A 57671-nucleotide genomic window follows, 5' to 3' on the forward strand; every position below is an offset into this window, starting at 1 on the left:
TAACTTCCGCAACGGAGAAGATTCCGTTGCCCGGTGTTTCGGTAGGTGTGAAAGGCACACCAAGAGGTACCGTAACGGACGTAAATGGTAAGTTTACCATTGAAGCAGCACCATCGGATGTGCTGGTGTTCAGCTTTATCGGTATGAAAACCCTGCAGTACCCTGTAGGCAATGCAACCAACCTTACCATTGCGCTACAGGATGATGCAAAGAGCCTGGATGAGGTAGTGGTAACTGCTCTTGGTATCAAGCAGGAAAAGAAGGCGTTAGGTTACGCCATAACAGAGGTTAAAGGTGCTACCGTTGCACAGACGCAGCGCGAGAACTTCGTGAACGGCCTTGCCGGCCGTGTGGCTGGTGTAGAGGTAACGACTACATCTGGTCTGCCAGGTTCTTCTTCCTCAGTAATGATCCGTGGTGTGAGCTCGCTGAGCGGTAGCAACCAGCCGCTTTATGTGGTAGACGGTTTGCCGATCAACAACAACACGTTCAATACTGCCGGTTTCGCTTCTTCAGCTAACTCTGCTACCTCTCTCGATAACCGCTCTACGGACTTTACCAACAGAGGCGCTGACATCAACCCGCAGGACATTGAAAGCATCACGATTCTGAAAGGACCTGAAGCTTCTGCTCTTTATGGTATCGATGCGGCATCCGGTGCTATCGTAATTACTACTAAAAGAGGTAAGGCCGGTACAAGCCAGATCGACTACAGCAACAGCTTCCGTTTCGATCGTATTACAAAGTTTCCTGAAATTCAGCAGGTATACGACAGAGGTATCGGCGGCGTAACAGACGATACCGAAACTGTTGTTTCTTATTTTGGTGCTCCATACGCGGAAGGAACAAAGTTCTATGACAACGTAGACAACTTCTTCCAGGATGCGCTTACACAGAAGCACAACCTTTCATTCTCTGGTGGTTCTGAAAAATCGCAGTACCGTATTTCCGGTTCAGTAACTGACCAGGAAGGTTTCGTGCCAGGTACAGACCTGACGAAGCTGAACCTGTCTTCTGCCATTACTTCTACACTTAATAAGTATATGTCTACGGACGTGTCTTTCAGCTATACTTATTCAGATAACAACTCTGCTTTTAAAGGTGCCGGTGGCCCGCTGCTTGGCCTGTTAACCTGGCCATCTACTGACGACGCCAGCGTTTACCTGACTCCAACCGGAGAGCGTAGAGTGCTCACTACCAGTGCCAGTGAAGTGGAAAACCCGTTCTTCAACATCAACAAGAACACGATCAACGATGTTAACAACCGTTACATCACCAATGCCAAGTTGATCATCGATCCGACTTCCTGGTTGAAACTTGTTGGTAACGTTGGTTTCGACTTCTCTACCGGTAAGATCACCATGGTGCGTCACCCGGAGTCTAACTATGGCAAGTCAAGAGGCGGTATTTTTGACCAGTCGCTTGACAACCAGCGTAACTTTAACGTGCAGTACTATGCACAGCTTAACCGCTCTTTCTTTGGTGATAAGTTCCATGCTGACCTGAAACTGGGTAGCGAAGTAAGAGATCAGAACTCATACACGCAGGCTGTTACCGGCGAGCGTTTCCTGGCTCCTGACCTGTACTCTATTGAGAACACAGACGGTACGACACACAGAGGTAGAAACAGACTGTACCAGAGACGCTTAGTAGGTGCTTTCGGTAACCTGACACTGAACTACAGCGACATGTTGTACCTGAACCTGACCGGCCGTAACGACTGGAGCTCTACACTTCCTGTTGAAAGCCGTTCATTCTTCTATCCATCTGCTTCCCTTAGCTTTATCTTCACAGAGCTGGAGCCATTCCAAGGCATCAGAGACGTACTTTCTTATGGTAAACTGAGAGGTTCCATTGCCCAGGTAGGTAAAGACGCAAGCCCTTACAGCATCCGTGCGTTCCTGGAGCCTAAGTCTACAACAGGCGGTGGTTTCGGTTATGCCTTCACGGGTCCTAGCCCGAACCTGAGACCAGAAATGACAACGTCTTACGAGTTTGGTACAGAGTTGAAATTCTTCAACGACCGTATCGGCCTGGATGCGACATACTTCAACAAGAAGTCAGTTGATCAGATCGTGCGCGACATGCGTCTGAGCTACGGTACAGGTTTCGTACTGCAGGCTTTCAACGCCGGCGAGATGAGAACAGAAGGTATCGAGTTTCAGTTGAATGCAACGCCTGTTGCTTCTGCAGACTTCCAGTGGGATGTGTTGGCAAACTTCACGCATCTGTGGAGCGAACTGCTTACCCTGCCTAAAGGTGTGAACGAGTTCTATATGTCTGATACCTGGTTGTATGGTAACGTAAGAAACGGTGCTACACCAGGTGGCGCACTTACTACGTTCACAGGTCAGGACTATGCACGTAACAACAAAGGTGAGATCCTGATCAGCCCAACAACCGGCTATCCGCTGAGAAACCCTGAATGGGTAGTAGTTGGCGACAGACAGCCAGACTACACCGTTGGTCTGACCAACAGCTTCCGCTACAAGAACGTTTCCCTGAACTTCCTGCTTGACTTCAGAAAAGGTGGCGATATCTACAACGGTACCGAGCACTTCCTGACAAGCCGTGGCCTGAGCAAGAGAACGCTTAACCGTAACCAGCCGGTTATTTTCGAAGGCGTAATGAAAGACGGTCTGGAAAACACAGCCAACCCAACTAAGAACACGATCGTGATCGATCCGTCTCGTGACGCAAACTTCTGGTCTACTACATATGGTCTTCCGGAAACAGATTTCATCGAAAAAGATATCAACTGGGTACGTCTGAGAGACATCACGCTTAACTATAACTTTACTTCAGCTCTGCTGAAAAACACGAAGTTCATCAGAAGTGCAAGTGCCTTCGTGACTGCAACGGACGTGTTCATCCTGACCAACTACTCCGGCCTGGATCCTGTGGTGAATGGTAACTCTGCTGCCGTTGGTGGTAGCGGCGGTGCTGGTTTCGACTACGGTAACTTCCCAATGCCAATGGGTCTGAACATCGGTGTAAACGTTGGATTTTAATTGAACAAGCAATGAGAAAGATAGAACGATCAATGAGAAAGATACTTTGCGCTTCTCTTTTAACGGCTGGCTTGTTTGCCACAACCAGCTGCGATAATTACCTGGACGTTAACACAAACCCGAACGGCCCGGATCAGGTGGTAGCACCGCAGTATTATTTACCGGCTATCCAGTCGGAGCTTGCCCTGGGTATCCAGTTCGACTCCCGTTACCTGGGTAAGTATGTGCAGAACTGGAATCATATTTCAGCAAATGATCCCTGGGATCAGCATGGCTATATAGCTAACAGCGATGCTGCCGGTCAGCTTTGGAGAGCCATCTACTACAGCATGGGCGCCAACCTTACCGATATGATCACCAGAGCGGAGCAGGAAGAGAAGTGGGACTTTGCTGGTGTAGGCTACCTGATGAGAGCATTCGGCTGGCAGACCCTGACCGACTATCATGGTGAAGTGATCGTGTCGCAGGCGTTTGAGCCGGGCAGAACCAGCTTCGACTATGATACGCAGGACAAGATCTATGAAGAAGTAAGACGCCTGACGCTTCTGGCTATCCAGAACCTGGAAAGAACAGATGGAAAGGTAGCGAACTCGCAGCTAAACCAGGGCGACCTGATCTACGGTGGTGACCGCACCAAGTGGCTTAAGTTTGCTTATGGTTTGCTGGCTATCAACGAGCATCACCTGAGCAACAAGTCTACTTACAATCCTGATAAAGTAATCGAGTACGTAAACAAGTCGCTGGCAAGCAACTCGGACGATGCTTCTGTTCGCTTTGAAGGTGCCGTGTCTAACGACACGAACTTCTTTGGCCCAAGAAGAGGTAACATGAACTCTTTCCGCCAGTCTAAATTTATCGTGAGCCTGCTAGATGGTACCAACCCGGCGCTTCAGGATGAAGAACTGATTGGAAAGGACCCGCTCACATTGTTTGCCGAACAGCACCTGAAAGATCCTCGTCTGCCGGTAATGCTGGCAACAGCACCAGATGGTCAGTACAGAGGTGTTACACCGGGTGTAGGTGTGTCAGAGTATGAAGCGACTAAACGTCCTAAAAATCTTTGGAACACGCCTACCGACGTAGTGGCTGCTACAACGCCAAATAAGTACCTGTTCGGTAACAACGAGCGTTTCCCGATTATGACGTATGCACAGATGCAGTTTATCAAGGCGGAGGCTGCGTTTATAAAAGGTGACAAAGCAATGGCTCTGGAAGCTTATACAAAAGGCGTGAAGGCTCACCTGGATTTTGTTCAGAAGTATGCCGTAAACGATGCCGCTACGCCTGAAGATGAAGCAGCCGTTTACACGCAGCGCAGAGCACTGTACGAAGCAAGCGAGGACCTGATCCCTGTTTCAGCGGAAGGCCTGACCCTGCAGAAGATCATGTTGCAGAAGTATATCGCACAGTGGGGATGGGGCTTCCTGGAAACCTGGTCTGACCTGAGAAGATACCACTACAGCAGCGATGTGTTCACTGGCTTCCAGTTGCCGAACCCATTGTACGGCTTAAACCAGGGCAAACCTGCATACCGCTTCAGACCACGTTACAACTCTGAGTATATGTGGAACGTGTCTGCTCTGGAAAAAGTAGGTGGTCTTAACCCGGATTACCATACTTATGAAATGTGGTTCAGCAAACAATAATCTGATTACATCATGAAGAATATAGTAACAAAATCATTCGCTATACTTGCCGCAGGCTTCTTTTTAGGAGCCTGCGAAAAAAACGGAATTGAAGATCATTACGAGCCAACCAACACCGGTGCGCACATCAAGATGATCCATGCGGCACAGGATGCTCCGATGGTGAACATGTTCCTGAACGATCAGAAAGTGACTGCGCTGGCGCCTGTGGTAACTGCTGCCAAGGACACGATCGTTACCGGTCTGTCTTACGCTGGTACTGCTGTGTTCCCGGCTTCTTTAGGGTATGCTACTGTTCCTGCTGGCAACTATAACGTACAGATTATCGACACCACTTCTGCAAGAGGTGCAGCACAACCTGTATCTAATACGTCTGCTACCTTGAACGACAGAGCTTCTTATTCTGCTTTCCTGATTGGGAAAAAAGATCCTGGCTTCGAGACGTTTGTAGTAGAAGACAAGCTGCCTGACGTTAGTGATTACTCTAAAGCTTACATCCGCTTTGTAAACGTGATGGCCGATGCGCCTGCCTTTGATGTGAAGGCAGTAAATAAGGCAACTGAAAATACTCCGGCGCCTGTTCAGGTAGCTACAAACGTGCCTTACAAAGGCGCCACTGCTTATGTAGCAATCGAGCCGGGTACGTATGACTTCCCGATTTACAAAACCGGTTCAACAACTCCTTATACAACTATGACCGGTGTTGCTCCGTCAGCCGGTAGAGTGTATACGTTCTATACCAGAGGTATCTATTCTGAAACTACTGCGCCTGCAACCACTAACAGGGTACTGGTAAGAGACAGATAATCTCTTGTTAACTACAATCCAAAAAGCCCTCCATTGGTAAATAGCCTGGAGGGCTTTTTAATACCCACCAATTCCTAATCTTATACTTTTAGCTATGATCAGAAATTTTACCCTATTTATACTTTCGCTTTTTACCACATTTACTGCTTTCGCGCAGCAGAACAAAACAGCCCCTAAAAGAGAATTCCGCGGTGTTTGGATCGCGACGGTGCAGAACATCGACTGGCCTTCAAAACCAACATTGAATGTAGATTCAGAAGACCAGCGGGAGGAACTGCTGGCTATCCTGGACGAGCACAAACGTACCTGCATCAATGCAATCATGTTGCAGATCCGGCCTTCTACCGACGCATTTTATGCCAAAGGCCGCGAGCAATGGAGTATGTTCCTGACAGGAAAGCAAGGAGTCGCTCCTAAACCTTTTTACGACCCGCTTGAGTTCGCCATCAAAGAAGCACATAAGCGTGGCATGGAACTACACGCCTGGATCAATCCTTACCGGGCCACCACCAGCCTGGTCGATTCCCTCACAAGCCCTGACCACATCACCCGCACCAAACCGGAATGGTTTTTTACCTACGGCGATAAAAAATATTTTAACCCCGGCCTGCCGGAGGTGCGCGCTTACATCAATGATGTGATCACAGATATTGTGCGCAACTATGACGTGGACGGTATTCACTTCGACGATTACTTTTACCCATACCCGGGCAAAGAAAGCCTGCCCGATTCGATAACCTTTCAGCAGCATCCGCACGGCTTTACCGACATCGAAGACTGGCGCCGCAACAACGTGGACATCCTGATCCGCGATCTGTCTCAGAACATACATGCTGAGAAAAGGCACGTGAAATTTGGTATAAGCCCGTTTGGCATCTGGCGTAACCTGGCCCAGGACTCGCTAGGTTCCGAGAGCAACGGCTTGTCGGGCTACAGTGCCTTATATGCCGACGCCCGCAAGTGGGTGCAGGAAGGCTGGATAGACTATACCAACCCGCAGTTATACTTCCCGTTCGGTTACGCGGCGGCTCCTTATGAAAAACTGCTGGACTGGTGGGCGGCCAATGCCTTCAGCAGGCATGTGTACCTAGGCCAGGGCGTGTACCGCGCCATGGAAGACCGCGAAGGCTGGCGCGACAAGCAGCAACTGCCAAACCAGGTACGCTACCTGCGCAATAACCCGAATGTACAGGGAAGTGTATACTTCAGCTCCCGTTCTCTGACCAACAACCTGGGTGGGTTCCGCGATTCCTTACAGCACGATTTTTACCGTTACCCGGCCCTGCAACCTACTATGCCCTGGATCGATAACTCGGCCCCAACAGCACCTTTGAAGCTGCGCGACAACAAGTTTCTTTTCTTTACCCCGAGAAGGAAAGCCAAGCTGCAGTGGGAACACCCGCAGCAGGACGAGGACGTGTACGGCTATGTTGTATACCGCTTTGACGAGAACGAGCCGATAGATATGGAGCGGGCGCAGAACATCGTTCACATTACTTTCGATGGCCTGGCAACCTCCTTCCACGACAAGAGCGCGAGCCGTGGCAAATCTTACCAGTATGTGGTGACATCCATCGACCGGTTGAAGAACGAAAGCGCACCCTCTAACAATTTCAGAAAGAAATTGCATTAACTATAAGTATGGCTTACAGGAAGTATGGAACAGCAGCCTCCTGTAAGCCAACACATCAAGCATATCAAAAGCAGAAGCATGATGAAAAGCAAAAAGACATGGCTTACTTTAGTGGCAGGCGCCTGCATAGTAACAGCAAATGCCATTGCCTTCAGTAACCAGGCCCAGCCAGGTTATGAGGCTTCGGTAGAAGTTGCAGCAGAAGAGCAGACCTGGATACGCATTAACCAACTGGGTTATACTCCCTCGGGCATCAAGGTAGCTGTGTGGGTAAGCAAATCACAGGCACGGCTGAAACGTTTTGAGCTGGTGGATGCCGCTACCAACAAAGTGGTGTTTAAAGGCAAAGCAGGGGAGACCTATGGTGCCTACGGGCCTTTCAGTGAATCGTACCGGCTGAATTTTTCAGCTTACAGCAAGCCGGGTAATTATTACCTGAGAGCCGGGAAAGTAAAATCACCGGAGTTTAAGATTGCAGATGATGTTTACAAGGGCACGGCCGATTTTGCTTTGCGCTACATGCGCCAGCAGCGCAGCGGCTTTAACCCTTACCTGAAAGACTCCTGCCACACCGATGACGGCTATACTATGTATGGCCCGATGCCGGACAGCACCATTATTGACGTATCGGGTGGCTGGCACGATGCCTCGGATTACCTGCAGTATAGCACCACATCTGCCAATGCCACTTACCACCTGCTGGCGGCCTACCGCGATTTTCCGGAAGTTTTTACGGATAAGCACCTGGATAACGGCCTTGAAGGAACAAACGGTGTAGCCGATGTGCTGGACGAGGCCAGATGGGGCTTGAACTGGCTACTGAAAATGCACCCAAAGGAGGACTGGCTGTTCAACCAACTTGCAGACGACCGCGACCACCAAGGCCTGCGTCTGCCAACCAAAGACGATGTAGATTATGGTATGGGCAAAGGCAAAGCGCGTCCGGTATATTTTGTAACCGGCGAGCCACAGGGCCTGGGCAAGTATAAAAACAGGGCAACAGGTGCTGCCTCTACGGCAGGTAAATTTGCAAGCGCATTTGCTTTGGCCGCTCAGACCTACCAGGGAAAAGACAATGATCTTGCGAAGCTGTTTAGGCAGAAAGCTTTATCAGCTTACAAGCTAGGGCTTGCCAAACCAGGCGTTGCGCAAACAGCTCCTAACCGTGCGCCATACTTTTATGAAGAAGACAACTGGGTGGATGATATGCAGCTAGGCGCTGCCGCACTTTACCAACTCACCAACGACCAATCATACTTCAAGCAGGGGTATACTTACGGCTTGCAGGAAAAAGTAACGCCGTGGATGGGCGCCGACACCGCCCGCCATTACCAGTGGTACCCGTTCCACAACTTCGGGCATTTTGAGCTGGCCAAGAAAGCTGATGCGAAAAGCAAAGCAGAGTTGATCAGCTTTTACAAAGAAGGGATTGAGCGGGTGTTCGCCAAAGCAAAAAAGAATGCTTTTTACCGCGGTGTACCGTTTATCTGGTGCTCCAACAACCTGACCACTTCTTTCGCTATCCAAAACCATCTGTGCCGCAAAATGACCGGCGACCAGACCTTTGCTGAGCTGGAGCAGGCCAACATCGACTGGTTGTTTGGCTGCAACCCATGGGGAACAAGTATGGTGTTCGGCTTGCCGGCTCATGGCGATACGCCAGTTGATCCGCACTCGTCGCTCACCTACCTGCACCAGTACCCGCTGGATGGTGGTCTGGTAGATGGTCCTGTGTACGGCAGTATCTTTAATAACCTGAAAGGCATTGCCCTGGTGCAGGAAGACGAGTATGCCGCTTTCCAGTCGAAGCTGGTGGTGTACCACGACGATTTTGGCGATTACAGTACCAACGAACCAACCATGGATGGCACAGCTTCGCTCATTTATCTGCTGGCGGCACAAGAGCAAAGTTCCAGGGAGGGGGCTCAGGCAAAAAAGTAGTAAAGGATAAGCATGGCGCTATTATCCGGGGCGATGTAACAAGTAAAAGTATAGCGCTGGTTTTTACAGGCGATGAGTCTGCTGACGGTGCTGAAAGTATACTTCAAACGCTGAAGAAACACCAGGCAAAAGCCTCCTTCTTTCTGACTGGGCGGTTTTATAGTAATCAAGATTTTAAACAAAGTATACAGCAACTGAAGCGGGAGGGGTACTACCTGGGTGCTCACTCCGACGCTCACCTGCTATACTGCGACTGGACGAAGCGTGACAGTCTGCTGGTAACGAAGCAGCAGTTCAGCGAAGACCTTCAGCAGAACTATAACAGGATGGCTAAGTTTGGGATCAGGAAAAAAGACGCTCCATACTTTCTGCCGCCTTACGAATGGTACAACCACCAGATTACTAATTGGACAACAGAGGAAGGCTTGCAACTGGTAAACTTTACGCCCGGCACCCGCTCTGCTGCTGATTATACTTATCCGGAGATGGGCACGCGTTATGTTGGTTCAGAAACCATACTTCAATCTATATTTGAGTATGAGCATAAAGACCCGAATGGCCTGAATGGTTTTCTGCTGCTGTTGCACATCGGTACTGACCCGAGGCGGGAGGATAAATTTTACTATAAGCTGGATGAACTGCTTACACAGTTAAAAGTTAAAGGCTACCGGTTTGTAACGGTTAGCGAGCAGCTTTCAGAGTGATAAAAATTATTTACATGAGACATTTTATACTGATACTTATACTTGCAGGCTTGTTTACAAGCTGTCAGCGAACAGCTTCAAAACAACCTGTTCCGGAAAGTATAAACTACCTTTCCCGAGAGGCATGGGGCGCCAACGCACCGGTTTTCCCGATGCGCAGCCACAAGCTTACTCGTCTTACCATTCACCACACAGCCACCAGGCAGCTGCCTGAGAAATCGCTGGTTGATAAAATGAAAGCGCTGCAGCAATTCTCTCAGAAGGAGAGCCCCTTGGCTGACGGACGAATGAAACCGGCCTGGGCCGATATACCTTACCATCTGTATGTGGATGTGTATGGGGAAGTGGCTGAAGGAAGGGAAGTTAATTATGCCGGAGACTCCAACACGGCTTACGATCCGGCTGGCCACCTGCTGGTGGTAGTGGAAGGTAATTTCGAAGAAGAGGAGATCACGCCAAAGCAAATGAAGACGTTGGAACTGCTTGTTCCTGCGCTGGCGAAGCAGTATCAAATTCCTGCAGATAGTATAGCTACTCATAAAGATTTTGCACAGACAGCCTGTCCGGGTAAGAAGCTGTATGAGCAGATCCCGCACCTGCAGCAACTGGTAAAAAGGTAATACTCCGTTCATACTTTGACCTGTTACTCACTCTTGTTGAAACATGACCAGTATAAATATATACTGAAGGCTCTTAAAACATAAGCGTGCTTTGTAGGAGGAGAGGGGTGTATGCGTTTTTTTGCGCATTTATTTAAAAAACATTGCAAATACTAGGAACTATAGCGGCACGTTTCTTATTTTTATTTAATTATAGCGCTAATCACTGCTTATACGGGTGCGCTTTTGTGCGCATTTCGGAGAGAGGGTTGTGGGAGAAATTGCAAAATAGGTTAACTTAAACGGCTTTTAGCTGCTAATTATCTGTGTCTTAGGCAAATGAAAATACTAAAGTATACCGGTGTTATTGCGCTGTTTTTGATAGCAGGTCTGTGCAAGGTACAGGCGCAGGCTTTCCGATTTGCTTTTGTCTCGGACACACACATCGGCAACCCAACGGCCGAAGAAGACCTTCGCCGAACAGTAGCTGATATCAACAGCAATGATTCTATCAGTTTTGCTATGTTTACCGGAGACATCACCGAGTTTGGTTCTGATGAAGAGCTGAAACTGGCGAAGCAGATACTTGATGAGCTGAACAAGCCCTGGTACATTATTGCCGGTAACCACGATTCGAACTGGTCGGAGAGCGGTAGCAATACGTTCAGGACTGTATTTGGCGCCGAGACGTTCAGCTTCGTGCACAACGGCTACCTGTTTGCCGCTACCAGCTCGGGACCGAACATGCGTATGGGCCCGGGGCAGGTTCCTCGTGAAAATATCGTATGGCTTGACTCGGTGCTGAACAACATGCAGAACCCGCAGATGCCGGTCATCTACCTCAATCACTATCCCCAGGACTCCTCTCTTAACAACTGGTACGACGCCATTGACCTGCTGAAAAAGCGTAACATTCAGCTTATGCTGCACGGGCACGGGCATAACAACCGCCTCTTCAACTATGATGGCATTCCTACAGTAATGGGGCGCTCTAACCTGCGGGCGAAAGCAGAAATTGGCGGCTACAACATTGTTACGATAGAGAACGGCGAGGCTCGTTTTACAGAACGAAACCCGGTAACTAAAACACTAAAGCCATGGATGGAAGTGCAGCTGACAGATCATCAGTTCAACACCAATCCGGGGAAATATCACCGCCCATCGTATGCCGTGAACCAGGTGTACCCGAACGTAAAGAAAGTATGGGAATACCAGGACGACAGCGACGTAGGAGCCGGTACCGCCACAACCAAAAACATAGTAGTGGCTACCAACACAAGCGGCCTGATCTACGCCTTAGATATGAATACCGGAAAGCGCACCTGGAGCTACCAGACCGGAGGCAAGATCTATTCTACTCCTGCCATTGCCAAAAACTATGTAGTGGTAGGTTCATCAGACCATCACATTTACTGCTTGTCGGCTAAAAGCGGTAAGCTTATCTGGAAATTTAAAGCGCAGAAAGCGGTGCTGGGCTCTCCTGTAATTGAGGGCAAGAAAGTATATATCGGTGCTTCAGACGGGCATTTCAGAGCGCTGGACCTGAAGAGCGGCAAACTGATCTGGGACTTTGACCAGGTTAATAACTTTGTGGTAACCAGGCCGCTGCTATACAAAGGCAAAGTATACTTTGGCAGCTGGGGCAATGATTTTTATGCTCTGGATGCTGCTACCGGAAAACTGGCCTGGAAGTGGAGCAACGGCTCTAAAAACCGCATGTTCTCGCCGGCTGCCTGCTACCCTGTAGCTGTAAACAACCGCATATTTATAGTTGCACCAGACCGTTTTATGACCGCTCTCGACGCTGAAACCGGCAAAGAAATTTGGCGCGAGCAGAAGAAGGATATCCGTGTGCGGGAGTCGATGGGGATTTCGGCAGATGGCAAACTGGCTTACGTAAAAACAATGGATGGGCAGCTTTATGGCATTTCCACGTCCGCAGACTCTATGCAGGTAGGCTGGAAATCGGAGCTGCAACTGCCTTACGAGCTGGCTCCTTCTGCCATTGTGGAAAGCAACGGCGTGGTGTACGTGCCATCGCATTCGGGTATGGTGAGCGCCATCGACAGAAACAACGGAAAGGTGCTTTGGAAGCATAAAAGCTCCAACAGCCTGATGAACCCTGTAATGCCGCTAGGAAAAAATAAAGTGGTAGTGAGTACCATGGATGGTAAAGTAACCTGCCTGGAGTATATTTCGGAATAATAGCGCAGGTATCTTAGAATTTGATCATAACACAGGATGATTTCCAGCACAGGAAATCATGATAAAAGAAGACTAATTTAATTATTACATAACAATGGAAATTACCACCGAGAAAGACTCGAACTATAACAACCTGGAGAAGATGTCTGTGAAGGAGATCCTTGTAAACATCAACAACGAGGATAAAACCGTTCCTTACGCAGTAGAGAAGGCGATTCCGCAACTCGAGAAGCTGGCTACAGTAGTGGCCGAGAAAATGAAAGCAGGAGGCAGGTTGTTTTACATAGGGGCTGGCACCAGCGGCCGTCTGGGTGTAGTGGATGCCTCAGAGTGCCCGCCAACGTTTGGTGTGCCGTTTGACTGGGTGGTTGGTATAATTGCCGGCGGCGACAGCGCCATTCGAAAAGCCGTGGAATTTGCCGAAGACGACGCAGAACAGGCCTGGAAAGACCTGCAGGAGTACCAGATAGATGAAAACGACGTGGTAGTGGGACTTGCTGCTTCCGGTACTACACCTTATGTGATCGGTGGTCTGAAGAAAGCGAACGAAATGGGTTTGGCAACTGGCTGTATTGTTTGCAACTCCGGCAGCCCGGTTGCAGCCGTAGCACAATATCCGGTAGAGGTAGTGGTAGGCCCTGAGTTTGTTACAGGCAGCACCCGCATGAAAGCCGGCACCGCACAGAAGCTGGCACTGAATATGCTGAGCACTACGGTGATGATCCAGCTGGGCCGCATTAAAGGCAATAAAATGTTTGACATGCAGCTGACTAACCACAAACTGTATAAGCGTGGCGTTCGCATTATCATGGCCGAGACTGGTAAAGATGAGGCGACTGCAACAGCCCTGCTCGAGAAGTATGGCAACGTGCGCGAAGCAGTAGCAAGCGTAACAGTAGCTTCTTAAGCAACAGCCGGGAATTTAACCTTCAATTGGCTGGTTATTTGTACTTTATTCTGTAATTTGTCAGAGGGTTCGGGCTGTGGGCTTTATGCTGCCATGCCTGAACATTATCTCTGAAAACCCTTTAGCTTATGTCTCCAATTGTTCTTCTATCCTTTTTGATCGGCTATTTCGCCGTGCTGATAGGTATATCCTATTTCACATCAAAGGGGGCTTCGGATAACTCCAGTTTCTTTATTGCCAACCGTAACTCGAAGTGGTATTTCGTGGCTTTCGGCATGATCGGTACGGCCCTGTCGGGGGTTACGTTTATCTCAGTGCCGGGTGCGGTGAGCAACAACAGCTTTGGCTATTTTCAGTTTGTGCTGGGTAATGCAGTAGGCTTTCTGCTGATTGCTTTTGTGCTGCTGCCGCTCTACTACCGCATGAACCTGATCTCCATTTATACTTACCTGGAGAAGCGCTTCGGCTACTGGAGCTATAAAACAGGCGCCATGATCTTTCTGGTGTCGCGCACGATCGGTTCTGCATTCCGTTTATACCTGGTAGCCATTGTGTTGCAGAAGTTCATCTTCGATGCCTGGAACGTGCCTTTTGCTGCCACCGTAGCTATTTGCCTTATCCTCATCTGGGTGTACACGCACAAAGGCGGCCTGAAAACCATTGTCATCACCGACACCCTGCAGACCGTGTTCCTGGTATCATCGGTTATACTTTCCATTGTATTCATTGCCCGCAGCCTGGACCTGAACGTGGTGCAGACGTTTGAAGCGGTGAAGGAAAGCTCCTACTCCAAGATGTTCTTCTGGGAAGATTTCTTTGGTAACAAGAGCCACTTTTTGAAGCAGTTCCTGGGTGGTATTTTCATAACGATCGCCATGACCGGTTTGGATCAGGACCTTATGCAGAAGAACCTGAGCTGCAAGAATATCGGCGAAGCGCAGAAGAACATGCTGACGTTTACAGGCGTTTTCGTAGCCATCAACATTTTCTTCCTGAGCGTGGGTGCCCTGCTGTACATGTTTGCTCAAGCTAAAGGTATAGATATAACATCGCTTAAAACACCGGATCACCTGTTCCCGGAGATTGCCCTGAACCACATGGCCCTGATACCGGCCGTTACGTTTATGCTGGGTTTAACGGCGGCTACTTTTGCCACTACCGACTCAGCTCTTACAGCTTTGACTACCTCTTTCTGCGTTGACTTCCTCAACTTTACAAAGAAAGAGAACCACGACGATGTAAAGCTGATCCGCACGCGCCACCTGGTGCACGTTGGTTTTTCAGTGATCATGCTGCTGGTTATACTGGTGTTCAAGCTGATCAACGATGATTCGGTGGTGAATGCGATCTTCAAGGCGGCCGGTTATACCTATGGTCCGTTGCTGGGTCTGTTCGCTTTTGGTATGGCCAACAAGCGTGCCGTTGCCGATAAACTGGTGCCATATATCTGCCTTATTTCGCCGATCATCACCTATGTCCTGGACTCCAATTCAGTTGCCTGGACAGGTTATGCCATGAGCTTTGAGCTGATCATTATCAATGCGGCGATTACGTTTATACTTTTGCTTGTTACCAGCAAAACTGGTGGCGGTGTGATGATGGATGCGTTGAAGGAAGCCGAAAGAGGCAGCAAAGTAAAACAAACAACTTATTAAGCATTATCCTTTATGGAAATTGAAAAGCTTTTGGAAAGTGTTTTGCCAAAAGCACGCATACGGGCACGGCTGATCGACGTCGTGTCTTACGCTTCTGACGCGGGCTTTTACTACCTCCGGCCGAAAGCCGTGGTGCAGCCCGTTTCAGAAGAAGAAGTGAAAGGTTTGTTCGCACTTTCGCACAAACATAACATTCCGCTTACCTTCCGTACGGCCGGTACCAGCCTTTCGGGGCAGTCTGTAACAGATGGTATACTGGTAGACCTGAGCCAGTTTTGGAATAAGATTGTCGTAGAAGGCGAGGGCGAACAGGTACGGGTACAGCCCGGCGTGATCGGCGCTATTGTGAATGCCCACCTGCGCAGGTATAAACGCAAGATCGGCCCGGACCCGGCAAGTATAAATTCGGCCATGATGGGCGGTATACTTTCGAACAACGCCAGCGGCATGTGCTGCGGGGTTAGCAAGAACTCGTATCACACCACCCGGTACATTCGGTTTATGCTGCCAAACGGCAAAACGTATACGACCGAATCGAAGGCGGATTACAGTCGGTTTGCGGCAGAGAGCAGGGAGCTGTACATGAGACTGCAGCAGCTCAGGTCGCAGATCCTCAACAAGCCGCAACTGCACGATCTGATCCGGCACAAGTATAAAACCAAGAATACGGTTGGCTACTCTGTCAACGCCTTTATCGATTACGAACATCCACTCGACATACTGGCGCACCTGCTGATCGGTGCCGAAGGTACACTTGGCTTCATTGCCGAAGCGGTGCTGCAAACGGTACCGGATTACCCAGCCAAATCTACCGCCCTGCTATACTTCCCGGACATCTATGCCGCCTGCCAGGCCATTGTGCCGCTAACGGTAGCGGGTGCCGAAGCGGTGGAGCTGATGGACCGCGCCTCGCTGCGTTCAATTGAGCACATGGCTGGTGTTCCGGCTGTGATCAAAACCTTACCGGAAACGGCAGCGGCCTTGCTGGTAGAGTTCCAGGCGAACACCGTGCAGGAAGTGCAGGAAAAGATACTTAAGTTTATGGCGTTGGCGCCTGAGCTTTCGTTGCTGGAGCAGCCTGTGTTTACGACTGACCCAATCGAGCAGGCTTTCCTGTGGAAGGTGCGCAAAGGCATGTTCCCGGCAGTAGGTGCGGTGCGTGCCAGCGGTACAACAGTGCTGTTGGAAGATATTGCTGTACCAGTTGCTAAACTGGGCGACGCCATACTTGATCTGCAGGAGCTTTTCAGAAAGCACAACTATAGCAATGCCATCATCTTCGGCCACGCCAAAGACGGCAACATCCACTTTGTGGTAACACAGGCTTTCGATACACCAACTGAGGTGGCGCGCTACGACATCTTCCTGAAAGAAGTGGTGGACCTGGTGGTGAAGAAGTATAACGGCGCCCTGAAGGCAGAGCACGGTACCGGCCGTAATATGGCTCCTTTTGTGGAGACAGAATGGGGTGGCGAGATCTACCAGATCATGAAAGCGCTGAAGGAGGTAGTCGATCCAAAGAACCTGCTGAACCCGGGCGTAATCATCAACAGCGACAAGAATGCCCACATCAAAAACCTCAAAGACCTGCCGAAGGTGGAGGAGGAAGTGGATCGTTGCATGGAGTGTGGTTTCTGTGAGCACAAGTGCCCGAGCCGCAACATCACGCTTACGCCTCGCCGTCGCATTGTGGTGCGCCGTGAGTTGCTGAACCTGAAGCGAAAAGGGGAGAAAAAACAACATGACCAACTGCTGGAGCAATACCAGTACGATGGGCTTGATACCTGTGCGGTAGACGGCCTTTGCGCTACTGCCTGTCCAGTTGACATTAACACCGGCGACCTGGTAAAACGCCTGCGTCGAGAAAGTCACGATGACTTTGCCAATAACCTGGCGCTAATGGTGGCCAAGAACTTCAAGCCGGTCTCGTCTATAGTGAAGGTTGGTTTAAGTACAGGTGTAGGTATAAATAAAGTACTGGGTGCCAACACACTTGCCAAACTGACCAAAGGCGCTAAGAAGCTGGTGCCGGCTGTGCCGCTCTGGTCAAACTTACTGGCTCCGGTGCCTGGTTTCTCTAAGTATAAATCATGGTCTGGCGAACAGGCGAAGCTACAAGCAGAGGTGGTATACTTCCCGACCTGTATCTCGCGCACAATGGGTGGCGCGGAAGGTGGCAAGAAGAACACCATCGAAACTTTCATCAGTGTTTCTGAAAAAGTAGGGGTAAAATTCACGATACCGCAGGACGCCCAGAGTACCTGCTGTGGGCAGATTTTTTCCTCCAAAGGCTTTAACAAGGCCTATGAGTATACTTCTAACGAAACAATAGAAAAGATCTGGAAGTGGACGGACGGGGGCCGTTTGCCACTGGTGCTCGACATCACATCCTGTACCTATACTCTGCAACACTGCCGCCCGGTGCTCACGCCGGAAAACAAGCAGAAGTTCGACGCTATCCGGATCATCGACAGCATTGATTTTATTTCTGATTTCCTGTTGCCAAAAGCCGAGGTACTGCGCAAGAAGGAGCGTGTCGTGCTTCACCCGGTTTGCTCTCTTCAGAAAATGGGACTGGAAAACAAGTTCGTAAGTATAGCCAGGCAACTGGCCGAGGAGGTAACGGTGCCAATGCACGCCGGTTGCTGCGGCATGGCCGGTGACCGCGGTTTCCTGGTACCGGAGCTGACGGCTTCGGCTACGCTGCCAGAGGCACAGGAAGTGAAACAATGCGAGTACGACGGTTACTACTCTTCTGCCAAAACCTGCGAAATGGCCATGACCGAAGCAGTAGGGAAGAACTATGAGTCTATCGTGTACTTGCTGGATGAGTGTATCTAGTTGAATTAAAAGTATAAAAAGCAGCAGCGCCCGTTTCTGGTTAGAAACGGGCGCTGCTGCTTTTTGTAATACCGCTAGTTTGAGCGTAGCGGTAACTGGTGGTAGAGTATGAGGCCAGTTTGCAACTGCCGAAAGTATGGCTCTGATGAACGCCAGTTACAAACTGGCCTCATGTGCAGCCACAAGTTGCGCTGACGCTAAACTTGCGCCATGATCTAACATAAAACAGCTGTGCCCGACTTAGAGAGTCGGGCACAGCTGTTTTATGTTAATGTGGTATAATAAATTTACAGTACCGTCACCAGACTGGCATACTCTGTCAAAGCAGGATCAGTTGGCTTGATGTCAGTGATCAGGTAATGGATGGCGTTCAGGTCGCATACTTTCATGTTCTGGGCTGAATCAAGCTTTTCGGCAATGCTCATGATCGCCGTCTTCTTCGCAGAGCGGATCATGGCTTTCTTTACCTGCACCACCTCCCAGTCCGAATCGGTAAGACCGTCTTCCAAAGAAATACTGTTGGTGCCCAGTATGCACAGGTCCACCCGTATCTCGGACAGCTGGTTGATAACCTGAGAACCGATCATGATGTGCGAGTTCTTCGAGAGTTGGCCACCCAGCAGGATCACGTTGATGTTCGAGCGTTCGGCAAGCTCTAAGGCTACCAGCGGGCTTACCGTGAAAAAAGTACATTTCAGTGTATCGGGTACCATGCGGGCTACCTCGATCATGGTTGTACCGCCGCCTACCAACACCGTCATGCCATCCTGGAACAACTGAATTGTTTTGCGTGCAATCTCCTTCTTCGACTCTTTGGCATACACCTCGAGCTGCTGAAACGGGTTGTGGAACGATTTGGATAATGCGCCACCATGCACCTTTAAGATCTTGCCGCTCTCGGCCAGTTCATGCAGGTCGCGTCGCACTGTGTCTTCCGACACATTAAGCTTTAAGCTTAAATCCGATGATAGTACCTTGTTGTGCAGATTGATCTGCTTTATGATAAAAGCTTGCCGTTCCTCCTTTAGCATATGTCCTATGTTAAGCGGTAAAGGTCAAATATAAATGATTTTTTCTATATAACAGAAGTATAGGATGTTCTGTTTTTTTGCTGCAGTAACACCAGTTGTCTTCCTGATTTACAACAAGCTACTACCTGTTTAGGTGTGCTATATCCGTATAAAATACGAAAGCCTGCCTTCTCTGTGCTCATTTTCAGAAGCTTTCAGGAAGACAGGCTTTGGTATTTATACTTAAGCATTAAGTCAGCAAGTATAAAGCATAAAAAGATTATACTTTCACATAGATCTTCTTCTTGTCCATCCAGAAACCGATCAGCCACATTACCAACATGTACGAGAGCGCAAACAGCAACGAGGCTGTTTTACCTTCCGACCAGGTCAGGAAGAGGTGTTCGTACAGCCACTTCTGCAGGCTGATATCACCGATACGGATGAAGTTGAGCAGCTTGATAACGAGTGTGGCAAAGGCGAAAATGAACAGCGGGTTTTTGCCGAATGCCTCGAAAAAGTAGGACCATTTCACGTAGCCGGCAACCTCCATGATAAACATCAGCGTGCCCAGTATGATCAGGCTAAGGCCAATCGAGTGCAGCACGTAAGAGCTTGTCCAGATCGGCTTATTGATCGGGAAATAGATGTCCCATACCAGGGCCACTGCCACCAACACAGCGCCAGCCAGATTCAGCTTGAACACGGTGCGCAGGTTGTTGCCCTGTTTCTGGATGAACAGGCCAGCAAAGTAGCCCGCAATCACATTCACCGTGGCAGGCAGGGTGCTCAGCAGTCCCTCCGGGTCAAACGGTATGCCGAAGCCTTTGTAGGTATTCTCTTCAGGCAGGAACATGCGGTCGAACTTAAGGGCGGCGTTGCCCTCCAGGCTATACGGATCGGCAGGATCGCCAAAGAAATACATCACAGCCCAGTAGCCCAGCAGGGTTACCACACCAAAAATCATTGCGCCGTTATACTTCAGATACCGCACCACCAGCGAGGCAATAAAGTAGCAAAGGGCAATACGCTGCAGCACGCCCAGTATGCGCACAGCCGTAAAATCCTTCAGCACGATCTCGTTTTCCGGTGACCATTTTACAAATGGAAAGAGGTTAAGAAACAGGCCGATCAAAAAGATAAGAACGGTTCTTTTGAGAACTTTGCGCAGGAATACACCATTGGTCTGCTTCTCAAACTTGCGCATGCTAAAGCTCATGGCATTGCCCACTACAAACAGAAAAGAAGGGAATACCAGGTCGGTAATGGTAAAGCCATGCCAGGCCGCATGTTTGAACGGAGCATAAATGCTGCCCCAACTGCCGGGGTTGTTCACCACGATCATCAATGCAATCGTCATGCCCCGGAGCACGTCAAGTGCCAGGTATCTTTCAGCTGTTCTGGGTTGTAGCAAGCCGGCACTTGTGAGAGAAGGTGCTCTTGTTAGCTTGTTCATAAAAGGTGCGTATTTAAGTATGATCAGAACTGAAGTATAAGGTATAAAAAACAGCAGAGCCGCTCTAAGAAGGTAGAGCGGCTCTGCTGTTAAATATTTATTGTTGTACAGTGGACGCCCCAGCGGCTTTGGCTTTTTCGATGGCCTCGTAAACTACCTGCAGCACGTTGGTGCGGGTGTTCAGCTTGCTCAACTTGCTGTTCTCGCGTGTCGGGTTCACACGGTTAGACAGGAACACGTATACTAGGTCGTTTACCGGATCGATCCAGGTATAGGTACCGGTAAAGCCGGAGTGCCCGAAGCTTTCAGCCGGTGCGCTCTTGGCTGCGTTGCCATTCTCAGAGCCAGGCTTGGACGGACGGTCAAAGCCGAGGGCACGGTAGTTGCCCTGGTCGCAGAACTGGCACTTGCTGAACTTGCTTACGGTATTGCCCCGGATGTACTCCTTGTTGGCATACGTACCGTCGTTTAAGTATAACTGCATCAGTTTGGCTACATCGTTGGCATTTCCGAACAGGCCGGCATGGCCACTCAGTCCGCCCAGCATGGCAGCCCCTTCGTCGTGCACGGTGCCGTGCAGCAACTGCTTACGGAAGTGTGGCTCATACTCTGTAGGTACAATGCGCGACAGTGGGTAATACTTGTAAGGGTTGAACGTAAGCGTAGTAGCCCCGATCGGACGGTAGATCTGGTTTTTCAGGTAGTCTTCAAAGTTCAGGCCTACGATTTTCTGCACTACCAGCGGCGCAAGTATAAACGACAGGTCGCTGTATACGTATCCCGGCTTTTCGTTCAGCGGAGATTCCATAATTTCGTCGTAGATCTTATCGGCATACTTGCGGTGGATGTACAGGTTCTGCGCTACTTTGATCGGGAAGCGGGCCGAAGAATCAGCTTTGAAGGTTTTCCACTTGAAGTGGCCGTTCTTTTTCACGGTCTCTTTCCAGAACGGGATCCATGCCTGCAGGCGGGCCTGGTGCGTCAGGATGTCGGTATACTTCAGATTCGCCTTGTCGGTGTCTTCAGTCAGCTCCGGCAGGTAAGCGCCCAGCGTTTTATTTTCGTCAAAGCGGCCTTCACCTTTCAACTTCATGAAAGCTGCCAGCGAGGTGCTGATCTTGGTTACGGAAGCCAGGTCGTACAGGTCGGTGTTCTGTACCGGTGTCTGGTTGTCGTAGGTATGATATCCGAAGGATTTGTAGTAGATCACTTTTCCATTTTTGGCTACCAATACCTGGGCGCCTGGCGTTGCCTTTTCTGCAATAGCCTGTTGCACCAGCGAGTCGATGCCGGCCAGGTGCTGCGACTTAAGACCTACCGCCTCCGGCGTAGTATAAGCCAGACGAAGTCCTCCTTCAGTCTGCAGACCATCCCCGATCTTGAAGGCATTGCTCACATTAACCGGCAGTTTGCCTTTGGCGCCGGTACCGCCAAACACCATCTGGGCAACAAGGTCCTGGGTAAGGGCGGTCTCCTGGTAAGCGGCAATAACAGCGTCAGCTTTTTCAATGCCTTCGAACTTGGCAAGGCTATACACGTTGCCAAACACACCTACGATGGTTTTCTTAGAGCGCATCAGGTCTTTCAGGAACAGGTTCATTTCGGCTGTGATGCCGAAGGTGCCGCTGCCGGAAGCTTTTAGTTGTAGCTTGTGTACGCCTGCAATCACCAGGTTGTAATCCTGCAACTTTGCTTTCAGGGCCTGCAGATCAGCAATCGTAGCGGTAGGAGCCAGGAAGAAGGTATCTACTTTAGTGTAGCGCGACAAACCACGCTGGAAGTCTGTTTCCTTGGTTGTACCGATGGCCAGGGCTGCTACTTTCAGCGTATCCAGTGTCTGCACCGGCAGGATGTTGTTCTTGTTGCGCAGCAGTGTAAGCGAAGCCTCGGCCAGCTGGCGCTGAATATACTGCGCATGCGGGTTGTTCAGGTCTTGTATCAGGTTTTTAGTTTCGATCGGCTGCCATTTGTCCAGGCCCATCCATTGTTTGGCCATCAGTACTTTGCGTACGCGCAGGTCAATCTCTTCCTGCGTAATCTCCTTGTTGGCAATTGCCTTTTTCACTTCGGCGATGGTGGTTTTCACGTCCATCGTGTTCAGCAGGATGTCGTTTCCGGCCAGCAAAGCTTTCACATCCACAATGCCAGGAGGGTAAAATTTGGCTACGCCCTGCATGTTCAGCGCATCCGTAAACACAATGCCTTTGTAGTTAAGCTCTTTCTTGAGCAGGTCGGTTACGATCGGCTTGGAAAGGGTAGAGGCCAGGTTGTGCGTGTTGTCCAGCACCGGAATGTTCATGTGTGCTACCATCACGCTGCCCAGGCCGTTGGCCATCAGCATACGGAATGGGAACAGCTCCGTGGAGTCGAGGCGGATGCGGGAGAAGTTGATGAGTGGCAGACCGTAGTGCGAGTCTACGTTGGTGTCGCCGTGGCCCGGGAAGTGCTTGGCACTGGCCAGTACGTGGTTGTCCTGCATGCCCTTCATGTACGCCATCGATTTGCGCGCCACGTTATACTTGTCTTCGCCAAAAGAGCGGAAGCCGATCACCGGGTTGTTGGCGTTGTTGTTGATATCCACCGTTGGGGCGAAGTTCACGTTGATGCCCATGCGCTTGCACTGACGGGCAATCTCGGCACCCATTTCATAGATCAGCTTTTCATCCTCGATACCACCCAAGGCCATCTGGTACGGGAAGCCCATGGTGCTGTCAAGGCGCATGGAAAGTCCCCACTCACCGTCAATGGTTACCATTAGCGGCACTTTGCTCTCGCTCTGGTAACGGTTGGTCATCTTGGCCTGGCGCACCGGACCGCCCTGGAAGAAAATCAGGCCGCCTACTTTATAAGTTTTGATCAGGTTGCTGATCGAGTCGATGTGCGCCTGGTTTTTGTTCGAGTATACCGGAATCATGATCAGCTGGGCGATACGCTCCTCCGGTGTCAGCGACTTCATCACAGAGTCTACCCATTGGACTTTAGCGCCCAGGAAGGGTGGATCTTTCTCCGGATTGAAACTGGTAGCCGTTGTGGTTGTTGCCGCTGGCTTGCGGAATTTTGCGCCTTTTGTCTGGCCTTGCAAGTTCGTCAGGCCTAGCATCGTTAAAAAGATGAAGGCAAAAGGAATGTAAAGGTGTTTTTTCAAAACGATCAGTGTTATTGTAGTAGCAAGATTATATGCAATTTAAGAGAATAAAGTATACTAAATATTTTTATTTGCGTGAATATTTTAAATTCCTGCAAATAAAAGCAATATTGTAGTTCCAATACGAGGTACAGTACTGGCAATGGAGTAATACCGGAAAAGGCCATACAGCAATTTGCCGGATCCTGCCAAAGCTCGTCTTGTGTACCTGTATCTGGAGCCGCTATAAAGATCACTATTTATGAAGCATTTTTCAACCCGGCTGTTCACTCTTTTATTGTCGGGTATGGTTATTACCTCCTGTGCTGTTAACCCGTATGCGGCCACCAACCGCTCTTATAAGAAACAGGCAAAGGCCTATGCCAAATTGCTGAAGGCAGCTCCTTTGAATAACCCGGAGGCACCGGCTTACCCCGAGGGAGATTACTGGGTGGGGACTACCAACTTTAACATGCGCAAACCAAACTATGTGGTGATCCACCACACGGCGCAGAACTCCACGGAGCACACGCTCAAAACCTTTACCATGCCTAAAACGAGTGTGAGTGCACACTACGTGATCGGGCGCGACGGCAAAGTATACCATATGTTAAACGATTACCTGCGGGCCTGGCACGGTGGCGCGGGTAAGTGGGGAAATGCCACAGACCTGAATTCTTCCTCTATCGGCATTGAACTGGATAACAACGGTTCAGAGCCTTTCCCGGAAGCACAGATCAGCAGCCTGATCGGGGTACTGGCTACGTTGCAGAAAAACCACGGCATCCCTTCCGCCAACTTCATTGGTCATTCGGATATCGCTCCGGTGCGCAAGGTAGATCCAAGCCCTGCTTTCCCCTGGAAGACGCTGGCAGACAAAGGTTTTGGCTTGTGGTACGACGAGGACGTACTGGATAGTGTGATGGTGCTGAAGAAGCAGCCTGTGCCGCTAAGCAAGGTGCCGCAGGATTCGGTGCTGGTATTTGAGCAGGTGCCGGTGCACCCGCCGGTGCCGGAAAGCTTCAACCCACAGGAAGCCTTGCGCATCATCGGCTTCGATACCAAAGACATGAACGCAGCTGTAAGGGCCTTTAAGATACATTTCATACAGAAAGATGTCGAAAGCCCGCTAACCGAGGCGGATAAGAAAGTGCTCTACAACCTGTATAAGAAGTATATGTAAAGGGCAGGTTCCGCAGCAGCCGCTGCCGGGAAGTATAGCCAGAACCACGAACAGTACCTGAAAGCAGGTAAGTTGAATAAGAGAGTAAAGTATAAACAGAGTAACAAGTAACACATAGCAATAAAACAAGCCATGGCTCGATTAAACCTATTGGAAGAAACGCGATTTGAGAAGCTGCCGGTAACAGTATACGAAGACCAGCGGGAGGCCTCGGTGGCAGTTGCCCGCCGCATTGCCACCCTGATCCGCTCCAAGCAGGCGCGGGGAGAGCAGGCCGTGCTGGGTTTGGCCACAGGTGCTACTCCGGTAGGCGTGTATGCCGAACTGGTGCGCATGCACCGCCAGGAGGGGCTGAGCTTTGAAAACGTAGTAACCTTCAACCTGGACGAGTACTACCCAATGCTGCCAACTGCGGTGCAGAGTTACGTAACGTTCATGCACGAAAACCTCTTCGACCATATCGACATCAGAAGAGAAAACATCCATATCCCGGATGGTACCCTGCCTTTAGAGGAAATTCATGCGTACTGCCTTAACTACGAGCAGCAGATAGAAGCACTGGGCGGGCTGGACCTGCAGGTGCTGGGTATCGGCCGTACGGGCCACATCGGTTTCAACGAACCGGGTTCGGCGCCAAACTCCGGTACGCGCCTGGTAACGCTGGACGACCTGACCCGCCGCGACGCCTCCCGCGACTTTGGTGGTAAGGAAAACGTGCCGCGCAAAGCCATCACCATGGGTATCGGCACCATCTTCAAAGCGCGCGAAATTATCCTGATGGCCTGGAGCGGTAAGAAAGCACCGATCATCAAGAAAGCAGTGGAAGGGGAAATGTCGTCGGAAGTGCCGGCTACGTACCTGCAGCTATCTGACAACGTGGAGTTTGTGCTGGACAAGGATGCCGCTTCGGACCTGACACGCTTCAACACGCCATGGCTGGTAAAAGACTGCGCATGGGATCAGGCCCTGATCAGGAAAGCAGTGATCTGGCTGGCCAAAACGCTGAAGAAACCAATTCTGAAGCTGACAGACGAAGACTACAACGCCCATGGCATGGCGCAGCTGGTAACCGAACAGGGACCGGCCTATAACATCAACATCGAGATATTTAACCAACTGCAGCAGACCATTACGGGCTGGCCAGGTGGTAAGCCGGGTGCTGACGACCGCAGACGCCCGGAGCGTGCTTTGCCGGAGCAGAAGCGCGTGGTGATCTTTTCGCCGCACCCGGATGACGACGTGATCTCGATGGGTGGTACCTTCATCCGCCTGGTAGATCAGGGCCACGAGGTGCACGTAGCGTATCAGACTTCCGGCAACACCGCCGTTTGGGACGACGATGCCCTGCGCTTTGTAGAGTTTGCCATCGATTTTAACCAAAGTATAGGCCAGGATGGAAACCAGCTGAAGGAGATGTACAAAGAGATGCGCCACTTCCTGGAGTCCAAGCAGCCAAACCAGATCGACCCGCCGGCGCTGCGTGATGTAAAGGCCTTTATCCGTAAAAGTGAGGCCATTGCCGGAGCCCGTTATGCCGGCCTGCCAGACGAGCAGATCCACTTCATGGCGCTGCCTTTCTACGAGACAGGCAAAACCGTGAAGAACCCGGTGACGGATAAGGACGTGGAGCTGACCATGGAGCTGCTGCAGAAAGTGAAGCCACACCAGGTATTTGTAGCCGGCGACTTTGCCGACCCGCATGGTACGCACATTGTTTGCTTTAGAATTGTGCTGGAGGCCCTGCAGCGCCTGCGTCAGCAGGAGACGTGGACAGAAGACTGCTGGCTGTGGATGTACCGCGGCGCATGGCACGAATTCGAAACACACGAAATCGAAATGGCGGTGCCGCTTTCTCCGCAGGAAGTGGAACGCAAGCGCAACGCCATCTTCAAGCACCAGTCGCAGAAAGACAGGCCGGTGTTCCCGGGCGACGACGCCAGAGAATTCTGGGTGAGAGCTGAGGAGCGCAACCGCGAAACTGCCAGGAACTACGATGAGCTGGGTCTGGCAGAGTACGAGGCGATGGAAGCTTTTGTGCGCTGGAAGTTCTAATAAAGTACAATAAGCCAACGGCAAGGCAGTACACCTGTGCCGTTGGCTTTTTTACTTAACCATTTTTATACTTGCCAAACCATCAGGTTTATACTTTGATTACCTGAACAGTTAAGCAGCATTATCTCTCACCCTTGATTCCCAAAGCTCTGGCATGAACATTAAAAAAACAGTACTGGCATTTATACTTTGCGTTTCTTCCTCCGTTGCGGTGGCACCTGCCTTTGCACAGGGCGCGAAGCAGGCAAAAGAGATCTCCATCATACCGCAGCCCCTGCAGCTAACCACGCAGAGCGGAAGTTTTATACTTTCGGCAGGTACGAAGATCTATGTCGAACCGAAGAATGAGGAGCTTAGCAAGATCGGGCAGCGCCTGGCGCAGGAGATAAAAGCTGTATCGGGTATACAGCCAGAGCTGATCCAGAAAAAGCCGAAGAAAAAAGATACCAACCTGATCTACCTGACACTGCAAAATGCTGCGGACTCGCTGGGAGAGGAAGGCTATACTTTAAGTGTAAAAACAAACCAGATCACACTGGCGGCCAACAAGCCGAACGGTATTTTCCTGGGCACGCAAACTATCAAGCAGTTGCTGCCCGCTAAGAGCACATCGGCAAGTATAGCCATCCCGGCAGTAGATATTATAGACAAACCACGTTACCATTGGCGGGGCATGCACCTGGATGTAACACGGCATTTCCAGCCGGTGGAGTTCGTAAAGCGCTACATCGATTACCTGGCCATGCACAAGATGAATACCTTCCACTGGCACCTGACCGATGACCAGGGCTGGCGTATCGAGATAAAGAAATACCCGAAACTGACAGAAGTAGGCGCCTGGCGCGACAGCACCATGATCGGCCATTATTGGGACCTGCCGCAGACCTATAAAAAGGAGCGCCATGGTGGCTTTTACACACAGGATGAAATACGCGAGGTGGTAAAGTATGCGCAGGAACGCTACATCAACGTGGTACCTGAAATTGAAATGCCCGGTCACGCGCTGGCAGCCCTTACTGCTTACCCGGAGCTTTCCTGCACTGGTGGTCCTCATAAAGTGGAATCGAAGTGGGGTATTTTTCACGATGTGTTCTGTGCCGGCAACGAGCAAACGTTTACTTTTCTGGAAGGCGTGCTGACAGAGGTGATGGACCTGTTTCCAAGCAAGATCATTCATGTTGGTGGCGATGAATCTCCGAAAACCCGCTGGAAGGTATGCCCGAAATGCCAGGCCCGCATCAAAGCCGAAAACCTGAAAGACGAGCACGAACTGCAGAGCTACTTTGTGCAGCGCATGGAAAAGTTCGTGAACAAGAACGGCAGAACCATTATCGGTTGGGATGAGATACTGGAAGGCGGTCTGGCCCCGAATGCCTATGTAATGTCGTGGCGCGGAACAAAAGGCGGTATAGCGGCTGCCAAGGAGAAACATTACGTGGTGATGACGCCGGGCACGCATTTATACTTCGACCACTACCAGGGCGAACGCGAACTCGAGCCAATTGCCATCCACGGGTACAGCACCTTGCAAAATGTATACTCGTTTGAGCCAACGCCAACGGAGCTTTCAGCAGATGAACGCAAGTATATCCTGGGCGCTCAAGCCAACGTCTGGACAGAGTACATCCCAACAAAGGAACATGTAGAATACATGATCATGCCGCGCATGTCGGCGCTGTCGGAAGTGCTGTGGACACCGGCTCAGAAGAAGAACTGGGAAGACTTTAAAGTACGCATGCAGCAGCAGTACAAACGCTACGATGCCATGGGAGTAAACTACTCCAGAAGCGCTTTTAACGTGCGTCAGCAGATAAAAGTAGATACACTTCAAAGTATGGCAACTGTAAGCTTTGCGACCGATGCCGCCAATGTAAAGATCTATTATACGCTGGATGGTACGGAGCCAACCTCCTCTTCTAAAGCCTACACCCAGCCATTCACATTGAAAGAGTCTGCTACCATAAAGGCGGGTGCTTTTGCAGATGGCAAGCTGGTGGGTAAAGTAAGCACCAAAACCTTTGATGCACACAAAGGCTTCTCCCGTACGGTTTTGCTGAACACGCCGGCGCACCCGAGCTACTCCAACAAGGCAAACCTGGTAAACGGCCTAAAGGGCTCCACCGACCAGACCGACGGCCATTGGACCGGTTTTCTGGGCACGGACATGGAAGCGGTGGTAGATCTGAAAGAGGCAAAATCCATCACGAAACTGAATACCTCGTTCATGCAGAACATCGGCTACCGCATTTTTCTGCCTGCGCAGGTAACGTATGCCGTGTCTACGGATGGGGTAAACTATAAAACCGTGAAGGTGATCACAAATGCGAATCCGAATGCTGAAGAGGGTATCCTGAAGCGGGACGTAACAGCGGCTATACCGGCTACCAAAGCACGTTTTGTGAAAGTAACGGCAAAAAGCATCGGCGTAAGCCCCGCGCAATACCCGTCTGCAGGGCAGAAAACGTGGTTGTTCTCTGATGAAATAATAGTAGAGTAAGCACAGAAGTATAACTGAATAAATTTATATATTGTACCTTCAACCTTGCTTTGCTGAAAATAAGTACAGCCATTTTGCTGCTTATACTTTCCTTAATGTTGAAGAAGGCTGATTCATACTTTGCACCTTACATAATCAATAGTATACATAATGACAAAAGTAGCTTCCTCTGCTAACGACAAGGCAGTACAGGCGGGTGGTTCCAACTTCCTCAGCCCGATTGTGATCATTGGCATCTTGTTCTTTATTTTCGGGTCGGTTACCTGGCTCAACTCGGTACTGATCCCATACCTTAAAATTGCCTGTGAACTCACCAATTTTGAGTCATACCTGGTAGCCTTTGCCTTTTACATCTCTTACCTGGTAATGGCGATCCCGTCGGCATGGGTGCTTAAAAAGACGGGCTTTAAGAAAGGTATGGCGGCTGGCCTGGCCATCATGGCGGTGGGTGCTTTGATCTTTATACCTGCTGCGTTGTCACGCACGTACATCATTTTCCTGATCGGTTTGTTTGTGCAGGGAACAGGACTGGCCTTGCTGCAAACAGCTTCCAACCCTTACATCACTATACTTGGCCCTGCTGAAAGTGCTGCCAAGCGCATCAGCATCATGGGTATCTGTAACAAGATAGGCGGTATACTTGCCCCGATTGCACTGGGTGCCATTGTTTTCCTGGATGCCGATGCTTTGGTTAAGCAGTTGGATACCATGAGCCTGCAGGAGCGCGCCATGGAACTGGATGCCTTGGCCCACCGTGTGATTTCGCCTTATATAGTAGTGGCGGTTGCGCTGGTGATCCTGGCTGTACTGGTGTTGCTTTCTTCGCTGCCTGAAGTGGATACTGAGCAGGAGGACGAAACCGTTGCCGCTGCCAATACAAATAAAACAAGCATTATGCAGTTCCCGCACCTGCTGCTGGGCGCGATGGCTTTGTTCCTGTATGTGGGCGTGGAAGTAATGGCCGGTGATACTATCATCAGCTACGGCGCTGCGCAGGGTATTTCCCTGTCAACTGCCAAGTTCTTTACTTCTTTCACCCTGGGAGCTATGATCGTGGGATACCTGATTGGTATTGTTGCCATTCCGAAATTTATCAGGCAGGAAAAAGCATTGCAGGTGTCCGCTATACTTGGTGTTCTGTTTGCTGTAGGCGCCATCTTTACGGAGGGCTATACTTCGGTTCTGTTCATCGCGCTGCTTGGCCTGGCTAACTCACTGATGTGGCCTGCTATCTGGCCATTGGCTATCGCGGATCTGGGTCGCTTCACTAAAATAGGGTCTTCGCTCCTGATCATGGGTATTGCCGGTGGTGCTATCCTGCCGTTAATATACGGTTCGCTTGCCGACGCTATTGACGCCCAGCAGGCTTACTGGATCATGGTGCCTTGCTACCTGTTCATTTTATACTTTGCAGCTGCCGGACATAAGGTAAGAACAAAGTAATATAAACAAGAAAACAAGAGCGCCATACTTGCTTTGGCAATTACGGCACTCTTAAGAAACAAAAGACCCGCACCTGTTAAGGTTGCGGGTCTTTTGTTTTAGTTATACTTATCAGTTACAGGTTTTTGATGGCGTTGAACCAGTCGGTGCCTGCCTGCAGTAGCCCCTGGTCTGACGCATGGATCGGATCTTTGGGGATGCGCGGATAGCCGTCTGTCTGGATGAGGGTAGTGCGCTTGTCGGCAGCAGCCCGCTTTGCTTTGGCATCATTTACATCCTGGGCATAAGGCATGTCCTCCACATCCGAGAAAACCCTGTACACCACACGCCTGGTGCTGCTCAGGTAGGCTACCTGGTCGAGGGCGGCAAAGAGGGCTTGTTCGTTGGCCTGGTAGTCAGCGGCTTTTTCCTGATACTGGGCATCAAATTCTCCCTGCCACCACGCTATGGATTTAAACACAGGCTGTTTCCCATCGGCTTCCAGCGCCTTTCGGGCTTTATCGATGGTTTGCGTTGCCTGCGCAAATATTTCATTCGATTCTGGGTGCCAGTCTTGTACTGCGCTGGTGCCGGACTTGTACAACTGGGTACCGCCGGTGCCTGCTACTACAAAGTATACATCCTTCTTTTTATGTGCCTGCAGCAACTGTGCTGCTTTTAGTACCGGACCAAACTGGTCTTTGCCGGTCTGCGTGTTCACGCCGGCCTGCATGATCTCAAATTTTCCGTTGTCTTTGTTATAGATGTAGCAGCCTTCCAGGGGCTTGAGCATGTCTTCAGGCAACTCATAGATGTGGGCCATGCCTGTGCTGTTCGACTGCCCTATGATCACGTGCACATCCACTGCATTGTCTGGTACGGGTGCTGCATTGGCAGGCGATTCTTCGTCTTTCTCGGCGCAGGAAGCGAGCAGGAGAAATCCGGACAGGATCTGTAGTAGTATTGTATAATATTTTATCATCTGACCTATTGCTTGTAATGAAACACTAAACGGCTACCGCCTATGTATAGTATTCTTCTTTGTAAGAAACTTAGTGTAGAACGAATCAGGATTAGTTTGGTTGAGATTTTGTATATGGTACTATGCCATGGTGGTGTTGCTGCAGGTATACCTGGCGCAAGAGCGGGTGATTAATAAACGATAACAGATTAGGTACAAATCAGCAGACTAAGGAATAATGTTCTGGTGTTGCTGTAAAAGAATATTTGCCAGCAAGTATAGAGTTTAATGCACAGTAGTGTAGCAATTTTGCTGAAAAACAGTGCTATGAAAAGAATCAGTGCAGCATGTATATAGTTTGTTTGTGATACGATTAAATTTTATACTTTTGCGCTGCACTTTGTGGTAGAGGTGCCACATAAACGTATACAAGCTTAATTATGCAAATTCTAAGACACGTACTGCTGATCATTGTGGCAGTAACCATGTTGGCCTCCTGTTCCTCCTCCAGAAAAACACCAAAGCGAACAGGCAGGGTTATTATTATTGAAGACAGCAAAAATGTTCGCGTTGCAACCGGGCGTAAAGACAATGGCCTGCACAAAGGCTGGTACAAGAACCCGAACAACCCGCATCACCCACGCACAACCAACCCAGGCCATACCAAGCACAAAGGTGGCTCAAAGGGCAACACCGTTATTGTAAAGTCTCATGCTGCACCTGCCCAGAAAGGCAACTCCGGTAAAGGCAACGGCAATTCCGGTAAAGGAAATGGTAACGGCAAAGTCAAGAAAAAATAACAGCTGCTAACACAGCAGCAATGGCATAAAAGGCGAGCTCTCCAAAGCTCGCCTTTTTATTTTCCGGAAAGAGAAGATGTATTTAGATTACCATACTACCGGAGAGAAATGGCCCTGCTAATGAACCATCAGGTATGTTCTTAAACAGGCGGCACTTTGCAAAACCTATCGCAAGTTTGTCTTAATCAGCTTTAATAACTCTACAGGTTATCTGAATAGCTGAATTTACGCGTCTTTGCTTTTCTAAATAAATTATATTAAACTTATATTTATTTATAAAGTATAAATGTTCTGCAGTGGCCGTTCAGCTTGTGTTGTCGAAAGTATAGAGGAAGGGGTAGCCTGATGGCCTTTGATTTTCTGGTTTAACACTTAGCTAACGCGGCCTATGACAACACTTAAACTTACCCTCTATCTTCTTACAGTAATCCTGATGGCGTCCTGCTCGCCGCTTGCCAGATCCAATAAAGCTATTTTGATGGACGACGATGGACGCAGCATGCGCTTTGTAAACGGAAAGCAGGACAAGGTGCATAAAAAGTGGAAGAGCAACACCTACAAAGCAAAAAGCAAGTTTGCAAAACGTCGCCGGTAAATCTATCTGTTGCCTCTGCTACTTTTACCTGCTGCTCCCGTATAAGCGCGTATGCTGCCACACGAAGCACGATATAGCCGCACGCCAGATTCCGAAAGACTTAAATGGGTAGATTCGGTCGTTAAAATTATGGACAACCAGTTCCGGCTGCCCGGAACCAACTTCCGCTTTGGCCTTGATCCCATACTTGGTCTGCTTCCGGTGGTTGGCGACCTGGCTTCTTTTGCCGTGTCAGCAACCCTGATCATGACCATGGCACGGCACGGGGCGAGCGGAAAACTCGTGGTGCTGATGCTGCTCAATGTGGCGCTCGATGCCATTATTGGAAGTATACCGGTGCTGGGGAATATCTTTGATTTTGCTTTTAAGGCCAACGAACGTAATGTGCGCCTGTTGCGCAGCCACTACGAAGAAGGCCGCTACCAGGGCAGCGGCAAAGGCATTATAGTGGGTGTTCTGATCGGTATTATCGTGCTGTTTATCCTGCTCGGCTGGGCGCTCTGGGAACTGGCACAATTCAGTTACCACCTTATTTTCGGATAAAGCAACTATAGCCGGCCCATTGCGCGGGCTATGGCTACGGCTTTGTGTGCACTTTCCTCCTTGTCTTTGATCTCGAGCATCACATCAAAATCCAGCCCTTCTGTTTCTGTCAGAAAATCATGGAAAAGCTGCTCCTGTATATTTTGCACGTGCTTGCCCTTGCGCTCTCCCGGCGACTGGGAACTATAATCCATCATCAGCACGCCGTCGCGTTCCGGTTGCCAGGTTTGTGCTGCCAGCATTACAGCTTCGCGCATCGGCTCCCCGTTGTTCACACATTCGTGGTGCAGGTTATCAAATATGATTGGCATGCCCGTTAGTTCGTGTAGTATGAGGCAATCGGTCAGGCTGTAGGTGCGATCGTCGTTTTCCACGCAAAGCCTTGCTTTTACAGCCTCCGGCAACATGGTGTGGTATACTTCCGCAAAACGATTCAGGGCTGATTCTTTATCGCCGTAGGCACCGCCGCCGTGTATCTGCAGTTTTGCTGTGGTATCCAGCCCCATCAGGTCGAGCACACTGCCTTGGTACACCAGCTCAGCAATGCTGTTTTTTACCGTTTCGGGGTTAGGCGAGTTGAGCACCACAAATTGATCGGGGTGCATGGAGATGCGCATATTGTTGTTCTTGATGTAATCGCCGAGGCGGCGGAAGGTCATCTTGAAATGCTCCTGCCAGTTATAGGTATTAATGGCATGGGAGGCAAATGGCACCAGATCGGACGTAAGTCGAAAGAAAAACAACCCGTGCTTTACGTTGAACTCGAGTATGCGCCGCAGGCACGCCAGGTTCTGCTCCACCGTCTGGATCAGGCGCTCTTCGGAGTAAGATGCCAGGCGGAATGTGCGTGAGGAGGAGCAGTCGAGGGTTAGGTTGATGCAGGGATAGCCGATCTTCATTGCGTTTTCTGGTTTTGGTAACTACCTAACCTACGCAATCGGCAAATGTTTAGCTTTTTACAGGCTACTGTTATTTGTTGTAACCTGTATTGTCTTTAAAAAAGCGGTTGTACTCGGCTTTTTGCTTTTCGTACTCTATCCTTCGGCGCTCCACCTCTTGTTGCAAAAGCATTTCCTGCAACTTTTTGTTCTGCTTTCCTTCTTTCGACAACATCTCGTAGAGCATCGTTACGGGGCTTAACACGGTAGCTGGTGCGGGTGGTGGTGGTGGTGGTGGCTCCGAGCCAGCCACATAGCCTGGCTTTTTAACATAGTTAGGGTCCTGTCGCTTCATGTTGCGCAAGGCCCGCTGGATCATTTCTTCCGACGGACGACTTGTTACCTCCACTTCGCCCAGCATCACGCTGTCTTCCTGAAGTATAATATTTACCCGCAGCTCCGATACCGGCAATTTTTTAGGCAGGTACAGCAAAGGCTTGAAACCAATTGCCCTTATGAGCAAGGTGTCTTCGGTTTCTATGTCGATCAGAAATTCTCCCTTATCGTCGGAAACAACTCCCTTTGTAGTGCCAACCTTCATGATGCCGGCTCCGGGAATGGGTGTCTTTTTGTCTGACTGCAGCACAGTACCGCGCACCCGTATGTTTTTCTGGGCCAAAGCAGGAAGGCTGCTGAACAAGAACAGGAGTAAAGAAAAGTATAGAAGAAAATATCGATGCATGTACAGGCAAGGTGGCTACCGTCTAAAACGGCAGTCGGTTCTAAAACAATACGTTGGAGACAGCCAAATAGTATGCCAGCCCTAACGTATAGAAGAGAGAAACATCTCTTGCATTAAAGTTACTAAAACTGAGGAAAATACAAAAGCCTGTAAAAGCAGAAACCCATAGCTACGGGCGCTACGGGTTTCCAACTTCTTATTATACGGTTATAAAAAAGCTTAGTTGTTCTTTTTCTGCATGTTATCTCCAGATTTATTTTGCGAGCTGCTTTCTGGCTGCTTGTTGGTATACTTCGATTTGTTTTGCTGCCACTGCTTGTACTGCTCAGGTGTAAGAACCTCCTTCATCTGGCGGTCGGTGTCCTGCATTATCTTTTTCTGCTCGCTTTCCATCTGGCTCTGCGTCATAGGAGCACCGGTCGTACTCATATCATTGCTCATGTTGTTGCCAGAGGTGCCGGCCGCATTCTGATTCTTGTTATTGGCCGCGTTGGCATTCAGGCCTTCGCCTTCGTTGTTGTTGCCTGTGTAGGCATTGTTAGCGTTATTGGGGCGGGTGGCGTCCATGTTCGTGTTCGGGTTGTCGCTCATGTCGTTTTCGGTGTCGTTGTTCGCCTGTCCACCCATCCGGTTTGTTTCGCTGTAGTTGTAGCGGTCTTCCAATTCGCCCATACGTTTTGCACGGTCATAGTATACCTGTTGCACCTTCGTCTGGGTTGGCTGGTCCAGTTTCAGGTCAGAGGCCATGCGGCTGGCTACCTGCTCGGCTTCCTGGCGATACCCCAGGTCAGCGTCGCCGGACATACCGGCTGTGTTATGCGATGCCTCATCGCCATACCCTCGGATGTGGTTTGGGTTCACGTCTTCGTCTACGTTCGCATTGGCTACCTCTGTGGTCGTACCTCTGTCTTCTCCGCACGAAGCGAACATCATTGCACTAACTATAGCTATAGAATAAAATACCTTTTTCATGGTTTCAGCGCTCTTAAGTTTAACTTAGTTGGGAGGTTTAAAAAGAAATAAATAGTATAAAACTTATGTATGCCTCCCTGAAAGTTTTACGGCAGCCCACGTATTATGTTCCTGATCCGGTGTGAAGTATAGCCCATGCAATGCTTCTGTTTGATGTATCGGGGTATTTTTAAGTGCAGATGAGCGCCACAAGCAAGTAAATCTTGGAAATACAAGGAAAGGATTTAATTGGATTATATTTTTATAGTATAGGATGTGAAAAGAAAAGAGCCAGCTTATAGGGCTGGCTCTTCTACAGAAAAGTTCTGTGTGCTTATGCAGCTTTGAGTTCGAATACGGTGATCTCGGGTAAGAAACCTACACGACCCGGATAGCCCAGGAAACCAAGTCCTGTGTTCACATAGAGGTACTGCTGTCCTTTTTTGTAAAGGCCCGCCCACTGGTCGTATACGTACTGTACCGGGCTCCACTTCCAGCCGGGTATGTTCACGCCGAACTGCATGCCGTGCGTATGGCCGGAAAGCGTCAGGTCAACATCTTTGTAATGCTGGTTGATCTCGCCATCCCAGTGCGAAGGATCATGGGAGAGCAGTACCTTAAACGGGCTGTTTTCGGTGCCACTGTAAGCCTGGTGCAGCTTGCCATACTTCGGGAAGCCGCGGCGATTGCCCCAGTTCTCTACACCCAGCACGGCAATGTGCTCACCGTCTTTTTCGATCTTACGGTGCTCGTTCAGGAGGATCTGCCAGCCCATTCTACCATGCGAGTCAATAAGCGTTTGCAGGTTGCGGTGCTTTTCCTCTCGACTTCCCCAGTTTACATAGTCGCCGTAGTCGTGGTTGCCCAGCACCGAAAACACGCCCTGCTTGGCTCTGATCTCTTTCAGCGTATCCATGTGGTCGGTTAGCTCGGTGGCTACGTTATTTACCAGGTCTCCGGTGAAGAACACCAGGTCTGCCTCCTGCTTGTTGATCATCTCAACGGCCTGCTTCAGGGGCTCGGTAGAGGTGAAGCTACCGGTATGCAGGTCAGAGATCTGCAGCATTTTAAAGCCATCAAAAGCTTTGGGCAGGTTCGGGAAGTGCAGCGTTACGCGCTTGACGCGGTAATCGTAAGCGCCCTTCACCATGCCGTAAATAAAAGCCGTGAAAGGAACGGCCGCCACCATCAGGCCCATCTGGTTCAGGAACTTGTTGCGCGACGGGTCGAATTCCGCCACTGCGGAGGTGCTGTTCAGGGCCACTTTGCCCAGGCGCACCACGTCATCAACAAACAGAAACAGCACTACCACCAGCTTGGAAGCGAAAATGATGAATAAAGTACTTGCCAGGTAGGTGCTGAACGAAGAAGGAGGCGTGCCGCGTGTGGCAGAGGCCAGGGCAAAAGTACCTGCCGTTATGGCAAAGATAGTCCAGTATAAAAAGTAAATCGACTTCTGGGCCAGCGGTGCCAGGTTGCGGGTAACCGTTAAAACAGCCTGAAACACATACAGGTCCAGCAGGAAAAGGATCAAAAGGACTATCGCTATGGATAACATACGTTGCATAAATTATATAGAACCAGCTGCCGCTACAGCATGTTTTGGCAGGGCTGGAATCATTCAAAATTAACAGGTAAAACAAATAAAGCGAATGAGGTCGCTACTACTGAACTAATTTCCGGCGAAAAGGATTTCAGCTAGCATCCTTTAACCATCAAATTCTGTACCGTTGTGGAAGAACAAGTACTTGTTTCTGAGGTTTCTGCTTACCAAGCATCGCTTAACATTAAAACCTGGGCAGAGGAGGACCGGCCCCGCGAAAAACTGCTGCTCAAAGGCAAAGCCGCGCTCAGCGACGCAGAGCTTATTGCCATCCTGATCGGCTCCGGCACTCCCAAACTGACAGCCGTGGACGTAGCTAAACTTATACTTGCTGCTGTGGGCAACGACCTGAACGAACTGGCCAAACTCTCGGTAAAGGACCTGATGAAGCACAAAGGCATCGGCGAGGCCAAAGCCATTACCATCGTTAGTGCCCTGGAGCTGGGACGCCGGCGCAAAGAGGCTACTGTAGCTGCCAAGACCCGCATTACCTGTTCCACGGATATCTACAACTACATTAAACCGCAGTTGCTCGATCTTCAGCACGAAGAATTCTGGATCATACTTTTAAACCGCGCCAACGTAGTGATGAAAAAGGAAAGTATAAGCTCCGGCGGCGTAGCCGGCACCGTGGCCGATCCGAAGATCATCTTCAAAAAAGCGCTGGAGCAACTGGCCAGTTCCATCATACTGGTGCACAACCACCCAAGCGGCAACATCAAACCCAGCGCCGCCGACATCGCGCTCACCAAAAAAATGAAAGAAGCAGGCCAGTTCCTCGACCTACCCGTTCTCGACCACATCATCTTCACCGACAACGACTACTACAGCTTTGCGGATGAAGGGCTGTTGTAAGTTAGAGAGTTTGGGAGTTTAGGAAGTATAAACAGAGCACATCATTCTCAGAAAGTCCCCCTTTGAAGGGGGCAGGGGGATGATTACACCAACGGATTTTCAGACGATATAGTATAAATCACACCAGCGATGGCACCGAATCACGGCTACAACAAAAAGCTTCAGCCTTTTGTCAAAGTACTTCGCGTCACATCTACCAAAGCAGAAGTCAGGCTATGGTGCGAAGTACTGCGCAACGGCAAACAGGGCTATCCATTCTTGAGGCAGCGACCCCTGTACAACTACATTGCTAATTTTCTATGTAAAGATCTAAAGCTCATCATAGAAGTGGACGGCTACACCCACAACTTCAAAACGGAAGAGGACGCAGAAAGAGACGCCGTTTTGGCTGGTTATGGCTTTACAACGCTTCGGTTTACCGACGAGGAAGTGATGAAGGACTTGCCCAATGTGCAGCGGACTATCGAAGTATGGATTACTGACCGGCAGGTGTCAATCATCCCCCTGCCCCCTTCAAAGGGGGACTTTTTAGATGAGCTGTGCAATACGAGCCAGAATCAGACTTAATCTTCCTCCAATATCTCTTTCACCCTTCCTACTTCCCCTGTCTCCAGACGCACTTTGATGCCGTGGGGGTGATTAGGGGAGTTGGTGAGGATGTCTTTGACATAGCCTTCGGTGAGGTCGCCGGTGCGCTGGTCTTCCTTCATCACGATGTTGACACGCAGGCCAGGCTTTATGTTTGCTCGTTTTCTTCCGTCCATAGTTTTATACTTTATACTTTACTTCTGTCCGGCAAAATACACATAAGCTTTTATACTTAAACTACTGACGGCAAACCAGGCTAGTTCCTCTGTACGGTCACAATATTCAGGAACTGCTCGTTCTCATCCAGGCTCCAACGGTAGGAGGCAGTGAGGTCCTGCCTGATCACTTCTATTTTTTTACCTCTTTCAGGTCGGCAAGTATAAGATCGATGTTCTTGTTGAGTTGCCTGTTGCTGCACGCGTTTCTCTTTAAGATAGGTAAGTCCCTGTAGAGCGTGAGCAGCTAAGCTGCAAAAGGAAAGTATGAGCAGGATGGGAAAATCTAATTATAAGAACATAAGTAATGGCCTACTTATGTTTCAGCTGCTTAACTTCCTCCTCCAGTTGCTGGTTCTCCTTCTCCAATTGCTTCATATTCCTTGAGCGGAGAATAACAGCCAACGCCATCAGCACGATGCCGGCGCCTAACAGGATATAAGCAATTGTGCTGTTGTTATCTTCGAAGAAGTGCAGCACGCGTACAGTTGAACCCGCAAACGTTAAAACCATTGCTACTTGTGCAAGTCTGGTTGCCAATATCCTGCTTTTCATAAGCAAACCTTTTTACATGATGGATTAAGTATAATTATTATTTTGATAAATAAAATTATATAAAATAAATTAATATTGCAAGTTTTTGTATAGATTGCTTTGTGCAGCGTGAAATTTACCTAAACAGTCGTTTAAACAGACTTAGTACATTTCTTCGTCTGTACTCGTGCGCCCCGATGTCGGGCTTGCGTTTGGCGGGAACAGGAGAGCCGAAAAAATCATGTATCGGAGGTTCTGTTATGGATGTCACAGGTATCCCTTTGTTTATGGCAGGTGATTTTTTCTGCAACGTATAAGCCTGTTGCAGTTTGTTTAGCTCGAGGGGGTAGCCAAGGGTACCGCCCTTTCCGGGAGCTGCCACTAATGGGTCTGCCACCATACCTACAGGCTTGCCATTGCGCATCTCCAGCCCGGTTCTGTTCCGAAGGCTCTCCAGCGAAGTATAGGTTGTGTCTTCCCAATGCCACTGGTAGCTTTTATCTTCACTATAGTATACATTGTGCTGAAAAACAGCGTCGATGTTGGTGGCATCTGCCTGCAGCATGGGAGCCCCGTTGCGCGAGTAAAAGAGGTTGTTGTAGAACCGGACCTTGTGATGGTGACCACTCTTGAAGTACACGCCGCCGCCTGAAGGGGCTATACTTTTATCGGCATACACGGTGTTGTTGTGTACCAGCAGGTTGTGGTTGCCGCCGCTGTTGTGGGCATCGGCCACCCAGAGCGTGATGCCTTTGTAGCCGTTCTTTCTCCCGTCATTTTCGGAGATGTTGTAGCGAATCGTGTTGTTGTGCATAGGGCGGGCCCATTCAAACTGCGCAATCAGAAAACCGGCTCCGTCGTTGTCGTGCGAGTAGTTGTATTGCATAACAGAGTTGGTAACACCACCGTCTAGGTCGAAACCGCCGCCGTCGCAACCGCTGCCGGAACTGATGTTATAAGCTTCGTTGTACTGGATCAGGATGTTGTTGGCGTCCCAGGCCCAAATGCCGACCGGTCCGCCGCAGTGCAGGTTGTTTGTGCCGCAATGGTGCGCCACACTGTACTCAATGGTGCCACCATCCACATCGGAAAGTATAATGCCGCTGCCGGAGTGTTTGTCTTTCAGGGGCAGGCCGTGCACATCGTATACATGGCAGTGCCCGACATAGATGTTCCGGTGCGAGTAACCAACTTTATCCTGCGCAAAAAAGCCCCAGGTGGTGATGCCCTCCGAGCCGACATCATGCACCACCGCATACATGATCCGCACATCAGAAAAGCCGCTGTTGCCGTTCCATGACCCAAAGGAGATACCCGCTTTGCGAAATCCACGCACTTCTACCTGGTCAATTATCACGCCCTGCAGCTTGGTGTTGCCGGGCAGGTCGTTGTAGAAAAGGATGCCGTGGTTGTTGTTGGTCTGGTAACCGCTGCCTACGAAGTTTAGGTTTTGGATGGTGATGCCGACTTTGTTGTACGCATACAGGCCATAGCTCGTGTCGGCGTCAATTGTGGCACGGCCGGCACCATAGGAGCTTATAAGGATGGGCGCTGATGCGGTGCTGTTGTCGTTGCTGTCAAAGTATAAACTTCCCTGAAAAGTATGCCCTCCCTGGAACAGGATGGAGTCGCCGGGGCTGAAGTTATGCTTGCTGAGGCGGGTTATGGTTTGCCAGGCAGTGGCTGGTGAAGTGCCGCTGTTGCTGTCCTTCCCGCCGGGGCTGATATAGTAACTGTGCGCCATGACCAGAAAAGGGAAGAGAAGTATACATGCTAAAAGGGATGTGCTTTTATAAGCCATCGGGTGCTTTTGGTTTATTTGGAATGAGACAAGTATACGTACCAGCTTCCATTTAGGGCCAAAATAGAGCAGCTGAATCAGAAATCCGGCCTCAGGGCAAGGTAACTGCACGCTTCAGCGAGATCAGCTTCCTGCCTTTTAAATAAGTACGAACCTGAATTTATACTTAAAACCTGTGTACAGCTCACCGAACACCTGAAGGAGAAGCTGTAGCGTTATACTTTGCTCCGCTGCTCTGCCGTTTCTGTTTGTGGCTCCAGTTCCGAAATATGAAGGCTTCGTAGCATAGATGTTTTTTTGCGCTGATGCATCTGCATGCGGCTCAGGATATCATCCAGCATTTGGATGGCTTCTATGATGTGAGGGCCCTTGTTCAGCATCACACAATCGGCGCGTTGCGACATGGCTGCATCGGTAATTTCGGCGCGGGAAGGCCTGCCTTTCTTTGCCAGCGTTTCCAGTACCTGTGTCGCCCATACCACCGGAATGTGAGCCGCCTCACAAAGCCACAGGATCTCTTCCTGTACTTCGGCCAGCCGCTGCCAGCCGCATTCCACTGCCAGGTCGCCCCGCGCGATCATGATGCCTGCCGGGTAGCTTTTCATGACGGCAAGCAGCAGGTGGGGCAGGTTCCGGAAGCCTTCTTTTGTTTCGATCTTCAGCATCACCGGCAGGTGCTCTGCTTTCAGTTTCCTGAGTTCCTCGTGCAGAGCATCCACCGTTTCCGGGTAGTTTACAAACGACAGGTTTACGATATCGGCATGCTTTACCACGAACTTAAGATCCTTCTTGTCTTTTTCTGTCAGGCCACTCAGGCGCAGTTTGCTTTCGGGCAGGTTAATGCCTTTGTCGGCACGCAGCTTGCTGCCTGCGTCCTTGGCATAGGTTATTTTTATCAGCAGCGAGTCATCGTTCACCTCCATTATCCGGCCTTCAATGGAGCCATCGTCGAATAGTATGGGTTGGTCCTTCTTCACCTGCTTAAAAACCTCCGGCAGCGTACAGGAAATATGAGCAGGGTTCGTAATGTGCCCATCGGCATCGAAGCGGGATGGTTCGCCGGGGATAGCATCGCGGTGCAGAATAAGCATGTGGTCCTTTTTCAACAGGATCGGAACTTCCAGAGAAGGCAAGTGGCCTACTTCGGCAATGCGGTCTGCTACGGTATGGTCTTTTACAACAAACCGGGTGCCGGTAGCAATATAGGATGTCTTCAGGAGGTTGGCCAGCACGCCATTATCGGACTTATGTACCACAGACAGGGTACGCCTGCGGCCACGCGTGTCTTGAAATCGAATAAGGTCACCTACCTGCAACTGGCTTACCCAGGCAGCATCCAGGGGCAGGCTCGCATCTGCCTGTTTAGGGGCAGGCTCTGTAGGAGGTGCCAACCATACTTTAGCGGGTGCAGCAACCTGCCCAAGCTCGTTCTGCACCGGGTGTATGGCAATCACCTGTGGCCCTGGCTTCAGAGGGCCGGTTCGCAGCTTGGGCCCCATCAGATCAATGAGTATTTTGCAGGACAGCCCCGTTTCTTTTTCGGCCTGCTTTATGTTGCGGATCATACTTGCCCAAACCCGTTCGTTATCGTGGGCGCAGTTAATGCGGGCGCAATCCATGCCTGCCTTCATCATGCGTACTACCAGATCGTAATCAGTGGCAAGGTCGGTAGAGAAGGTGACCATGATGCGGGTGCTGCGGCTGTGTGGGGAGAGGCCCAGCAGGTCGTCGGTATGCGTGGAGAGTAGCTTCCTGTTCTCGAAATAAGATACTGCCAGGTGCTTTTGAGGAGGCTCACACTCTATCAGGTAGCAAAGCTGGTTCCGCACCGCCTCCAGGCTGGCCAGCACGTGCCCTTCGGCGCGGCCAAGAGAGGAAAGTCCCAGTTGTGCCAGGTTATCCTGTAGGTCACGGATGTCGCGGTGGCGCAGGGCAAGGTAGTGCAGCAGGTTTTTGGCACTTTTCCGGAACGAGGGATGTGCCTTGTGCACGCTTCCGGCAAACTTTTTCTCCAATTCCAGTGCCTCCTCGTGTATGGTATCCAGCTGATTGATAAGTTCTTGCAGCTGCTTTTTATCGGGTTTCATAGCAAGGGTTACTGTGTCCTTTCTTATCAAACTCCTGTACAGGAGGTATGGTTGTGTAATGGAGGCGCAAAATTTCAGAAATCCGGTCCGGAAGTATAAAGTGAACTATAGCAGGGGAAATGCAGTGCTTCGGTGTGGTAAGTAGTTGTTAGCGTACGTTTCTCCCTGAAAATTTGCGAACTTTGCAAAGAACTATAGTCGCTGCTAAAATGAAACGACCTTTCAAGCTGATCATACTTGCCGGTATTGCGCTGGTGCTCTTTTACTTTGTAAACGAGTCTTTCCTGAGCGATGATAACTACCTGATACCGCTCAAAAAAGAGCGCGAAGACAAAGACCTCTCGTTCAGAGGCAAGGAAAACAGCCCTTTTACAGAAGAAGGACGCAAGATCTTCCAGAACCTGAAGTATTACGAGCCCAACCTCGACTACCGTATCAAGGTGAAAGTGGAAAAGCTAGCCAAGCAGGACACGCTGTACATGCCCATGACAAACGGCAGCACCGAGCCTTACCTGGTGTATGCCAAAACCGCTTTTGAGCTGGAAGGCCAGCCGCAGCAGCTCACGCTCTACAAGAAGGTGAAAGAAGCGAAAGACCAGCTGTTCGTGCCGTTCACCGATAAGACCAATGGCTTCGATACCTATGGCGGCGGCCGTTACCTGGATGTGCCCTACGAGGAAGGCGATAAAACTGTGGTGCTGGATTTTAACCGCGCCTACAGCCCTTTCTGTGCTTACAATCCGGACTACGTTTGCCCCGTGCCGCCCAAAGCCAACCGCCTGACCGTAGGCATACCGGCAGGAGAGAAGAACTACAGCTCGGCACATTAGATATAGGACATAGGACTGTTTGACCTTTTGACAAAGGAGTTCTGGTGCATTAAGAGTGGCTTGTCTTTTGTCTCATAGTCTTTTGTCAAGAACTCGGAAAGACAAAAGGTCTTTTCAAAAGAAATAATCCTTAATTTTGAGACTTCTGTCCTTTGGGCACGGATGTTATACTTTACGATCAACAGAAATACAACATGCTGATTTCATTCGACTGGCTTAAGCAACTGATTCATACAGATAAAACGGCAGAGGAAGTAGGCGCTTTGCTGACAGGCGCAGGCCTGGAGGTAGAAAGCCTGCACGTGCAGGAAGCGGTAAAAGGAGGCCTGGAAGGCATCGTGATAGGAGAGGTGCTTACCTGTGAGCGCCACCCGGACGCCGACCGCCTGAGCGTTACCACCGTGGATATCGGTACAGGCGAGCCGAGTCACATCGTGTGCGGTGCGCCAAACGTGGCAGCCGGACAAAAAGTAGTGGTAGCCACGGTAAACAGCACGCTGTACCCAACCGGTGGAGAGCCTTTCAAGATCAAAAAATCAAAGATACGCGGCGCTGTGTCGGAAGGTATGATCTGTGCCGAAGATGAAATTGGTGTGGGTACCTCACATGCCGGCATCATGGTGCTGGATACGGACCTGCCGAACGGTACGCCTGCCGCTGAGTACTTCGGCTTGTCTTCTGATACGGTGTTCGAGATCGGCCTGACGCCAAACCGAGCCGATGCCGCTTCGCACCTGGGTGTGGCCCGCGACCTGAAAGCGCTTTTAAGAGTGCCGTACACCTTGCCTTCTGTTGAGGATTTCAAAGTAAACAACACCTCCTGCCCGATTGAGGTGGTGGTAGAGAATATCGAAGGCTGCCCACGCTACGCGGGTGTAACCGTAAGCGGCGTGAAAGTAGGCCCTTCGCCTGAATGGCTGCAAAAGCGCCTGCGTGCCATTGGTTTGTCGCCGATCAACAACATCGTGGACGTGACCAACTTTGTGCTGCACGAACTGGGCCAGCCGCTGCACGCCTTCGATACCGATAAGATCACTGGAAATAAGATCGTAGTAAGAAACTTGGCCGAAGGAACACCTTTCGTGACACTGGACGGGGTAGAACGCAAACTTAGAGCCACTGACCTGATGATCTGCAATGCCCAGGAGCCAATGGCCATCGCCGGTGTGTTTGGCGGCAAGGCGTCGGGTGTAAGCGAGGCAACTACTTCTATCTTCATCGAAAGTGCTTATTTCTCGCCAGATACGGTGCGCCGTACCGGGCAGGTACATGGCCTGAAGACGGACGCTTCGTTCCGTTTCGAGCGGGGTACTGATCCGAACATGGTGCTGTTTGCCTTGAAGCGTGCGGCCCTGCTGGTGCAGGAAGTTGCCGGTGGCGAGGTAAGCTCCGAGATCGTGGATGTATACCCTTACCCGGTTCAGAACCAGGAACTGACGCTGAGCATTGACCGTGCGCACATGCTGATCGGGCAGTATATTGGGGCTGAGCGCATCAAAACCATACTTACCGATCTGGGCATCCAGATCACAGGGGAAACAGAAACGCACCTGAACTTGTCTGTGCCGCCATTCAAAGTAGATGTGCAGCGCGAGGCCGATGTGGTGGAAGAGATTCTGCGCATTTACGGCTTCAACAACATCGAAATGAGTGAGGACCTGGCTACGACGTACCTGGCCAAGTTCCCGAACCCGGACCCGGAGCATATTACGCGTACCGTGCTGGATTACATTGCAGCCAATGGTTTCCACGAGATCATTACCAACTCCATCACCGACTCTAAATACTATACGTTAGCGGGTGAGGAGGCACAGGCAAGCCTTGTGCGAGTGCTAAACTACAACAGCGAGGACTTGGACACTCTGCGCGGAAACATGATCTTCTCTGGGCTGGAAGTGTTGCGCCGCAACATCAACCGCCGCCAGCGCGACCTGAAGCTGTTTGAGTTGGGCCGGGTATACGCCCAGCAGCCCGATGGAAAGTATAAAGAAAGCACCAGGCTGGCATTTTTTATGACCGGCAACCGCTCTGCTGAAAGCTGGAACGAGGCAAGTAGTAAAGTTGCTTTCCACGACCTGGCAGGCGTGGTGCAGAACGTGCTGATAAAGCTGAATGCCGGCGAATGGACAGTGCAGCCGCTAGAGGCCAGTAACCTGATGCGCCAGGGTATCGCTTACCTGAAAAATGACACCGTGGTGGCACAGATCGGGGTAGTGGAGCAACAGGTGGCCCGTGCCCTGGAGGTGAAAGAACAGGTATGGTATGCCGAACTGAACTGGGATTACCTGCTGAAAAAATACCGCAGCAGCCTGGTAGCCGAAGAGTTGCCGAAGTTCCCGGAAGTGCGCCGCGATCTGTCGCTGGTGCTGGACCGTAACATTACCTTCGATCAGCTGAAGCAGGTGGCATTCCGTACCGAGCGTAAGCTGCTACAGGACGTGAACGTGTTCGATGTGTACGAAGGCGACAAGATAGAGGCAGGCAAAAAGGCTTATGCCCTTAGCTTTACGTTGCTCGACAGGCAGCAAACCCTGACCGATAAGGTGATTGACAGCATCATGAACCGTTTGATGCAGCAGTTTGAGAAACAGTTAGGTGCCGTTATCCGAAAATAATCATGGCCAAAGAAAAACAACTGCAACAGCTCCAGTCTATTGAAGATAAGCTGCGGAAGCTCTTAACAAGGTATGCTGATGTGCAGCAGCGCCTTACAGTTGCCCAGGAAGAGATCAAATTGCTTGAGGCGCAACTCGAAGAGAAAGATCAGCAAATAAAAAATTTTCAAAATCAGGAGAATATTGTTAAAATTGTAGACACGATAGCAGGTAATACTGCAAATTCGACAGAGTTAAAGCTGAAGTTAAACGAATATATCAGAGAAATCGATAAGTGTATTGCTTACCTGAGAGACTGATCAGCGGCGTGGGAGCCTGGTTATCAACTGATAACCCTTTTGCAAGCTGCAGGTGTCAGGGTAAGTATAAACTTAAACTACGCAACGGATGGGTGAATTATCTATAAAGATTCGCATCGCGGAACGCGAGTATCCGATGCGGGTAAAGGAAGAAGAAGAAGAAAGGCTTCGGGTTGTTGGAAAGGTATTGAATGAGCGTCTGCGCTTTTTCAAAGACCAATTTGGCATCCAGGATAAGCAGGACCTTCTGGCCATGGTGGCTTTTGAAACCATGGTGGAAAAGCTTAAACTGGAGGAAGAGAAAAATACACACCTCTCCCACGTAGGCCAGCAACTCAGCGTTCTCGACGATCTATTATCATCGGCTACAAAGTAAGGGATAGCAGAGGAGGAGCTCTGCCTGTACTTTATACTTTGACCGACCCGCTGACAGCCACAACAATGTCCATTGCAGGTGCTGCTATTGGTTTTTATCAACCATAAAAGCTTATAGTTATGCCCGATATTTTATCCATTATAATCACGGCTATTGTAGCGCTCGGTGTGGGCGTATACATTGGGCGTATGATGCTGCAAAAGATCTACAAGCAGCAGGAAGAGGACGCCCGCCAGCGTGCCAAGAACATCATCCGTGAGGCGGAGCTCAACGCCGAAAGCATCAAGAAAGACCGTATTCTGGAAGCCAAGGAGAAATACCTGAAGCTGAAATCTGAGTTCGAGGAAGAAACGAACAAGAAAAAGAACATCATCATCCAGAACGAGAACAAGGTAAAGCAGCGCGAGCAGCACGTAGCCAAGCAAATGGAGCAAACCAAGCGCCGCGAAACCGAGCTTGAGAAGGAGAAAGAAGCCCTTGACCTGCAACTGGAGCACCTGAAGAAGCGCAAAGAAGAAGTTGAGCGTCAGCACGAGGAGATTGTTGCCCAGCTGGAGAAAATCGCCGGACTTACTGCCGCTGAGGCCCGTGAGCAACTGGTAGAAGCTCTCAAGAGCGAGGCTCAGACGCGTGCCTCTTCGCACATCAAAGACATTGTAGCACAGGCCAAACTTACCGCTACAAAAGAAGCTAAGAAAATCGTTATCGAAACCATACAGCGTACGGCTGCCGAGCACGCTATTGAGAACTGCGTATCGGTATTCAACATCGAAAGCGACGACATCAAAGGCAAGATCATCGGTCGTGAAGGTCGTAACATCCGTGCCCTGGAAGCTGCCACTGGAGTGGAGATTATTGTAGACGATACGCCGGAAGCCATCATTATCTCTGGTTTTGATCCTGTGCGTCGTGAGGTTGCACGTCTATCCCTGCACCGCCTGGTAGCGGATGGCCGTATTCACCCGGCCCGTATTGAAGAGGTTGTTGCCAAGACCCGTAAAAACATCGATGAGGAAATCATTGAAATTGGTGAGCGTACGGCCATCGATCTGGGTATACATGGACTGCACCCAGAGTTGATCAAGATGGTAGGCCGCATGCGTTTCCGCTCATCTTATGGTCAGAACCTGCTGCAGCACTCACGTGAGGTAGCCAACCTTTGCGCCACTATGGCTGCTGAGCTTGGCCTGAACGTGAAGCATGCCAAGCGTGCCGGTCTGTTGCACGACATTGGTAAAGTAACGCCAGACGAGCCAGAACTGCCACACGCCATTATCGGTATGGAGCTTGCCAAGAAGTATAAAGAGCATCCGGATGTGTGCAACGCCATTGGCGCTCACCACGACGAGGTTGAAATGACTGCTATGATTTCTCCGCTTATCCAAGCCTGCGATGCTATCTCTGGTTCAAGACCAGGTGCCCGTCGCGAGATCATGGAGTCTTACATCAAGCGTTTGAAAGAGCTGGAAGAAACAGCTGTTTCATTTGATGGTGTAAACCAATGTTATGCAATCCAGGCTGGCCGTGAGCTGCGCGTGATGGTAGATGCTGACAACGTAAGCGACGAAAAAGCTGCTCAAATCTCTTTCGATATCTCTCAGAAGATCGAAAAAGAAATGCAGTATCCGGGCCAGATCAAGATCACGGTTATCCGGGAAATGCGCGCTATCAGCTACGCGAAGTAAGTTATAACTTATACTATAAAAAGCGCCTGCTACAATCCGTAGCAGGCGCTTTTTGTTTTTACTATTAACTGTCATTTCGAGTGCAACGAGAAATCTTATACCTATAGCTGGAGTTTATACTTGCTGCCAACAAGCCTTTGCTTCGTGGCAGTCTTAGATCCTCAGTCTTACTTGCCTATACTTTCATAGTTAACTTTGGTGCGCTCACGGCCGCGGGGCCTCGTCCTCGGGCATCGCGCTGTTTATTGAAGCTGCCATCGGCTGCGCCTGTAGGCTGCCCTTACGGGCACCGCAACAATAGAAGGCGCTCAACCCAAGGACTGGAAACGACACTGCTTCGTAAGCTTCTATGCAACAGGAACAGAATTGTAGGGACAGGTCGCGACCTGTCCGAGCGATAGCTGCAGCTATAAAACTCATACTTGAAGTATAGCAAAGGCTAAAACTCCCCTCCTTAGACAAGGAGGGCCAGGGGTGGTTGGACAACTGCAACTATGAAAGTATAACCTCAATGATGGCAATAGGCAGAAATTCCCCTCTCAGGAGGGGTGCAGGGGTGGGTTTATACTTTAGCCGATGACCATTATTTATAAGTACAACCAAAAAGGCCTGCAAAACTGCAGGCCTTTTTATCACTATATTCTAACTTATTACAAGACTAGCTCAGGAAAGCATTCAGCATCCAGAGTGTCTTCTCATTTTCGTTGATGTCTTCGCTGATCAGGCCAACAGTACCTTCGTCATCGCTCTCAGAGGCCAGCGTCAGAATTTCACGCTCCAGGCCGATGAGTGTGGTCAGGTTCTGGTGGGTGGCTCTTACCGTTTCTTCAGCCCCGCTCAGGCCAGCTTCCTCTTTAATAGAAGACACACGCATATAATCTGTAAAAGAAGAAAGCGGCTTTTGACCGATCGTCAGGATACGTTCAGCAATAGCGTCTATTTTGGTTAAGGCATTGTTGTATAGCTCTTCGAATTTCGCGTGTAGCTGAAAAAAATGTACGCCCTTGATGTTCCAGTGGAAGCCGCGCAGGTTCTGATAATATAAATGGTAGTTGGCCAGCAGCTCGTTTAGCTTATCGGCTATTTGTTTGCTATCTGCTTTCTGTAATCCTATCTGATTTAATTGTTCCATGTTTTATTTTGCTTTGGTGTTCTTCATAAGCTACGTTACAAAGGTGTAGGAGTATTGTTTATAAATCAAATTGATTAATTTTATGGTTTGATAGTGATAAGCTATAAAGTTACACACTTCGCTATATAGTACCTCTTATACTTTTAAATTAGCATGACACTGGTTCAATTAGAATACCTGCTTGCCGTAGACACACACCGCCATTTCGCTACAGCCGCGGAACATTGTTTCGTGACGCAGCCCACGCTGAGCATGCAGCTGCAGAAGCTGGAAGAAGAGCTGGGCGCACAGCTGTTTGACAGGAGCCGGGTACCGGTTCGGCCAACCGAAATAGGGAAAGAAGTGATCGCACAGGCCAGAATAGTAGTAGCCGAGGCAAAGAAGCTGCAGGAAATTGTGCAGGATCAGAAACAGGAGCTATCCGGAGAGCTCCGAATCGGCGTCATTCCTACGCTGGCTCCGTACCTGATACCGCTGTTCATCACCAGTTTTATGCAAAAACACCCGCAGGTACGCCTTGTAGTGCAGGAGTTGCTAACTGAGGATATTGTGGAAAAGCTGAGCCATGAGCTGCTGGACGTAGGGCTGCTGGTAACGCCGCTGGAGGACAAAAGTATAAAAGAGCTGCCCTTGTTCTACGAAGCGTTTACGGTATACCTGAACCCGGAGCATGAATTGGCAAAGAAGAAGGAAGTTGCCCCGGCTGACCTGAACCTGGAGGACCTGTGGGTGCTGAACGAAGGCCATTGCTTTCGTAGTCAGGTACTCAATATCTGCAACCGCGGCGGCAATGTGGCACACAGTGGCCATTTCGACTATAAAAGCGGTTCCCTAGAAACACTGAAGCGCATTGTAGAGACCCAGCATGGCATTACGTTGCTGCCAGAGCTATCGGTATTCAATATGAGCGAAGAGAAGCGCAAACTGGTACGGCCTTTCGTGGAGCCACAGCCCTTACGCGAGGTGAGCCTGGTCGTGCACCGCAGTTTCCTGAAGAAGAAGCTGATCGAAGCGCTGCAGCAGGAGATTGTGGCAGCGATTCCCGAAGTGATCAGAAATAGAAAAAAACAGCAGGTGATAGGAGTCAGAGAGGTAAAGAGTTAGAAAGTTGATTCTTCGTGAGTGGTGAAAGAATCCTGTTGATCCTAAAATCCTGCAAATCCTGATTCAGAAAATAAACAAAAAGGCTGCCTTTGCGGGGCAGCCTTTTTTATACTTAAAGTATAGGTTGTTTATACTTATGCGTTGATGCCAGCCTGCTGCAAAGCAGCTACCATAGCTTCACCGATCTCAGCCGGAGACTCCACTACATGGATGCCGTTCTCACGCATGATCTTCATTTTAGCAGCAGCAGTATCGTCAGCACCACCCACGATAGCACCGGCGTGGCCCATACGACGACCAGCAGGAGCCGTCTGGCCGGCGATGAAACCAACTACAGGCTTTTTGTTACCTGTTTCGCTGATGTACTTGGCAGCCATTGCCTCGTAGTTACCACCAATTTCACCGATCATCACAATAGCATCCGTTTCAGGGTCGTTCATCAGCAATTCAACCGCGTCTTTGGTTGGTGTGCCAATAATAGGGTCACCACCGATACCGATTGCAGTAGAGATACCAAGACCCGCTTTCACGATCTGGTCAGCAGCTTCGTAAGTAAGTGTACCTGACTTTGAAACGATACCGATACGACCTGGCTTGAACACGAAACCTGGCATGATGCCCACTTTCGCCTCACCTGGCGTAATCACACCCGGGCAGTTTGGTCCGATAAGCGTTACATTTCTAGACTTGATGTAGTTTTTAGCAGCCACCATGTCTTTTACAGGAATACCTTCTGTAATACACACAATCACTTTAATACCCGCATCAGCAGCTTCCATGATGGCATCGGCAGCAAAAGCCGGTGGCACGAAAATGATAGAAACGTCAGCGCCGGTTCTCTTCACGGCTTCCTCTACTGTGTTGAAAACAGGAAGGTCAAGGTGGTTAGCGCCACCTTTGCCTGGCGTTACGCCACCAACCACGTTAGTGCCGTACTCGATCATCTGAGAGGCATGGAATGAACCCTCAGAGCCTGTGAAGCCCTGCACGATCACTTTTGAATCTTTATTTACTAAAACACTCATGTGTATCTTATTAAGTTGAAGTATAGACGGTCGAACTATAAGGTTGTGCAAAAATAGGCTTTTTTATGGCGCATGCAAAAAATAGTTATACCTAATATAGTGCTGCTACGACGGGCAAAAGGAACGCCTGCTGCCCCGCAAACTGTTGTAAAAGAAGCAACACCTGCCTGCTGCGAAGATTGATAGCAGGCCTGAACTTATAATTTAATTTACTTACCTTTGCACCCGAATCCAAAAAGCATTCAGATGAAGTACCTGAACCATATAACCGAAGCAATCGGTAACACCCCTTTGGTGAAACTTAACAATGTGACGAAAGGTGTAAAAGCCACCATACTTGCCAAAGTTGAGTACCTGAACCCGGGTAACTCTGTGAAAGACCGCATGGCCATCAAAATGATCGAAGACGCCGAGAAAGCCGGCATTCTGAAGCCGGGCGGTACGATCATTGAAGGCACCTCCGGCAACACCGGTATGGGCCTTGCCCTGGCGGCCATTGCCAAAGGTTACAAGTGTATTTTTACCCTGTCAGATAAGCAGAGCAAAGAGAAAATGGACATCCTGCGTGCCGTGGGTGCTGAAGTAGTGGTTTGCCCTACCAACGTGTCGCCTGATCATCCGGATTCATATTACTCAGTTGCCCGTCGCCTGAACCAGGAGATCCCGAACTCCTTTTACCCGAACCAGTACGATAACCTGTCGAACTGGAGAGCACACTACGAGAGCACCGGCCCGGAAATATGGGAGCAGTCAGAAGGTAAGGTAACGCACTTTATTACAGGTGTAGGTACTGGCGGAACGGTAACTGGTATCTCCAAGTATCTGAAAGAGCAGAACCCGGAGGTAAAAACAATTGGTATCGATACCTATGGCTCGGTGTTCAAGAAGTATAAAGAAACCGGCATCTTCGATGAGAACGAGATCTACTCATATGCTACCGAAGGTATCGGGGAAGACATCCTGCCAAAGAACGTGGACTTTGACCTGATCGACCAGTTCATCAAGGTAACCGATAAAGATGGCGCTGTGATGACGCGTCGTCTGGCTAAAGAAGAAGGTCTGTTTGTAGGCTGGTCTTGCGGCTCGGCTGTTTACGGTGCGCTGGAGTATGCCCGCGAAAACAACTTGACAGAGGATGATGTGATCGTGGTGCTGCTGCCAGACCACGGCACCCGCTACCTGGGCAAGATCTACAACGACGAGTGGATGCGCGCACAGGGCTATATAGATTAATAATAGGTCGTAATCCTGCTAAAGTTTAATTCAAAAGCCTGAGGAGACAACCTCGGGCTTTTGAGTTTATGTGAGGCAACTGTAGGGTTACTAACAACCGTAGAATGAGTTTAAACCTGAAATTTTTAGGTGTCTGAACTGCTTCATGTATAAATTGCGGGATATAGATTTTACTTCTTTGGTTATTTTCTGTAAGTTGCTGCTAGTAGTTCAGGTGTTTGCCTGCGATAGGCTAGGCTAATACAAATCCTTGCCATTTGATTACATTCAAAGCTGACTTAGATTTCCGGTGCTACGTACAACCGGCATTACCTATTGTATCACCCCGCAACAAGTCAGCGCCGGGCAAAAGCTTAGGAGGTATAGATGCTCCGCTATGCACGATTAAAGTTTTATTCAAATGAGAAAATTATCTGGTGTCCTGCTGATTGATGATGACGACACAACCAACTTCCTGAACCAGCGCTTGCTCAGCAGGATGGGTGTGACGGATAGTATTCGTTCGTTCGTGAACGGAAAGCAAGCCTTCGATTACCTTTACAACATCAGCAATAACAACTACGAGCAATCCAACAAAGATTACTTTCAGCCTGAACTGATCTTCCTGGATCTGAATATGCCGGTAATGGATGGCTTCGAGATGCTCGACCTCTTTGATCGCCTGAATCCGGATTTCAAGAAAAAGATTGTGCTTGCTGTGCTTACAACCTCTACCCATCCGCACGACACGGCAAATGTTAAAAAATATACAGCAGAATACCTGATCAAGCCGCTTACAACGGAGAAGGTAAACTACCTGCTGGAGAAATATTTTCAGGACAAACCAACAGAACAGACCGCCTGATAACTCATACTTAAAGTATACAATAAAACCAAAAAAGCCCGGCTAAATGCCGGGCTTTTCTGGTTTAGAAGGAGAGTCCTTCATTCTATTTTTATTATTGGGTTCAGTAGCACCCCAATGCCTGCCAGGAAAAGGAGCTCCGGGTACCCTGTGCTTTTTCGTTAGGTATAGGTGCTTCTTAGGCGTAGCTATGATTCCAATACTGGTACGAAAGTAAAGGTGTCTCCATTGAACAAGCCCTTGTCGCTGAGCTTAAGCGATGGGATAACGAGCAGTGCCATAAAAGAGAGTGTCATGAACGGAGAGGCCAGTTTGCTGCCCATGCGTTTGCTCATCTGGTCAATGGCGGCATAAGCCTCGGCAACAGCATAGCCATCATCAGCCGACATGATGCCGGCCACAGGCAATGGGAGAAGTTGTTCGTCGGCACCGTCTACGGCAGCAACGCCGCCTTTGGCTCCGATGATCAGGTTCACGGCGCGGGTTATACTTTCGTCGTCTACACCCACGGCAATGATGTTGTGCGAGTCGTGGCCCACGGAAGATGCAATGGCGCCGCGCTGCAGGCCGACATTCTTGATGAAGGCTACGGCTGGTTCAGCATTTTCGTAGCGGTTTACGACGGTAATCTTCAGCACATCCTGCGCCAGGTCCGAAACGACACGTCCGTTCTCTACTTTTGGCGTGGCCCAGGCTTCGTGCGTGATCAGCTGCCCGTCAAAAGCTTCGATCACCCTGATCCTGAAGGCGCTGTCGGCGGGTATGGCAAACTGCTCCGGCGTTTTTGGCTCGGTATTGAAGTTGTTGACTTCTTCGCTCGGGGTATATTTAATGTTGGTCTTGCCATTTGCAGCTACCTGCTCGCCGTTGATATAAGTGCTCAGGATGTTAAAGTCCTGCAGGTTATCGGCAAGTATAAAATCAGCCGGATCGCCTTCGCGCAGCAAACCAACTTTAAGTTGGTAGTGCTGCACCGGGTTGAGGCAGGCAGCCCGGAGCACGTGGAACAGGTTGTGGCCTTTGGCCAGCGCCCGTTTTACCAGCAGGTTGATGTGTCCTTCTACCAAGTTATCGGGGTGTTTGTCGTCAGAGCAGAACATGATCTCGTTCGGGTACTCTGACAGTAATCCGATCAGGGCCTCAAAGTTTTTGGCGGCGCTGCCTTCACGTATCAGGATTTTCATGCCAACGGCCAGTTTATCCAACGCCTCCTCCGCAGTAAAGCATTCGTGGTCGGTGGTGATGCCGGCTGAGGCGTAGAGTCTAGCCTGCTCGCTGCGCAAACCGGGTGCATGCCCGTCCACGGCTTTGCCATACTTGCGGGCAAGTTCGATCTTCTCCATCACTACCGGGTCACGATGCAACACGCCTGGCCAGTTCATCATCTCAGCCAGGTATACGATGTCGTCGCGCTGGAAAAGCTGCTCTATATCGGCGGCCGTTATCTCGGCCCCGGCTGTTTCGAAAGGGGTGGCCGGCACACACGATGGTGCGCCAAAGTAAAACTTGAAAGGTACCTTTTTACCGTTCTCTACCATGTATTCCACACCCTTAAGGCCAAGCACATTTCCGATCTCGTGCGGGTCTGAAACGGTGGCTACCGTGCCGTGCACCACAGCCAGGCGGGCAAACTCGCTGGGTACCAACATAGAGCTTTCTACGTGCACGTGGGCGTCTACAAAACCCGGTAAAATATAATGTTCGGGCGCAGTAGCCTCACGAACTATTTTGGAAATGCGGCCGTTTGTCACATGAACAGTGCCGGGGTAAATCTCCTCTTGGTGGAGGTCTACGATCTGTCCGCTAACGGTAAAGTCTCTTTGCATGGCAGTAGTAGGTAATCAGATAAATTGCCTGTTTATGGGGCTTGAACCCGTAAATTACTTTATATTTGCATTAAATTCAGTCGTTTTGAGAAAGATAATTTCATACATGATTCTGGCAAGCTTTCTGGCTACGGGTACCCTTGCCGGTTGTAGCGCTAAAACGCCTCAGCAAAAAAAGACGGCCTCATACATGAAAAAGAGCAAGCGCGGGAAACAGCCTTGCCCTTGCGACTCCAATTAATCCATTTTGTTTATTATGAAGAAAATCGTGATCGCCATCGATGGCTACTCCTCATGCGGAAAAAGCACTACCGCAAAGCTGGTGGCAGCCGAGCTTGGTTATGCCTACATCGACACCGGTGCCATGTACAGGGCGGTTACACTATACTTTCTGGAGAACCACGTATCTTTTACTAACCCAAAAGAGATCGCGGATGCATTGGCTAACATCGATATAACTTTTCATTATAACGCGAAGGCCAAACGCAACGAAGTATTCCTTAATGGCCTGAACGTGGAGGATGAGATTCGCAAAATGTACATCTCCAATCAGGTGAGCGAGGTAAGCGTGATAAAGGAGGTACGCCGGGCACTGGTAGCCCAGCAGCAGAAGATGGGCAGAAAACGTGGCGTGGTGATGGACGGACGTGACATCGGAACGGCTGTTTTCCCGGATGCAGAAGTGAAGATATTTATGACGGCCGACGTAGACACCCGTGCGCGCCGCCGCCAGCAGGAGCTTCTGGCAAAGAAACAGCTGGAGAACCTGGATACTATAAAACAGAACCTGGAGAAGCGCGACCTGATCGACTCTACCCGTGCCGAAAGCCCGTTACGCCGTGCCGAGGATGCGTAC

At 50.0% G+C, this 57671-nt stretch carries 43 protein-coding genes and 1 pseudogene (2 of these 44 running past the window's edge); 29 read left to right on the top strand and 15 right to left on the bottom strand.

Annotated features, from left to right (window positions below):
• The 11 genes from MJ611_RS17325 to MJ611_RS17375 form a co-directional block, all read left to right on the top strand.
• A protein-coding gene (locus MJ611_RS17325; protein ID WP_250431660.1) for a SusC/RagA family TonB-linked outer membrane protein crosses the window boundary here: on the top strand, nt 1–3011 show its 3' portion. The gene continues 94 nt to the left of window position 1, outside the view; 3011 of the gene's 3105 nt are visible here — the last part of the coding sequence; its start codon lies off the left edge, out of view; its stop codon occupies nt 3009–3011.
• Nucleotides 3012–3043: 32 nt separating this feature from the next.
• The gene (locus MJ611_RS17330) at nt 3044–4657 is read left to right on the top strand and encodes a SusD/RagB family nutrient-binding outer membrane lipoprotein (RefSeq protein WP_250431661.1); all 1614 of its coding nucleotides are present in this window, start codon (nt 3044–3046) and stop codon (nt 4655–4657) included.
• Nucleotides 4658–4669: 12 nt separating this feature from the next.
• Nucleotides 4670–5464 (top strand): DUF4397 domain-containing protein, encoded by a 795-nt coding sequence (locus tag MJ611_RS17335; protein ID WP_250431664.1) that lies wholly within the window; start codon nt 4670–4672, stop codon nt 5462–5464.
• Between the two features lie 94 nt (nt 5465–5558).
• Nucleotides 5559–7097 (top strand): glycoside hydrolase family 10 protein, encoded by a 1539-nt coding sequence (locus MJ611_RS17340; protein WP_250431665.1) that lies wholly within the window; start codon nt 5559–5561, stop codon nt 7095–7097.
• A gap of 78 nt (nt 7098–7175) precedes the next feature.
• Entirely contained in the window at nt 7176–9038 is a 1863-nt protein-coding gene (locus MJ611_RS17345) for a glycoside hydrolase family 9 protein (protein ID WP_250431667.1), read from the top strand.
• Nucleotides 9039–9094: 56 nt separating this feature from the next.
• Complete coding sequence (locus MJ611_RS17350) at nt 9095–9742, top strand: polysaccharide deacetylase family protein (RefSeq protein ID WP_250432023.1); 648 nt, start codon at nt 9095–9097, stop codon at nt 9740–9742.
• A 14-nt stretch (nt 9743–9756) separates the two neighbouring features.
• A complete protein-coding gene (locus MJ611_RS17355) occupies nt 9757–10362 on the top strand; it encodes a peptidoglycan recognition protein family protein (protein WP_250431669.1) in 606 nt (201 codons plus the stop codon).
• Between the two features lie 318 nt (nt 10363–10680).
• Nucleotides 10681–12546 carry an outer membrane protein assembly factor BamB family protein gene (locus MJ611_RS17360; protein ID WP_250431671.1) on the top strand — a complete coding sequence of 622 codons (1866 nt, stop codon included), beginning with the start codon at nt 10681–10683 and terminating at the stop codon, nt 12544–12546.
• Between the two features lie 94 nt (nt 12547–12640).
• On the top strand, nt 12641–13453 hold the full coding sequence (gene murQ / locus MJ611_RS17365) for an N-acetylmuramic acid 6-phosphate etherase (protein ID WP_250431673.1): 813 nt from the start codon (nt 12641–12643) through the stop codon (nt 13451–13453).
• A gap of 128 nt (nt 13454–13581) precedes the next feature.
• Nucleotides 13582–15108, top strand: coding sequence for a sodium:solute symporter (locus tag MJ611_RS17370; protein ID WP_250431674.1), 1527 nt, complete (start codon nt 13582–13584; stop codon nt 15106–15108).
• 12 nt (nt 15109–15120) lie between these two features.
• Nucleotides 15121–17949: an FAD-binding and (Fe-S)-binding domain-containing protein gene (locus MJ611_RS17375; protein WP_250431676.1), complete on the top strand. Its 2829-nt coding sequence runs from the start codon at nt 15121–15123 to the stop codon at nt 17947–17949.
• 287 nt (nt 17950–18236) lie between these two features.
• On the opposite strand, the gene MJ611_RS17380 is transcribed toward MJ611_RS17375, so the two are convergent.
• The 3 genes from MJ611_RS17380 to MJ611_RS17390 all read right to left on the bottom strand — a co-directional run bounded on the left by MJ611_RS17380 (nt 18237) and on the right by MJ611_RS17390 (nt 23515).
• Entirely contained in the window at nt 18237–18980 is a 744-nt protein-coding gene (locus tag MJ611_RS17380; RefSeq protein WP_250431678.1) for a DeoR/GlpR family DNA-binding transcription regulator, read from the bottom strand.
• A gap of 259 nt (nt 18981–19239) precedes the next feature.
• Nucleotides 19240–20415: an acyltransferase family protein gene (locus MJ611_RS17385; RefSeq protein WP_250431680.1), complete on the bottom strand. Its 1176-nt coding sequence runs from the start codon at nt 20413–20415 to the stop codon at nt 19240–19242.
• 97 nt (nt 20416–20512) lie between these two features.
• The gene (locus tag MJ611_RS17390; RefSeq protein WP_377498022.1) at nt 20513–23515 is read right to left on the bottom strand and encodes a glycoside hydrolase family 3 N-terminal domain-containing protein; all 3003 of its coding nucleotides are present in this window, start codon (nt 23513–23515) and stop codon (nt 20513–20515) included.
• A gap of 286 nt (nt 23516–23801) precedes the next feature.
• Between MJ611_RS17390 and MJ611_RS17395 the strand changes: the two genes are divergently transcribed.
• The 4 genes from MJ611_RS17395 (at nt 23802) to MJ611_RS17410 (ending at nt 30714) form a co-directional block, all read left to right on the top strand.
• A complete protein-coding gene (locus tag MJ611_RS17395; RefSeq protein WP_250431681.1) occupies nt 23802–24722 on the top strand; it encodes an N-acetylmuramoyl-L-alanine amidase in 921 nt (306 codons plus the stop codon).
• 132 nt (nt 24723–24854) lie between these two features.
• Nucleotides 24855–26774 carry a glucosamine-6-phosphate deaminase gene (nagB, locus tag MJ611_RS17400; protein ID WP_250431683.1) on the top strand — a complete coding sequence of 640 codons (1920 nt, stop codon included), beginning with the start codon at nt 24855–24857 and terminating at the stop codon, nt 26772–26774.
• A 154-nt stretch (nt 26775–26928) separates the two neighbouring features.
• Nucleotides 26929–29271, top strand: coding sequence for a glycoside hydrolase family 20 protein (locus MJ611_RS17405; RefSeq protein ID WP_250431685.1), 2343 nt, complete (start codon nt 26929–26931; stop codon nt 29269–29271).
• Nucleotides 29272–29421: 150 nt separating this feature from the next.
• Nucleotides 29422–30714 (top strand): sugar MFS transporter, encoded by a 1293-nt coding sequence (locus MJ611_RS17410; protein ID WP_250431687.1) that lies wholly within the window; start codon nt 29422–29424, stop codon nt 30712–30714.
• 115 nt (nt 30715–30829) lie between these two features.
• Here the strand turns inward: MJ611_RS17410 and MJ611_RS17415 are convergent, their stop codons facing one another.
• Nucleotides 30830–31675: a sialate O-acetylesterase gene (locus tag MJ611_RS17415; RefSeq protein WP_250431689.1), complete on the bottom strand. Its 846-nt coding sequence runs from the start codon at nt 31673–31675 to the stop codon at nt 30830–30832.
• A gap of 419 nt (nt 31676–32094) precedes the next feature.
• Between MJ611_RS17415 and MJ611_RS17420 the strand changes: the two genes are divergently transcribed.
• From MJ611_RS17420 to MJ611_RS17430, 3 genes are all read left to right on the top strand, one after another.
• Nucleotides 32095–32454: a hypothetical protein gene (locus MJ611_RS17420; protein WP_250431691.1), complete on the top strand. Its 360-nt coding sequence runs from the start codon at nt 32095–32097 to the stop codon at nt 32452–32454.
• Nucleotides 32455–32842: 388 nt separating this feature from the next.
• Nucleotides 32843–33049: a hypothetical protein gene (locus MJ611_RS17425; protein ID WP_250431693.1), complete on the top strand. Its 207-nt coding sequence runs from the start codon at nt 32843–32845 to the stop codon at nt 33047–33049.
• Between the two features lie 51 nt (nt 33050–33100).
• Entirely contained in the window at nt 33101–33592 is a 492-nt protein-coding gene (locus MJ611_RS17430) for a DUF4112 domain-containing protein (protein ID WP_250431694.1), read from the top strand.
• Nucleotides 33593–33597: 5 nt separating this feature from the next.
• On the opposite strand, the gene uvsE is transcribed toward MJ611_RS17430, so the two are convergent.
• The 4 genes from uvsE to MJ611_RS17450 form a co-directional block, all read right to left on the bottom strand.
• Nucleotides 33598–34491, bottom strand: a complete 894-nt coding sequence (gene uvsE / locus MJ611_RS17435) for a UV DNA damage repair endonuclease UvsE (protein WP_250431696.1) — start codon at nt 34489–34491, stop codon at nt 33598–33600.
• A 70-nt stretch (nt 34492–34561) separates the two neighbouring features.
• Nucleotides 34562–35212 (bottom strand): carboxypeptidase-like regulatory domain-containing protein, encoded by a 651-nt coding sequence (locus tag MJ611_RS17440; protein WP_250431698.1) that lies wholly within the window; start codon nt 35210–35212, stop codon nt 34562–34564.
• A gap of 219 nt (nt 35213–35431) precedes the next feature.
• Nucleotides 35432–36184, bottom strand: a complete 753-nt coding sequence (locus MJ611_RS17445) for a hypothetical protein (protein WP_250431700.1) — start codon at nt 36182–36184, stop codon at nt 35432–35434.
• Between the two features lie 313 nt (nt 36185–36497).
• Nucleotides 36498–37697, bottom strand: coding sequence for a metallophosphoesterase (locus tag MJ611_RS17450; protein WP_250431701.1), 1200 nt, complete (start codon nt 37695–37697; stop codon nt 36498–36500).
• A 198-nt stretch (nt 37698–37895) separates the two neighbouring features.
• On the opposite strand from MJ611_RS17450, the gene radC reads away from it, so the two are divergent.
• Together radC and MJ611_RS17460 are read left to right on the top strand one after the other, a co-directional pair.
• A complete protein-coding gene (radC, locus tag MJ611_RS17455) occupies nt 37896–38621 on the top strand; it encodes a RadC family protein (RefSeq protein ID WP_250431703.1) in 726 nt (241 codons plus the stop codon).
• 129 nt (nt 38622–38750) lie between these two features.
• Nucleotides 38751–39188: an endonuclease domain-containing protein gene (locus MJ611_RS17460; protein ID WP_250431705.1), complete on the top strand. Its 438-nt coding sequence runs from the start codon at nt 38751–38753 to the stop codon at nt 39186–39188.
• On the opposite strand, the gene MJ611_RS17465 is transcribed toward MJ611_RS17460, so the two are convergent.
• The 4 genes from MJ611_RS17465 to MJ611_RS17480 form a co-directional block, all read right to left on the bottom strand.
• Complete coding sequence (locus tag MJ611_RS17465) at nt 39185–39385, bottom strand: YwbE family protein (protein ID WP_250431706.1); 201 nt, start codon at nt 39383–39385, stop codon at nt 39185–39187. The genes MJ611_RS17460 and MJ611_RS17465 overlap by 4 nt on opposite strands.
• A 351-nt stretch (nt 39386–39736) precedes the next feature.
• A complete protein-coding gene (locus tag MJ611_RS17470; RefSeq protein ID WP_250431709.1) occupies nt 39737–39979 on the bottom strand; it encodes a hypothetical protein in 243 nt (80 codons plus the stop codon).
• Between the two features lie 115 nt (nt 39980–40094).
• Complete coding sequence (locus tag MJ611_RS17475) at nt 40095–41702, bottom strand: right-handed parallel beta-helix repeat-containing protein (RefSeq protein ID WP_250431711.1); 1608 nt, start codon at nt 41700–41702, stop codon at nt 40095–40097.
• Between the two features lie 272 nt (nt 41703–41974).
• Nucleotides 41975–43846, bottom strand: coding sequence for a pyruvate kinase (locus MJ611_RS17480; RefSeq protein WP_250431712.1), 1872 nt, complete (start codon nt 43844–43846; stop codon nt 41975–41977).
• A gap of 209 nt (nt 43847–44055) precedes the next feature.
• On the opposite strand from MJ611_RS17480, the gene MJ611_RS17485 reads away from it, so the two are divergent.
• From MJ611_RS17485 to rny, 5 genes are all read left to right on the top strand, one after another.
• Complete coding sequence (locus tag MJ611_RS17485; protein ID WP_250431714.1) at nt 44056–44676, top strand: DUF1684 domain-containing protein; 621 nt, start codon at nt 44056–44058, stop codon at nt 44674–44676.
• Nucleotides 44677–44870: 194 nt separating this feature from the next.
• Entirely contained in the window at nt 44871–47291 is a 2421-nt protein-coding gene (pheT, locus tag MJ611_RS17490) for a phenylalanine--tRNA ligase subunit beta (RefSeq protein ID WP_250431716.1), read from the top strand.
• Between the two features lie 2 nt (nt 47292–47293).
• The gene (locus tag MJ611_RS17495; protein ID WP_250431718.1) at nt 47294–47590 is read left to right on the top strand and encodes a hypothetical protein; all 297 of its coding nucleotides are present in this window, start codon (nt 47294–47296) and stop codon (nt 47588–47590) included.
• Between the two features lie 88 nt (nt 47591–47678).
• Nucleotides 47679–47966 carry a cell division protein ZapA gene (locus MJ611_RS17500; RefSeq protein WP_250431719.1) on the top strand — a complete coding sequence of 96 codons (288 nt, stop codon included), beginning with the start codon at nt 47679–47681 and terminating at the stop codon, nt 47964–47966.
• Between the two features lie 119 nt (nt 47967–48085).
• Nucleotides 48086–49651 (top strand): ribonuclease Y, encoded by a 1566-nt coding sequence (rny, locus tag MJ611_RS17505; RefSeq protein WP_250431721.1) that lies wholly within the window; start codon nt 48086–48088, stop codon nt 49649–49651.
• Between the two features lie 658 nt (nt 49652–50309).
• Here the strand turns inward: rny and MJ611_RS17510 are convergent.
• The gene (locus MJ611_RS17510) at nt 50310–50783 is read right to left on the bottom strand and encodes a Dps family protein (protein WP_250431723.1); all 474 of its coding nucleotides are present in this window, start codon (nt 50781–50783) and stop codon (nt 50310–50312) included.
• A 153-nt stretch (nt 50784–50936) separates the two neighbouring features.
• Between MJ611_RS17510 and MJ611_RS17515 the strand changes: the two genes are divergently transcribed.
• A complete protein-coding gene (locus MJ611_RS17515) occupies nt 50937–51887 on the top strand; it encodes a hydrogen peroxide-inducible genes activator (protein ID WP_250431725.1) in 951 nt (316 codons plus the stop codon).
• Between the two features lie 134 nt (nt 51888–52021).
• Here the strand turns inward: MJ611_RS17515 and sucD are convergent, their stop codons facing one another.
• Nucleotides 52022–52912 carry a succinate--CoA ligase subunit alpha gene (gene sucD, locus MJ611_RS17520; protein WP_250431727.1) on the bottom strand — a complete coding sequence of 297 codons (891 nt, stop codon included), beginning with the start codon at nt 52910–52912 and terminating at the stop codon, nt 52022–52024.
• Between the two features lie 246 nt (nt 52913–53158).
• On the opposite strand from sucD, the pseudogene MJ611_RS17525 reads away from it, so the two are divergent.
• Together MJ611_RS17525 and MJ611_RS17530 are read left to right on the top strand one after the other, a co-directional pair.
• Nucleotides 53159–54142: pseudogene (locus MJ611_RS17525) on the top strand (PLP-dependent cysteine synthase family protein); the annotation flags it as partial.
• A gap of 403 nt (nt 54143–54545) precedes the next feature.
• Nucleotides 54546–54989 carry a response regulator gene (locus MJ611_RS17530; protein WP_250431728.1) on the top strand — a complete coding sequence of 148 codons (444 nt, stop codon included), beginning with the start codon at nt 54546–54548 and terminating at the stop codon, nt 54987–54989.
• A gap of 188 nt (nt 54990–55177) precedes the next feature.
• Here the strand turns inward: MJ611_RS17530 and ade are convergent, their stop codons facing one another.
• Nucleotides 55178–56815 (bottom strand): adenine deaminase, encoded by a 1638-nt coding sequence (gene ade / locus MJ611_RS17535; protein ID WP_250431730.1) that lies wholly within the window; start codon nt 56813–56815, stop codon nt 55178–55180.
• A 256-nt stretch (nt 56816–57071) separates the two neighbouring features.
• On the opposite strand from ade, the gene cmk reads away from it, so the two are divergent.
• A protein-coding gene (gene cmk, locus MJ611_RS17540; protein ID WP_250431732.1) for a (d)CMP kinase crosses the window boundary here: on the top strand, nt 57072–57671 show its 5' portion. Its footprint extends 108 nt past the window's final position; the window shows 600 of its 708 coding nt (coding positions 1–600); the start codon lies at nt 57072–57074; its stop codon lies beyond the right edge, outside the window.

This window comes from Pontibacter ruber, from assembly GCF_023630205.1.
In the GTDB taxonomy this organism is placed as follows: domain Bacteria; phylum Bacteroidota; class Bacteroidia; order Cytophagales; family Hymenobacteraceae; genus Pontibacter; species Pontibacter ruber.

Coding starts and splice junctions, on each gene's coding strand:
- MJ611_RS17330 (WP_250431661.1), top strand. CDS start 3,044: ATGAGAAAGATACTTTGCGCTTCTCTTTTAACGGCTGGCTTGTTTGCC.
- MJ611_RS17335 (WP_250431664.1), top strand. CDS start 4,670: ATGAAGAATATAGTAACAAAATCATTCGCTATACTTGCCGCAGGCTTC.
- MJ611_RS17340 (WP_250431665.1), top strand. CDS start 5,559: ATGATCAGAAATTTTACCCTATTTATACTTTCGCTTTTTACCACATTT.
- MJ611_RS17345 (WP_250431667.1), top strand. CDS start 7,176: ATGATGAAAAGCAAAAAGACATGGCTTACTTTAGTGGCAGGCGCCTGC.
- MJ611_RS17355 (WP_250431669.1), top strand. CDS start 9,757: ATGAGACATTTTATACTGATACTTATACTTGCAGGCTTGTTTACAAGC.
- MJ611_RS17360 (WP_250431671.1), top strand. CDS start 10,681: ATGAAAATACTAAAGTATACCGGTGTTATTGCGCTGTTTTTGATAGCA.
- murQ (WP_250431673.1), top strand. CDS start 12,641: ATGGAAATTACCACCGAGAAAGACTCGAACTATAACAACCTGGAGAAG.
- MJ611_RS17370 (WP_250431674.1), top strand. CDS start 13,582: ATGTCTCCAATTGTTCTTCTATCCTTTTTGATCGGCTATTTCGCCGTG.
- MJ611_RS17375 (WP_250431676.1), top strand. CDS start 15,121: ATGGAAATTGAAAAGCTTTTGGAAAGTGTTTTGCCAAAAGCACGCATA.
- MJ611_RS17380 (WP_250431678.1), bottom strand. CDS start 18,980: ATGCTAAAGGAGGAACGGCAAGCTTTTATCATAAAGCAGATCAATCTG.
- MJ611_RS17385 (WP_250431680.1), bottom strand. CDS start 20,415: ATGAACAAGCTAACAAGAGCACCTTCTCTCACAAGTGCCGGCTTGCTA.
- MJ611_RS17390 (WP_377498022.1), bottom strand. CDS start 23,515: ATGCTAGGCCTGACGAACTTGCAAGGCCAGACAAAAGGCGCAAAATTC.
- MJ611_RS17395 (WP_250431681.1), top strand. CDS start 23,802: ATGAAGCATTTTTCAACCCGGCTGTTCACTCTTTTATTGTCGGGTATG.
- nagB (WP_250431683.1), top strand. CDS start 24,855: ATGGCTCGATTAAACCTATTGGAAGAAACGCGATTTGAGAAGCTGCCG.
- MJ611_RS17405 (WP_250431685.1), top strand. CDS start 26,929: ATGAACATTAAAAAAACAGTACTGGCATTTATACTTTGCGTTTCTTCC.
- MJ611_RS17410 (WP_250431687.1), top strand. CDS start 29,422: ATGACAAAAGTAGCTTCCTCTGCTAACGACAAGGCAGTACAGGCGGGT.
- MJ611_RS17415 (WP_250431689.1), bottom strand. CDS start 31,675: ATGATAAAATATTATACAATACTACTACAGATCCTGTCCGGATTTCTC.
- MJ611_RS17420 (WP_250431691.1), top strand. CDS start 32,095: ATGCAAATTCTAAGACACGTACTGCTGATCATTGTGGCAGTAACCATG.
- MJ611_RS17425 (WP_250431693.1), top strand. CDS start 32,843: ATGACAACACTTAAACTTACCCTCTATCTTCTTACAGTAATCCTGATG.
- MJ611_RS17430 (WP_250431694.1), top strand. CDS start 33,101: ATGCTGCCACACGAAGCACGATATAGCCGCACGCCAGATTCCGAAAGA.
- uvsE (WP_250431696.1), bottom strand. CDS start 34,491: ATGAAGATCGGCTATCCCTGCATCAACCTAACCCTCGACTGCTCCTCC.
- MJ611_RS17440 (WP_250431698.1), bottom strand. CDS start 35,212: ATGCATCGATATTTTCTTCTATACTTTTCTTTACTCCTGTTCTTGTTC.
- MJ611_RS17445 (WP_250431700.1), bottom strand. CDS start 36,184: ATGAAAAAGGTATTTTATTCTATAGCTATAGTTAGTGCAATGATGTTC.
- MJ611_RS17460 (WP_250431705.1), top strand. CDS start 38,751: ATGGCACCGAATCACGGCTACAACAAAAAGCTTCAGCCTTTTGTCAAA.
- MJ611_RS17465 (WP_250431706.1), bottom strand. CDS start 39,385: ATGGACGGAAGAAAACGAGCAAACATAAAGCCTGGCCTGCGTGTCAAC.
- MJ611_RS17470 (WP_250431709.1), bottom strand. CDS start 39,979: ATGAAAAGCAGGATATTGGCAACCAGACTTGCACAAGTAGCAATGGTT.
- MJ611_RS17475 (WP_250431711.1), bottom strand. CDS start 41,702: ATGGCGCACAGTTACTATATCAGCCCCGGCGGGAAGGACAGCAACAGC.
- MJ611_RS17480 (WP_250431712.1), bottom strand. CDS start 43,846: ATGAAACCCGATAAAAAGCAGCTGCAAGAACTTATCAATCAGCTGGAT.
- MJ611_RS17485 (WP_250431714.1), top strand. CDS start 44,056: ATGAAACGACCTTTCAAGCTGATCATACTTGCCGGTATTGCGCTGGTG.
- pheT (WP_250431716.1), top strand. CDS start 44,871: ATGCTGATTTCATTCGACTGGCTTAAGCAACTGATTCATACAGATAAA.
- MJ611_RS17495 (WP_250431718.1), top strand. CDS start 47,294: ATGGCCAAAGAAAAACAACTGCAACAGCTCCAGTCTATTGAAGATAAG.
- MJ611_RS17500 (WP_250431719.1), top strand. CDS start 47,679: ATGGGTGAATTATCTATAAAGATTCGCATCGCGGAACGCGAGTATCCG.
- rny (WP_250431721.1), top strand. CDS start 48,086: ATGCCCGATATTTTATCCATTATAATCACGGCTATTGTAGCGCTCGGT.
- MJ611_RS17510 (WP_250431723.1), bottom strand. CDS start 50,783: ATGGAACAATTAAATCAGATAGGATTACAGAAAGCAGATAGCAAACAA.
- MJ611_RS17515 (WP_250431725.1), top strand. CDS start 50,937: ATGACACTGGTTCAATTAGAATACCTGCTTGCCGTAGACACACACCGC.
- sucD (WP_250431727.1), bottom strand. CDS start 52,912: ATGAGTGTTTTAGTAAATAAAGATTCAAAAGTGATCGTGCAGGGCTTC.
- MJ611_RS17530 (WP_250431728.1), top strand. CDS start 54,546: ATGAGAAAATTATCTGGTGTCCTGCTGATTGATGATGACGACACAACC.
- ade (WP_250431730.1), bottom strand. CDS start 56,815: ATGCAAAGAGACTTTACCGTTAGCGGACAGATCGTAGACCTCCACCAA.